This window comes from Acetobacterium sp. K1/6 (genome assembly GCF_034438075.1).
Lineage (GTDB): Bacteria > Bacillota > Clostridia > Eubacteriales > Eubacteriaceae > Acetobacterium > Acetobacterium carbinolicum.
On record NZ_JAXQGA010000008.1, the window covers coordinates 1 to 57,671 of the forward strand.

Consider the following 57,671-nt stretch of genomic DNA (forward strand, 5'->3'; position numbering starts at 1 on the left):
TGAACCAATGGTATCATCTCAAGTACTGCCAGTATCATTAGCGTGTACTGGCGGTACTCTTAGCGTGAAATAATCAGTTCGGTTGGAAGTTTCGACCGAAATACTCACAATACCATAAATTTCCCGCATGGAGCGATCATGCTCCTTGTCAATATACTGAATTTCGATGCTGTGTGAATTGTGAATAATCCGATCAAGTATGGCATCGGCGACAGTTGCTTCAGGAAATTTGCTGTACCAGCCGAGTGGAGCAAACTGGGAGCAGAAAATCGTGGAAACTTTTTTATGACGGGCATGGATAATCTCCAGTAAGTCCCTAGCTTTCGTTTCTGGACTCGATGGACCCTAGACACCATGTATATTAAATAAGAAACCCCAAGCTTAAAAACCTGGGGTTTCATTTACAAAATTTGTGTCTTACGACTTCAAATGATCTAAATTGAACTTGCCTGAAATCGCATGATACCGTAATAAATGGGGCTATAGCCTACTTACTTGCTTCCTCAATCGCCACCGCAACAGATACTGTCGCGCCAACCATTGGGTTGTTACCCATTCCAATTAGTCCCATCATTTCAACATGGGCGGGAACAGATGAAGAACCGGCGAATTGGGCATCGGAGTGCATTCGTCCCATGGTGTCGGTCATCCCGTAGGAAGCTGGGCCTGCTCCCATATTATCAGGATGCAGAGTACGGCCGGTACCGCCGCCGGAGGCAACGGAGAAATATTTTTTGCCTTGTTCCAGGGCTTCCTTTTTATAGGTGCCGGCAACAGGGTGTTGGAAACGGGTCGGGTTGGTCGAGTTTCCGGTGATGGAAACATGTACCCCTTCGTGATGCATGATGGCAACGCCTTCTTGCACGTCGTTGCAGCCGTAGCAGTTAACAGCAGCTCGTTCGCCGTCTGAATACGGTGTTTTTGAGACGATGTTGAGTGCGCCGGTTTTAAAATCATAATCGGTTTTAACATAGGTAAAGCCGTTGACTCGAGAAATAATCAGAGCGGCGTCTTTTCCCAAACCGTTTAAGATAACCCGGAGTGGTTTGATCCGAACCTTGTTGGCCGAGCGGGCGATACCGATGGCACCTTCAGCAGCAGCAAAAGATTCATGTCCGGCGACGAAAGCGAAACATTCGGTTTCTTCTCGTAGCAGCATTGCGCCTAAGTTACCGTGACCTAAACCAACCTTACGTTGTTCGGCAACCGAACCGGGAATACAGAAAGCCTGTAAGCCTTCACCGATTACTTCAGATGCGTCGGCAGCATTGGTAATACCGCGTTTAATCGCCAGAGCAGCACCTAAGGTGTAAGCCCAACAGGCGTTATCAAAACAGATGGGTTGAATGCTTCTAACAATTTCAGCCACATCAATGCTTTTTTCATCACAGATCGCCTTTGCTTCTTCTAAAGAGGCAATGCCGTTGGCAGCTAAAACTTCTTCAATTTTAGCGATTCTTCTTTCATAACTTTCAAATAATGCCATGTGATTTCCTCCTATTCTTTTCTTGGATCAATGTATTTGACAGCATCGTCGAATTGTCCGTATTTACCAGAGGCTTTTTCCAAAGCGGCTGCTGGCTCAACACCGTTATTGATACTTTCCATCATTTTTCCAAGATGGACGAAGGAGTAACCAACAATCTCGTCATTTTTGTTTAACGCCAATTTCTGGATATAACCTTCGGCAATTTCAAGGTAGCGCGGTCCTTTGGCAAGGGTACCATAGGTAGTCCCAACCTGGCTTCGCAAACCTTTACCTAAATCTTCTAGTCCGGCTCCGATGGGGAGTCCGCCTTCGGAGAATGCCGTTTGAGTACGACCATATACGATCTGTAAAAACAATTCCCGCATTGCGGTGTTAATTGCATCACAAACTAAATCGGTGTTAAGTGCTTCTAAAATTGTTTTGCCTGGCATGATTTCAGAGGCCATTGAAGCGGAATGCGTCATTCCTGAACATCCGATGGTTTCAATCAGACATTCCTCGATGATGCCATCCTTTACATTAAGTGTTAGTTTACAGGCGCCTTGTTGCGGGGCACACCAGCCAATACCATGGGTTAACCCTGAGATGTCAGTTACGTCTTTTGCCTGAACCCATTTTCCCTCCTCTGGGATTGGTGCACAGCCATGATTTGCGTTATTTCCAACGACACACATGCTTTTAATTTCGTGAGAATATTCCATTCATTAATCTCCCTTCAAAAAATTACTCCTTTAATTATAAGCTTTAAATTTATAAAAAAACAGGTAATATTTTGTTAATTCGTGAAAATGGAGAAAAATACCCGAATTGGACAAAAAGTTTAATTGAAGAAATGGGTAAATCGATGTAGAATAGGGCAAGAGCCTAAAATAGGTGAATTTTATCTTTGGTTCGGTAACTTATCTTAACAATTAATTAAATATAATGATACATAATTGGTTGATTGATCTTCAGATTGATTGAGAAGGGATGTAAACGAATGGAATTGAAAAACAAACTTAGCCTGGGAGCAAAACGAGTGGAGTACTTAATGGAAGAGTATTTCAATCGCGAAAAAACACTGGGCTATTGCAAGGCATGTCCAAACTTTTCTAAGTACTGGTCCTGTCCCACCTACGCATTTGATGAAGTAATCTTTTTAAAACAGTTTAAATATATGCATATTATTGGCAGACAATTCGAGGTTCCTCGAGAGGATTTAAGAAATGTCCGTGATCCGGAAGCGGTTAAAAACTATAGCACCGATAAACTTCAGGCCATTAAGGTGATGACCTGGAAAACCCTGCTGGAAATTGAAAACGAAGTGGATGGTGCCATGGGTCTGATACCCGGTAATTGCCCGATTTGTGAAACCCAGGGGATGGAGTGTGCCAGAAAAACAAACAAGCCCTGCCGTAACCCGAGCCTGATGCGTTTTTCATTGGAGTCTTTAGGTTTTAATGTCGCGGATCTGCTAAAATATGAGGTGGGTATGTCGATGAAATGGGGAGACACCTACCGCTTACCGGAGGTGCTGACTTCCGTATCGGCGATCCTCTGCAATGAAGAAATTCCCAAGGCGATTCTCAAAAAATATTTCCCGGATAAAAAGAAAAGCTGGGAAAAGAAAGATCAAAGAAATCCGGCGATGGAATTTCATACCTCAGAAACTATCAAACCGGAAGAAACCATCCACGGTGGAAGTGCCGCAGTTAAGGCTAAGGCAATAATCATCGATGATGAGATTCCCCCTTATCGACCGCAGAAAAGCTGGGTTGGCTACAAAGCTGATAAAAATCCCGAAGAAGTAGCCATGAAAATGGGCTACACAGTCACCATGCAAGGTGTCGAAGAACCGATTCCACAAAAAACGACGGAAGAAGTGGAAGCTCAAAAAATCTATGATGAAGAGTCCGCCCCGGAAGTCAAACCAGAAGAAGCGGCGACAGTAGCACAGACACCTGAACCGGAAGAGGCACAAATTGCGAAAGAAGAGGATGATACCCAGTATCAATGGTTGGGCTTTAAAGCCGCTCTTGACGACGATGAAATAGTTAAACGTCCGATCCCGAAAATGACCGAGCTGATTCTGGAGGGTGAAGCGGTACCGGCGGCAAAAGAAGAACCAGTTGCAAACATCGAAGTTGCACTAGAAGATGATTGCACCCCGTATTATGATCAAACCGAAGCGGAACTGACGGTGAATGACAAAAGGACTAAGGAACCGGCCGAAAATTTGGCGGTAGTTGAAGAGCCAGTTGAGGAAAAACCAGTCGAAGAAGAGCCGACTGAAGAAGAACCAGTCGAAGAAGAGGATGATTCCAAATATCAGTGGCTTGGTTTTAAAGCCCTACTTGATGATGAGGATGAACCGATCGTCAAAAAATCGACTCTGTCCACCCTTAACATTCCTGAATAAAATAATGGTGACAATCTAGATTGTGTTTGGGATGGAATTTTGCCGTTTCGGGCACAATCTAATTTGCGCTAAAGCAGTTGTCATATTAATAAACAGATAATATAGTAAAAGAGAGTCGTGTGAAATACTTAAACAATTAGAAGGAGAGAAATCATGTATTATTCAGCAGATATTGGCGTTATTGGTGGTTCAGGTCTCTATGAATTAAGTGCAGACGTGAAGAAAATTGAAGTGGATACCCCTTATGGTAAACCTTCGGATGACATCAGCCTGGTCAAGGTAGGCGAAAAAACGGTGGCATTTTTGCCACGACATGGAAAAGAACATACCTTGAACCCTTCAGAAATTAATTACCGGGCCAATATATACGCCTTAAAAAGCCTGGGTGTAAAAGCGATTATTTCACCTTGTTGTGTGGGCAGTCTTAAATTTGAGATCAAACCCGGCGATTTTGTGGTAACCGATCAGTTTATCAATATGACCTCCGGCCGTAAAGATACTTTCTTTGAAAAACCAAAGGTCAACCATATCAGCTCGGCTCATCCCTATGACCAGAAGCTCAGAGTGCTGGCCATGGAAGCGGCGAAAGAGTGTGGAATTACCGCCCATTTTGGTGGTACCGTGGTGATTATTAACGGGCCTCGCTTTTCAACCGTGGCCGAAAGCCGGATGTTTGCGATGATGGGTGCCGATGTCGTTAATATGACCCAGTATCCCGAAGGCTATCTTTGTATGGAACAGGAAATACCGGTGGTGAACATTGCCCTGGTGACAGATTATGATGCCGGACTGGAAGATCATCCGGAGATTAAACCGGTAACTAACGAGGATGTCATCCGGGTTTTAAATGAAAATACCGAAAAAGTAAAAGCGCTGATCTTTAAGCTCATCGACAAGTTAGAGGTGTAGGCTTGAAACCCGTTTATTTAGAAGATGGGGAGCTTAAGCTGATTGACCAGACCAAGCTTCCCACCGAGTTTATTGTCCATTCTTATACCGATTATCGGAAAATTGCCAAAGCCATTGTCGATATGATCGTTCGAGGCGCACCGGCCATCGGGGTAACCGCTGGCTACGGTGTTTATTTTGGTGCTTTGGAATATGAAAATGAACCAAAAGACGTTTTTTATGATAAAATGAAAGAAGTTTGCGTATTACTGGCGTCCACCCGCCCCACCGCCGTAAATTTATTCTGGGCCATTAAGCGGATGGAAGATGTGATGGTGGCCAATGCCGATAAAGAACCGGTAGAGCTGGTTGCGATATTAAAAAATGAAGCCCAAGCTATCTGTGCTGAAGACATTCAGATGTGTCGTGACATGGGCAGGCATGGCGCCGAGTTGATCCATCAAAATGATACCATCCTGACCCACTGTAATGCCGGTGCTTTGGCGACGGCTGATTACGGGACAGCCCTGGGTGTGATTCGGGCAGCCCATGAAGCGGGTAAAAACATTTCCGTCTACGCCGACGAAACCCGACCTTTTCTACAGGGTGCCCGGTTGACGGCTTATGAGCTTCACGCTGACGGCATTCCGGTAACCCTGATTACGGATAACATGGCCGGTTGGATGATGAAGCAGGGCAAAATTGACGGTGTTATTGTGGGAGCAGATCGGATTGCTTCTAATGGTGATGTGGCCAATAAGATCGGCACCTATTCGGTTGCGGTATTGGCTAAGGCCCATGGCATCCCGATGTATGTAGCAGCGCCCACCTCGACCATTGATTTTGCCATGAAATCCGGAGATGAGATCGTCATTGAGCAGCGGGATTGCCGGGAGATCAGCCATATTGGCGGGGTTCAAGTGGCACCGGATGGGGTGACCATGGAAAATCCGGCCTTTGATGTCACTCCGCACCAGAATGTCACCGCGATCATCACTGAAAAAGGGGTGGTTTACCCGCCCTATGATATCAATATTCCCAAACTAAAAGAATCGTGAATGAATAATATATAAGTAAAATTAGCATTAAGTAGGGGCGATTATTAATGACCAGGGGATCAGACTGCACAGGTTCAATTTGTAAAATTCTTTAATCCAATGTATATAGCAACAAAACAATAAAGCTAAAGGATGAATCATGAAAGTAAATATATTATTTCCCGTTCTCGATGAAGAGCGGCGACTGGAAAAGGGAATTTTAAAAACCCTGGTTTTCCTCAAAAAAAACAAGCCTTTTGATTATCAACTAACCATCATTGATAATGGCTCCACCGACGCCACCGAGGCCATCAGCCGACGATTGTGTCAAACGTACAAAGAGGTCCATTATCTAAAAACACCCGAGCGGGGGGTTGGGGTTGCCCTGCGAACCGGAGCGGCGGATAACAGCTGTGATATTATCGGCTATATGGACATTGATCTTTCCACCAAAATTGTGCATCTCGAGGATGTGAAAGAAATTTTTGAAAACCAGCCTGAGGTGCAGATCATTAAAGGCTCCCGGCTGATGCAAGCTTCCATGGTGGTTGGTCGTAAACCATCCCGCGAATTTACCTCCCGGGGATTAAATGGACTCTTGCATGTGGTTTTTAGAAATAAGTTCACCGATGCTCTCTGCGGCTTTGATTTTTACCGGAAAGAAACCTTTGATGACTTGATTGCCGCTTCCAGCCAGGACAATGGCTGGTTTTATTGCGTTGAGCTGTTGCTGCGAGCCGAGCGTCAGGGCATCGAAGTCCACGATATTCCGGTGATTTGGGAAGATGATTATGATACTAAGGTAAAGGTTATTAAAACTGTGGTATCCTATCTCAAGCGGATCAAATTTTTAAAGTCAGAATTTATTAAAGAAGATCGTCAGAAAAAATTGAATTAAAAAAATTTCAATTAAAATCGCGAGACAAATCCTGACAACGGAGGAGGCAAGATGAAGGTACCAGCAAATAATTTACTACGGCATTTTGAAGAACACCAGCAGGAATACGAAAATAAAGCGTTGGAAATTCTAAGAAGCGGCAACTATATTCTCGGGAATGAAGTAGAACGCTTTGAAAAAGATTTTGCAAACTATATCGGCACCCATTACTGCGTTGGCCTGGGGAACTGTTTAGATGCCCTGTGGCTTTCTTTTCGTGTTTTGGGCATTGGCGCCGGAGACGAGGTCATCGTTCAGGCAAACACTTATATTGCCAGCGTGATGGGGATCACCATTAACGATGCCACCCCGGTTTTTGTCGAGCCGGACGCTTACCATAGTATCGATGCGGATAAAATTGAAGCAAAGATCACCAAAAAGACCAAGGCCATTCTGGTGGTACACCTTTACGGAACCAGCTGTGAAATGGACAAGATTGTGGCCATTGCCAGAAAACATAATCTCCGGCTGGTGGAAGATTGTGCCCAAAGCCATGGCGCAAGCTATCAGGGTCAGGTTACCGGTTCGTTTGGCGATATTGGCTGTTTCAGCTTTTATCCATCAAAAAATCTTGGTGCTTTTGGTGACGGCGGTGCCATTACCACCAACAGCGCCGAGCTTAATCAGGCCTTTCGGATGTATCGCTTTTACGGTAGCGAAAAGCGCTATTATAATAAGGTCGTCGGCACCAATTCCCGCTTGGATGAGCTCCAGGCCGGGCTGCTTAACATTAAGTTTCGCTATCTGGATGAACTCAATGCTGACCGCAACCGCGTTTGCATGACCTATCTTAACAAGATTAGCAATCCGGTGATCCATTTGCCCAAACTGCGGGACCACTCAACCACGGTCTGGCATCAGTTTGTCATTACCACCGCCTATCGGGACGAATTGAAAAATTATCTGGAAGCTGCGGGCATCGGCAGCATCATTCATTATCCTATTCCGCCGCATCTGTCGGAAGCCTATGCTTATCTAAACATAGGAAGAGGCAGTCTGCCGATTACTGAAAAACTGGCGGATCAGGTTTTATCCCTGCCATTGTTTTATGGAATGACCGACGGAGAAATCGACACCGTTGTTGCGGCCATTAATGCCTTTGTACCAACGGCACTGGAGCAATAAGATGATCCTGAACAAAAACAATTCGAACAAAACCAGTTGGGACAAAATTATTATCGGCGCCGGTCTTTACGGCCTTTACGCTGCTAAGACCTGTGGCAAGCGGGGTGAGCGGGTATTGGTGCTGGAATGGGAAGAATCCCCTTTTCAGCGGGCTACCTTTATCAACCAGGCCCGCGTCCATATGGGGTATCACTATCCGCGGTCGTATGCTACGGCAATCAAATCGGCTCATTATTTTAATCGTTTTATCAAGGATTATGATTTCTGCATTCACAGTGAATTTGAGCAGGTTTATGCCACCAGCGGTAGTTTTAGCTGGACTAACCGGGAACAGTTTACCCAGTTTTGTCAAGCGGCGGAAATTCCCTGTGATGAGGTGATTCCCGAAAAATATTTTAAAAAAGGCCTTTGTGACGGGGCTTATCTGACCCGGGAGTACACCTACGACGCTGGAATTCTGGGACATTTTTTTGTCGATCAACTAAAAATGCGAAAAAATGTGGAAATAAAATATGGGGCCCGTATTGCGTCGATAAAAAAGCAGGGCGATACCTTTTTGATCACCTTAAAAACGGGAGAGCTGTATGAGACCGGTTTTCTGCTAAATGCCACCTATGGTTCAACCAATCAGATTCTTTCTTTGGCAGGTTTTGAGCCGTTTAAAATTAAGTATGAGCTTTGCGAAATCATTCTCTGCCAGCCAGAAGAAAAGCTACCGGAGGTGGGGATTACGGTAATGGATGGGCCGTTCTTTTCGGTGATGCCCTTTGGCAAAACCGGGTATCATTCTCTGACTTCGGTGACCTTTACTCCCCATCTGTCATCCTTCGACAGCTTGCCAAAATTTAATTGTCAGGAAAAAAGTCGGGGTTATTGCAGCCCCGAACAACTGGGGAACTGCAATGATTGTATCGCCAAACCAAAATCCGCCTGGCCCTACATGTCCAATATGGCCAAGAAATATCTAAAGGAAGATTACGGCTTTAGCTATGTCGGATCGCTCTATTCCATGAAGCCCATTTTAAAGGCTTCCGAGGTGGACGACTCCCGACCCACGGTACTGCGAAAGGTCAGCGAGAAACCAACCTTTGTATCGGTGCTGTCCGGAAAAATCAATACCGTTTATGATTTGGATGAGGTGTTAAAAAATGACTGAAAAACGAGCAAGTAAATTTGAAATACAAGATAATGTGGAAATCCAGGACAAAGAAAAAAACTTTGTTTCGGCGGTGATTTATATCTATAATGATGAGGAGCGAATCCGGGATTTTCTGGGAGAAATTAATGCGGTTTTAAATGCCAATTTCTACAACTATCAGATTATCTGCGTCAATGACGCCTCGGATGATAACAGTCTGGCAGTCATCAGGGAGATGGGGAAAAGCATCGCCGGGACGGTCATCAACGTGGTCAATATGAGTTTTTACCAGGGTGTGGAGCTTTCGATGAATGCCGGAATTGATCTGTCCATCGGCGATTTTGTTTTTGAATTTGACAATATGGTGATGGATTATGATACCAACCTGATGATGGCGGTGTATAATCACAGCCTCACCGGTTTTGATATCGTCAATGCCGCTCCCAAAAAATGTGGACGCAGAACATCCCGGCTTTTTTACACCGTGTTTAACCGTTATTCCCACAGCCCCCATCCGCTGCGAACAGAAAACTTTCGGGTGTTGTCCAGACGGGCAATCAATCGGGTTCATTCGATGAGCAAGACGATCCCCTACCGCAAGGCGGTTTACGCCAACTGCGGCTTAAAGATTGATACCATTGAGTATGACAATGATTTATCCTGTGCCAAGGCCCAGAACAAAGAAACCCGTTACCAGCGAAAAGAGATGGCAGCGGATTCTCTGATTTTATTTACCAACGTGGCCTATAAGATGACCTTGTTGGCAGCGGTTTTTATGATGGTGGCTACCTTTGGCATCGGTATCTATACACTGGTCAGCTATGTTACTGAAGAAGTGGTTTCTGGTTATACCTCGATGATGCTCGTCATCGTCTTTGGATTCTTCGGCGTCTTTGTAATTTTAGCGGTAATTATCAAATATTTATCGATGCTGATGGAGCTGGTCTTCAGCAAACAAAAGTACACCATCGAGTCGGTCGAAACCATTAGTGAGTAAGAACTACCGTACCGACCAATTGTTAATCTGTTGTTTGCTGCTCCATGCGAAATTCGCTTCGCTCTTTTGCATTGGTCGCGGGCAGTCGCCAACTACAAGCAAGCTTGTGATTGGCTCATTGCCTTCGCGCAGGATCGGACAGGTTTATCAACCTGTTCGCCCAGATGCAAACAACATGATGTAACAATTGTCGGTACTGGGTTTTCGCTGATAAAACTTAAGGCTATTGGGGAGATTTTACTTAATCTCCACCTCGGCGTCGGGATCAAAGGGGTTGGTACGCAGGGAAAAGGAGTACAGGAAAGGGTAGGACTTTCGCAGGTGGTTCATATAGATCAGCCATTCTAAAAGCAGCAGCTTTTGAGCCCGCTCAATATCCGTCATCAGGTGGGCGTGATCCTTTTCCTTAAGCTGGTTAAGATCCTTGCGGTTGGCCAATTCCTGCTCGGCATGGGTCAGAGACATAATCAGATCGGAAAAGGTTTCATGCTCAATCAGGATCGGGTTTTCTAACAGCGTTAGTAAAAGTTTCCGTTTAGAGGTGAGAAAGCGGCTGAGATTTGACAAACAGGGACCCTGGAAGTTTAAAGGGGTGTCCATTTTCTTAATCTGCTTAATGGCGTTTTTGTAATCCCGCGTATCCCATTGGGGTTCGATTAATAAAACGGCTTGCAAATCTTTTAAATGCGTATCTTCTTTACGGAAAAAGCCCATTAATTCAACACCGATCTCAGAAAAGAAGACACTGACGACCATGTTCACCTTTTTGAGGCGTTCGTCTTTATCTTTGTCATGGATGATTTTGTGAAAAATAATTGAAACCAGTAACACATCCACCGGTAAAAAAGCGATGTCACCAAGAAGGTAAATAAAGATATGGTGAGGATCATTAAATATTAAGAAGTGCAAAAAATAAAGAATGACGGACAGGGTAACAAAGCTTAATGCCATAAGAATACCCTTGTAATGTTTTTTCATAGATTGTCTCCAGTTTTTAAATTTGTTAATTCTTATATCTTTATTATAGCGCAATTTAATAAAGATAACTAGGGCACTGTTAGTCAGCAAAATTAAAAATGTGTTACAGTAAGCAGATACTATATAAGTTAAATTAAATTTAATGTAAGGGCGATTATTAATGACCAAGGGGTCAGACCCTCGCCCGCACAATTACCAGTTCAATTGGCAAAATTCTTTAATCGAACATAGAACAGCGCCAAAGAATTCTAAAATGATCAGAGAGAAGGTAGGACACCGATGAATTATAGTATGTTTTCCTGGTTTGGTTACTTTATGCCTTTTGAAGAGCGGATTAAAATTATTGCCGGTGCCGGTTTTGATGAGGCGATGATTTCGTGGGAGGATGAGTTTGAGCCGTGGCCCCTGAAAAAAGAAGAGTTCCCGGAAATTGTTAGAAAAAACGGCTTGGGTATTACCAATATTCATGCCCCCTTTATCGGCTATAGCGATATCTGGACGGCCTCCCGGACGGAGATAAAACCCAAGCTCACCGAGTTTATTGGATTTATTAAGGACTGTCAGGATTTTGAAATCCCGGCGATGGTGATGCACACCAATGATCTGGATGAATTTACACCGGATCTGGATAAGGGTTTGGCTTTTTTCTCCGAGTTGGCGGATGCCGCCGAGAAGTACGGGGTCGATCTGGCGGTGGAAAATGTCTCCCGGCAGCATCTGCTTGATTTTCTGCTGGAGCAGATTAATGCGCCCCGGTTTGGCATGTGCTATGACAGCTCCCACGATTTTCTGGAAGAACAGAATCGCGGCCGGATTTTAAAAAAACATAAGCATCGAATCAAGGCCTTGCATCTTTCTGATAATGATTTTAAGGAAGATCGCCACTGGATTCCCGGCGAAGGCAGCATTCCCCTAGATGAGGTGCTGGCCGAGATTTTAACCGTGCCAACCATTAACACCATCTCTTATGAGGTGCTGGCCAATGAAGCCTGGCGCGAAAAAGAGCCCCTGGATTTTGCCGTGGCGGTTAAGAAGAGTTTGGTAAAAAAATAAAATTGAAAGATAAAATTAAAAATTGTGTCATAAAGCCGGTAGTAAAACCGCTGCCGTGAATCAGAGCGATTCGCGGCAGCGGTTTTTTTGTGGTCTTTTGATAGTAGCGTCTGTGCCGTGGCCGGAAGGCGCCGTACTATTTCAAATATGCTCCCGCTTGTACACACAAGTATCAAAAAACACAATAAAGCAAAAATCAGGAGGATCTTTTTATTACCATTGAAGACAACGGTAAAGGAAAAAGTGGGATAAGGATCCTGACCGAGTCGCATCCGGAAGAACTCTTTTCTGAAAACAATCTCATTCAGACCATCCGTGATATCTTAAAGCGTCTGGTGGATACCTATGGCAGCGAGTATGCGGTGGTCATTGAAAATAAAAAAGGAAAAGGGACCTGCTGTCGGCTGACGTATCCCAAAGACCTTAGGGCGAAGGTGGGATAGTGATGCCAAAGGTACTTGTGGTTGACGACGAGCATTTAATGCGGGAAGCCTTGACCCGAATGATCAAAAAAATCGACGGGTTTGATGCGGTTTACACGGCAGATACCGGCAGACAAGCGGTGCAAATTTGCGAAACAGAAGCCATTGACATTGTTTTTATGGATATCATGATGCCGGAAATGAATGGCATTGAGGCCGGACGCCGGATTAAATCAATCGACAAAGACATCAGCCTCTATATGCTCACGGCCTATAACAAATGGGATTATTTACAGGAAGCCATGAAAATGAAAGCTGAGGACTATCTGTTAAAGCCGATTTCTCAGTCGAAAGTTAAAGAACTGCTGATGCAGCAGTTAATAAAGACCGGAGCCACTCAGCAACCTGAATGCTGCATCAACGCACTACAAAATTATAAAAGCTACCGGGAAATGTATTATGGGGTGCCCGTTTTTGTGAAAAATCTGTCAAGTAGTAGCCAGATGCTTTACCGGGAAATCATCGGCGAGCTGGTAAAAGCCAATGGCCTGTCTGAAGAAAGGATTTTACGACAAGCTAAAAAAAATTTTAGCCATAAAAAAGAATTTGAACACGTTCTGCTTCAAACCATGGATCAGATTTACCGGGACTCAGCCACCACCAAACACCCCATTCTGATGGGAGTCTTTGACTATCTGGAAGTTCACCTTACCGAAAACATTGGGCTTAAAGAAATCACTCAGGACTGCAATGTGAGCCAGGGGTATCTTAGCCGGATCTTTAAAGTGGAGTTTGGCGTCAGCGTGATGGAGTACATTCATATGCGTAAAATGATGCTGGCCAAGTGGTATTTTCTGGACAATAGAGTGAGTCTGACCGATGTGGCCTACCGTCTGGGATACAACGAGTCCAGCTATTTCAGTAAGGTCTTTAAAAAATACGAACATGTTACGGTTTTAGAATATAAAAAAAGCTTATAGCATAAGGAGGCGAACTAATTGAATGAATACCTGGTCACATCCGAATCAGTGACTGAGGGCCATCCGGATAAACTCTGTGATCAAATCTCAGACGGCATCCTGGATCGGTATCTGGAACAGGACCCGGACGCCCGGGTGGCAGTGGAAACCATGGTATCTAAAAATACTATTATGATTGCCGGAGAAATATCGGCCCGGGTGGAACTGGATGTGGTCGAAATCGCCAGAGAGATCGTTCAGGGCATCGGCTATGATAATGAAATAAAAGGGCTGGATTTTAAAACCTGTCTGGTGCTGACTAATCTTAATCACCAATCGTCCGACATTGCCAGAGGGGTGGAACAGTTTACCACGCACGAACCGGCCCGATGGGTACCCGCCAGCCGAGGCTGCCGCTGGGTTAAACAAGAAGTGGTAGTAGATGGCCAGATAAAAGGTTTAGGAGCTGGCGATCAGGGCATTATGTATGGCTATGCCAGCAATGAAACGGCCAACTATTTACCGTTGACTATGGATCTGGCTAGTAAGCTGGCCCGGCGGCTTGGCGAAATCAGAAAAACCGGCCAGGTTGTCTGGCTTTATCCCGATGGAAAAACTCAGGTTACGATGAAAATGGATTAACCGCAGGTAATCAATTTTCACCGTTGCCCAAAAATTTATGGCATCTTAAAAGCAGATCAGGTACAATAGAAATATTATAATCAGCCAAGAGATGAGACCGAAAGGAGTGATTAGTTGGAACGAACACAGGCAGCATATCCGCAGCAAACCCAAGTATGGCGGGCTGATCACGATGAGGTAAAACGTCAGACCTTTAGTGAACAGGATGTAAAAAAATTAAAGGGCAAAGAAATACGGGTGGGCGATGCCTATACCAGAATCGCTTATGGGGCATTTAAAAACATTACCAAGGTTAAGCGAATTGTTTTATCCGAAAACATTGCCTATATTGGTGATGAGGCGTTTCGGGGGTGTACGATGTTAAATACCATCAATTTACCTGCTAAGCTTAGGCGGATTGGCAAAGGCGCTTTTTATAATTGTTGTCGCCTAAAAACTATTATCATTCCGCCAACGGTTAAACGCATTGAACCTAAAACCTTTAAGCAATGTCGCGGGATGAAAGCCATCAGCCTTCATGATCAGATCGAAGCGATTGGCGACAGTGCCTTTCTGGAATGCGAGAGCCTGGAGGAAATAAGAATTCCTGAACAGTGCCGTGAAATCGGCTTTCGCAGCTTCTGCTATTGCGATAGTCTTAAAAGTGTTTGCTTTCCGGAGGGGCTACTGCGAATTGGTCGGGAAGCCTTTTATCGTAGTGGTTTAACGTCGCTTAAGCTAAATGAACAACTGGAAGTGCTGGAAGAAGGGGCCTTTTTGCGCTGTCTGGGATTGCGGGAAATCACAATCCCCAAAAGCGTCAAACAGATTGATAAATGGGCTTTTCATGGTTGTGACAATCTGCACCGGGCGGTTTTTGAGGGTGATCCGGAGATACTGGGTAGTGGGATCTTTAATCGTCTGGATACAACGGTGGTGTGTAAAAAAGGCTCCCGGGTAGATCGCTATTGCCGGGAAAATGGGTTTACGGTGGAAAACCAAAGCGATGTAAGTTGAAGTAAAAATTGTAACGTCATGTCGATCCGTGATTGCCCGCGAACAGATCAATTGCCAGTTTGATTCAACCGAGATTACAAAAAAGAATTAAAAAACGGTTGCAATTTTTAAAACTGAATGTTAAAATTGCCTTGTAACTTAAATGAGATTAAGATACGAGCAACAATAAATTAAATATTATGAGATGATAAAGTCGCCGAGTCATATCGGCTATGGTAAAAGCAGTGATGTTTTTACCGCGAGGAATCGGGTGAAATTCCCAAGCAGATGCGCTACCGTGATTGCCGCAAGGCATCAGTCGGGAACTCAAGCTTTATCGACAGATACGATTCAACGCAGAGTGGATCAGATCATAAAAGTTCTACAGCAACACTGGAACTTCTGTCTAAGGCCTTTTTTGGCTTTGATGGGAGTTCTTTTTTTATATAAAAAACAGAAAATTGGAGGTTTCAATGGCGACCAGAAAAAAAATTGTAAAAACCTGTCCGTCCTGTGGCGCATTTTTTAATGCTGAAGCCTATGAGGTAATTAATGCTACTCTAGACACAGCATTAAGAGACGAGGTCATTTGGGGGAGGATTTTTGACTTTACCTGCCCATCCTGTACACATCACTTTAGAAGCCCTTATTCCATGGCCTATAAAGAAATGGAAAAGGAGTACATTATTTTTCTGGAGTTGGACGAGGACGCCAGAGATGAAGACGAACGGATCAGCAAAAGTCGCATAACTGGAGATCAGATTGCCGAGACTCGGGAGCTCTTCCCCACCTACCGCATCCGGGTGGTTCATGACATGATGGATCTGATTGAAAAAATCCATATTTTCAGTGCCGGTCTTAATGACAAGATTATTACCTATCTGGGTTACAAAATTAAAGATGATGTCACTTTAAAGATGAAAGCGGCTAAACCACCGATCCGGATAAACAAAGCCCTGTTCGATTCCCTTAGAGGGAAAGAAGGGGAAATTAACTTTGGCTTGCTGAGTACCTCACCAAAACCGATCTTTGTGACCACGCCGACCCGGGATTATGAATACCTGCTTAAAAAAAGCCCTATCCGGCAACAATTTGAAGAAGCCGAGGGGTTGTATCTAGTCGATGAACGCTGGGCCGCCGGGATTGACAAGGTGCTGATTGCCTGAACTAATTAAAAAATAAGGGTTGACTGTGTTGGCATAAAATCAAAAACAACTGATCGCATCAAATGTGACAGCGTATTCAATTAAATAGACAGAAAAATCATTGAAAACTAAAAAAGTCAAACGCTCTTAAAAAAGACCTCCAGGTGGCTACACACCTTGAGAATAGATATGAAGCATTGGGCTTCATGGTTTGGTTAACAAACAGAAAGGGGGCGCGTGTGAAAAAGCAGGAAGAGCAGAGCTGCAGTCTTATCCGATTGGAGGAACCGGCCAATTGACTGCAGGAGCACCGGTTCAACGATGGTTTTTGGCAACGAGGGCAAATAAAAAACCTCAGGAATTGACAGATTCCCGAGGTGGGTGACAACAAGTCACATTAGATAATTATAATTTAGTTTACCCTCTATTGACAGTGATGTCAAGATTCAAATTGCTGTTTAAGCAAAATTTATGGAGGATTAAAATGAGTAAAAGTATTAGTTGGATGAGAAACAAGGCAGTGATGGTGGGTTCAGCCGCGTTATTGACAGCAGCAATGCTAGCATTGCCAGGAATGGGTGTAGTTAAAGCCGCTACGCCAGTAAATGCCACCGTTACAATTAAGACTGCAGTAATGGACGGGGGTACATTAGTTAATGCTCAAGCGGTTACCGTTGACAAGGATAATCCAACCTTAAAAGATGCCATTGAAGCAGCCGAAACGGCCACCGGCGTTGATGTGGATATTGTACAAACACAATATGGTTATTATGTTAAAGCCGTGGAAGTCGATGGACATTCTTCAAGCAATAAATTCTTTGATGACAATGGTACTGCCAGCTATGATGCGATTTCGCCAGATAATGTAGACTATGCCTTCAAAGGCAATGTTGACAACATTACTGCACCGGCTTTTATCGGCAATCATTTTTGGACTAACACCGTTGCAACCACCGATTATTTAACCGAAAAAGATTATAATTATAATTCTGGTTGGATGGTCGAACTGAATAATGATAACTATGCCAATTATGGTATTGATACCGCTTTAACGAATGGCGATAATATTGAGCTTGACTTTACCATGTTTGGCAGTGCTGATTTGGGTGGAACGGCTTATGTATTAGCACCTACTGCTTTGGATGCGAATGGCCCTTGGGTAGCAGTCAGCGCATTCTAAACCAGTTATAAAAAACTGTGTTAGGATAAATTGTTTTAGCAAAAATGCTTAATGTAAAGCCCCGGTTAATTCCGGGGCTTTAATAAAATAAAGAGGAGAACACGAATGGAAGGGAAAAGCTTCAAACATTACGGAATTTTATTAGGTTTATTACTGATTATTGGATTGATATTTCCACTAACTGCTTTTGCAGCAGACTATACCCCCAGTCTGACTAAAACAGATGGGGTTTACACGATTAGCACATTGGCGCAATTGGAAAGCTTCCGGGCCGATCTGGCAGCTACCGGTTCAACCGGTTACCTTAATGAAACTGTAGTTTTAACAGCAGATATTCAAATCGAAGAAGGTAATGAGTTAAGTATTATAAATAGCAATAATAGCAATTTCAACGGTACTTTCGATGGGCTAGGGCATAAAATCACATTAAATAATCTGGAAGTTGTTGCTCAACGTTCGATTATTCCAAGAAACTATGGGATCATAAAAGACCTCAACGTGGTTGTAAATGAGGGTGCAACAAAAACAGAATCAACGGCAGCACGTTCACCACTATGTGATGCCAACTATGGAAGAATTGAGTATGTTAAGGTAGAAGGTAACATAAAAATATCTGCTGCCAATACAAAAACAATGACCGTTGCCGGCATTGCTGGTTCAAACGGCATTGGGGGAAACATAATTGAAAACTCCATCAGCAGCATCAATTATACATTAGATGGAACATCTGAAGAAATCGAAGCATATCAAGGCAGAACACAAGGTGTCTCGCTTTACCAATTCTATGCAAGTGGTCAAGGGGATTTAAATAAATGCTATTCACTGGGTAAAGTAACAAATTCAGATTTTGCCAAACCAACGGCAGCAAAGGGGAGGGTTGCAATTGGCTTAGCGGTGTATTCATCAGGAACTGGACAAGGGGTATCGTATTATAATAGCGAAAACTTGACACCGGCAGTTGTATTTGGAAGTGATGTGGTATATAAAGATACGCCAGAGAAGGTTATTGGTAAGACAACGGCAGAGCTAAAAGATCAATCCACGTTTTCTGGATGGGATTTTGATAAAATATGGAATATTTCACCAGAAACGAATGATGGATACCCGTATTTAGATATACGAACCGCTGTTAAAAGGTTGTCCGTTAAACCAACCTTTGAAGAAAAAATATGGAATGACGGCAGTGATTTGACCGCCAAAGTAACCGGGATGGAGTTTGCAGGACTGAGCGAAGCGGAAAAAGCATTGGTAGAAAAATATAAAATTACCATAAACTTTGATCCAACCAACGATATCAAAAGCGCCGTATTTAAGAGCATGCAGAATTTGGGTTGGCGGGATGTTACAGTAGAATATAATACTCAGCCTACCATTACCGTTGGTGAAACAGAAGCAGCCAGTACTGATGGCTATACCTTTGTTTTTGATGGCGCTGTTACTGGTCAAGCAAGAATTGTGGATAACGGTGCCGCCGGTCCAAATAAAACCGAACAGGATGCGCAAATTGCCAAAGCCAAGGAAGCCAACACCATCATCTTTGAGAAATATATCGGCGATGGCAGTGCCTATTTAACGCCGCTTACTGTGAATGACAGTCCGGTTGGTGACAAAGAATTCATGCAGGATTTTTGGGCCATGTTCTCTGCAGCCCGGGGCGATTATGTCCCCGGTGGGGATACCGCGTTCTATGACAAGTGGTTTGCCAATGTCAAAACCAGCCTTCATACCCTTAAGGAAGGCGGCCTAGAGGCAACCGATATGAAGGTGACCGCCTGGACCAAGCTGGTGCTGGCCATCACCGCTGCCGGTTATGATGCCCGGGATATTGAAGACTATGACCTGATTAAGATCATTTCAGATAAGTCGTATCTGAACAATAGCTTGATACTGCAAAAAGAGACCGCCATTCTTGCCCTAGTTGGTGGGGGCTATCCAGTTACAACGGAGAATCCCATCGTTGATTTTGCAACCATCGCGCAAAATGGTGCAGCGTATATTAACGGATGGCAAGACAGCAGTCTTACAAATGGGGATAACGCCATGTTTATCCAGTATTACGGTTTTTACATGAATGATAATACGGATTTAAAGGCAGCGATTGAAAACCTGATGTATAACCGCGTGGGTGGTGACAATCCAATCCTTCAAAATGGAGACGGCTCCTTTACCACTACCGGTTATGACTTAAATGCCTATAACAATGCCCAGATGATGATTGCCTTGGGTTGTTTTAATATGAACGTGTTTGATGACCATTTCATTCAAAACGGCAACACGGTTCTGGATTCGCAATTTAATTTCATCGATTTTGACAACAAGAATTATGGTGGATTGACTTATGAAATCACCCAGCTCACTCGGGGTTTTACCGCCGTCATTCGCCAGTATGAAGGTCGCAACCAGATCTTTGATACCAGTGATATTGTCGGGGCCACCAAACCGGTAAATGATTTGCTGAATGCACTAACTAGTACGAGTAGTACTGATGATATCAAGGCTGCAAAAGATGCTTATGAGGCTTTGAGTGATGTAAAAAAAGCTTCAATTGGCAAGGTGAATCAGGAAAGAATAACGGCTTTGGGTATTGTTGATTTAATTAATAACTTGCCTTCGGCAGAAGACGGTCTGAAAGCTAGAGATAAGGCCGATGTCATGGCAGTTCGCGCAGCTTATAAAGCATTAACGAGTTCGCAAGCGCAGGAACTGGTGACGAACTTAAATGCATTGACAGCACGGGAAACAAAAATTGCGGATTTGGAAAAAGAATCAAGCATAAAAAATGATGCCACCGGCATTGAAGTCGTTGGTTTACCAAATACTGTAACGGCATTGACCATAACAGATAAAATTAGTGATGTCGATCTGAAAAAAGCGGCGGAAGACGCAGCAGTGGCACAAGGGTTAGAAAATGTCGAAATCGTGACCCTATATGATATCAAACCGGATATGAGTCCCGAAGATCTGGGAACCTTTAATGGCTCAACAGATACCTATGTGACCATTATCTTGCCGATACCTGATGGACAGCAAGGAGCGACCAATTATCGGGTATACCATCAGAAAGCTAATGGTACCAACGAATGGATAACCCCGATTATCTCAGATGATAGCAAATCGTTAATCTTTAAAGTCAATTCTTTTTCAACTTTCGGAATTACTAAAAGTCTATCGGCTGATGAGATTGCAGCCAAGGTGGTAAGCGATCAAATCGATGCTTTGCCGGCAAAGGATCAGTTGAAACTTACGGATGAAACGGCTGTTGTAGCTGCCCGAACTGCCTATAATAACCTTTCGCCTGACCGACAAAAATGGGTCACCAATTTGGCGAAACTGAAGAGCCCAAAGCGATTACGATTACGGTTGACGTGGAACGTTTCACCATTGGCCAGGGTTTTTATGTGAAACCAACGACCCTGTCAATTAAAGAAGGTGATACGGCGAGAACAGCCATTGAAAAGTTGTTGGGTAGCGGGAATCTGCTTGGCAACGTGGGTTATCTTGCCGGAATTAAAGGTGCTGATACCGGAACGGCTACCATTCCTTCGTACATTGTAAAAGAATTAAACGCTGGAGACAGCAGTGTTGCCAATGCCTATGGACAGAAATACACTGGCAGTGACCTGGGAGAATTTGACTATAGCTCTTATTCCGGTTGGATGTACTTTGTCAATAATAATACACCTAACGTGGGTATGGATCAAAAAAAATTAAACGATGGTGATGTGTTGCGATTAGCCTTTACCTATTGGGCAACCGGTGCTGATTTAACCGGAAGTGGCTATATCGGAAGTGGAATAGATCGGACTCCGATTAAAATGAGTTTTACACCGGCCAATAAAGACGGTCTGCTTGAAGCCATTGCCAAGGTTAACGGAAATTCCGCGTACTTAAGTGATGCAGCGATCAGTGAAGCCTATGAAACCGCCATGACGGTAGTGCAGGACATGACTTCGTCGCCGAGTGTCACCAATAACGCTACCACTAATTTAAATAAAGCCATATCTGCATATAAACCAGGTGGAGACACAGCTAATGATGCCAAACTGGCCAAAGCAGTCAGCGATCAGATCGCCGGATTGCCGGCAATAACTAAACTGGCACTGACTGATAAAGCTGCGGTAGTAGCTGCTCGAACTGCTTATGATGCATTAACGAGCGCTCAGAAAGCGTTGGTTAGCAACCTGAGTAGCTTAACTGCCGCCGAAACCAAAATCACCGAGCTTCAAACTGCCGCTGACAAGGTTGCGGCCAAGGCTATCACCGATCAGATTGCCGCTTTACCGGCAGTGGACAAACTGGTGCTGACCGATAAGGATGCGGTTGCTGCCGCCCGGGCTGTTTATGACGCGTTAAGCGAAGCCCAGAAAAAGCTGGTCACGAATCTTAGTACATTGACGGCCGTCGAAACACAAATGGCCAAGCTGCTGGCTGGCGAAGCCACCGAAGCCGACAAGGCCACGGCTAAAGCTGTCAGCGGACAGATTAGTGGATTGCCATCTGGCGACAAACTGGCCCTGGGCAGCAAGGCTGATGTGGTTGCTGTTCGTGTTGCTTATAATTCTTTATCGGATATTCAAAAATCTCTGATTACAAACTTGGATACTTTGGTTGCTGCCGAAGCGAAATTAGCCGAGTTAGAAAAGGCTACTCCGCCGGTAAAAGACGAAGCGACCGGCATTGAAGCGGTCGGATTACCCAAAGGCGTTGGTCTGAAGGTTGAACCCGAAACAAATGATACCGACAAAACGGAAGTAGCTAAAAAAGCGGCGAAAGAAGCGGATATCAAAGATGCTAAAATCGTCAGTCTCTATAGCATCAAGCCGGATATGAGTGACGAAGATCTGGCCAAATTTAATAACGATCCGGAAAGTTTTGTGACCTTGACACTGCCGTTGGGGGATGATCAACAGGGGTATAACAGTTACAAAATCTATCACAAAAAAACTGACGGCACGGTGGAATGGATTACCCCAACCCTGTCTGCCGATGGGAAATCGCTGATCTTTAAAGTGAGTGCTTTCTCGGAATTTGGCGTAGTGGGAACAGAAGCACCAACTGAAATCCCCACCGTTGATTTCAGCTACCGCACTCATGTCCAGAATGTGGGCTGGCAGGACTGGAAAAATAATGGGGCTATGAGTGGAACCCAGGGTCGATCGTTACGATTGGAAGGGATCGAAATCAAACGGACCGATACTGCTGACGTGGATCTCGGGATTCGTTACGAAACCCACATAGAAAATATCGGCTGGGAAGATTCATGGAAAGCTGACGGCATCATGAGTGGTACTGAAGGCCGGTCATTAAGATTGGAAGCGATCCGGATTGAATTAACCGGAGCCGATGCTAAAAACTATGATGTCTATTATCAGGTTCATGCTCAGAACACTGGTTGGATGGCCTTTGCCAAAAACGGTGAAGATGCCGGAACAGCAGGATTTGGCTATCGCCTGGAAGGGATTCACGTGATTGTGGTACCCAAAGGTCAAGCTGCACCGACACCTGAAGACGGAAGCATTGAGACCGCTTTTCTGGTTAAAAACTGAGTAATAAACGAATCAGTTAAAGCAGTAAACAAACACAGACCCCTACGGGATGGAGGCTTAGCCTTCATCCCAAAATATAAAATGGTTTAAAAAGGAACCGTCTGGTATCGACTGGCTGACTTTTTAGATAAAATCCTTCTTTCTTTTTAACACGGCAAAACGTTTGTAACACTAAGCCGGGCAGCGGTACAGGGGTAGTCACCTGTGCCGTTGCTTTTTTTGTCTATGGATTAACCGCAGGTGATCAATTTTATCGTTGTCCAAAAATTTGTAGCATCTTAAAACCAGATCAGGTACAATAAAAACTAAGATTTAAATGAGTAAAAGATAAAATTGAATAGAGAAATACTGGAACTGATCCGTGACATGAGCAACTAACCATTGAGGATTTTCTGCACCGGGCGGTTTTTGAGGGTGATCCTGAGATACTGGGTAGTGGGTTCTTTAATCGTCTGGATACAACGGTGGTGTGTAAAAAAGGCTCCCAGGTAGATCGCTATTGCCGGGAAAATGGGTTTACGGTGGAAAACCAGAAATGAAAAAATTAACGAAAAACGGTTGCAATTTTTAAAACCGAATGTTAAAATTGCCTTGTAACTTAAATGAGATTAAGATACGAGCAACAATAAATTAAATATTATGAGATGATAAAGTCGCCGAGTCATATCGGCTATGGTAAAAGCAGTGATGTTTTTACCGCGAGGAATCGGGTGAAATTCCCAAGCAGATGCGCTACCGTGATTGCCGCAAGGCATCAGTCGGGAACTCAAGCTTTATCGACAGATACGATTCAACGCAGAGTGGATCAGATCATAAAAGTTCTACAGCAACACTGGAACTTCTGTCTAAGGCCTTTTTTGGCTTTGATGGGAGTTCTTTTTTTGTATAAAAAACAGAAAATTGGAGGTTCCAATGGCGACCAGAAAAACAATTGTAAAAACCTGTCCGTCCTGTTTTCAGTGCTGGCCTCAATGATAAGATCGTTACCTATCTGGGCCACAAGATCAAGGATGATATTACCCTGAAAATGAAAAACGCAAAACCGCCAATCCGGGTCCATAAAGCCCTGTTTGATTCCATAAAAGGCAAAGCAGGAGAGCTTAACTTTGGGCTGCTCAGCAGCTCCCCCAAACCCATCTTTGTTACCACCCCGACCCGAGACTATGAGTATCTGCTCAAAAAAAGCCTCCTCCGCCATCAATTTGAAGAAGCGGAAGGACTGTACCAGATTGACGAGGGCTGGGGCGCGGGGATTGATAAGCTGCGGATTGTCTAAACCTTATGAGCGACAAAGCGGATACAGCTTAATAAAAATCCACAAACACTACAAAATGATGCTTACGGTGAAATCAAAAGAACTTAAAAAAGATCTACAAAATCAATAAGAAGGCTTTTGGTTATCACATTAAGATAAAGAAAAATAAATGATCATTGAAAACTAAATAGTACAACCTCTTAAAAAGATACTCCAGGTAGCTACACCTTGAGAATAGATGTGAAGCATTGGGCTTCATGGTTTGGTTAACAAACAGAAAGGGGGCGCGTGTGAAAAAGCAGGAAGAGCAGAGCTGCAGTCTTATCCGATTGGAGGAACCGGCCAATTGACTGCAGGAGCACCGGTTCAACGATGGTTTTTGGCAACGAGGGCAAATAAAAAACCTCAGGAATTGACAGATTCCCGAGGTGGGTGACAACAAGTCACATTAGATAATTATAATTTAGTTTACCCTCTATTGACAGTGATGTCAAGATTCAAATTGCTGTTTAAGCAAAATTTCAAAATTTATGGAGGATTAAAATGTTTAAAAGTTTAAGTTTGCAAAAGAATAAGTTGATGATGTTGGTACTAGCGACGTTGCTGACATTAGCGATGGTGGTATTGCCGGGAATGAATGTGGTAAAAGCAGCTACTCCGGTAACTGTGAAGGTTTCTTTTTGTGAAGATGGTGTGCCCATTGATTCATCACTGGAAGATATGTCAGTAACTGTTGATGATACAGCTGCGGTTTTAGCACCACTTCCAGCAAATTATCCCAATTCTGGAACGCCAACAGCTTTTGATGCAACCATCTTAGCTTATTATGATGCAATGGGATCTCAGTCACTCGACGGAATGACATATGGTTATGATTCTGTAGGCACAGGATATTATGTAAACGAGTTTTTTTATACACCAATGAGCGAAGTTGAATCATATTATAGCGGGACACCAGGTCAGTCTTATTGGCATGGTTATAGCTGGGTATTGTATATCAATGGTTCGGAAAGCAATCTTTACGCTAGCAATGTTGTTTTAGATGATGATGATACGATTGTTTGGGATTATAAATATGTGGAAACTACTTGGTAGAATGAATTAACTATGTAAAAAACGAACAGGTTATATAAATTTTTATATAGCCTGTTTTTAAATATAAGCTTTAAATTAATTATTTTAGGAGAACAGTGAATGAAAACTAAAAGGTATATAGTCTTTTTTTCGGTATTTTTATTATTATTTATTTTTGGGGGGACAATTCCCCAAATGATTCATGCAGAGGAGCTGGATGACAGTGACCCGGTTTATTCAACGGAGCTAAAAAGTTTAACCATTGGAACTACAAAGAAATCAGCGATGCCTTACACTGATTTCAATATGTACCAAAAAATTAGCATGTTCAGAACGACGTATTTTCAGCCCCAATTGCTGGATGGTGAACATAACATTTATTATGCAGATATAAAAGATAATACTAAAAATTGCTATCTGTTTATTGCCGGTGAACGAAAATCGCCCACTGCAACCGTAGAAATTAGCGATTTATCCGATCCGAATAATTTGAATGAAAAAAATCTGGATATTGATTATACCATGGGCTATACAGGGGCAGGCATAGCTTCAGGAGCAACACCTATTGAGCCGGAGAATCCTTTTATTACGACAGGTCCAGTGCCAAGTTCTAATAATTTTCTTAGAGTTCATTATGGAATGACCTGCTTTAAAATAACCGTCACAGATAACAATGAAAGCGAGGTCTACTATTTAATCTTAAATGATAACGGAATGGGTATTTCTCCAGCATCACATAGTTCTGATCGAAAAATTGATTATCAAGATATTACGCTCTATAATGGGGAAACAAAGGCGGTACTCGAAGATGACTATCAGTACGTGAAAGCGGATAGTTATGCTGGAATCAATTTGGAAAATCAGTTGCCGGATGAGATTAGATCCATTCGTTTATCTTTAAAACGTGGATTAGTCACGACAACCTATCCCTATGTTGAAAGTGGAGAGTATTTAAGTGAGTTTTATCAACAGAATAGTAATTATGTCTCTATTAATGGGGGAGCATGGTCTCGTGTTGATGGTGACGGAACGGGTATTAGTCAAGAGCTGGTATTAAATCAGGGACTGAATATCTTACAGATTAGAAGTAGAAGTGATGGTGAAGTACGACCATCTTCATCTTATAATATACCAATCAATTATTCAACCCGAGTGATTTTATTAATGCGTGAAGGTGATAATACCTACTTGGCAACACCTGGCGAAGATGTTTCACTAAAAGAGCCGATTCAATTATATCGGGCGCTGGCACCAAATACAAATAAACCCGGCGAAGTTTTTAAAAAACATGAGATTTATGAAGAAAATGGGAAAAACTATATTGATTTAAAAACTACGGATCAATACCTGTGTGCGAAAGTCTTACCAACTGATACGAACGCTATCATTGGGATTAATGGCGCTACACAAAAAGTTGGGGGAAGCTATCTTCTTTACCTTGATCCTGACGTATTAAACGAAGAAACGCCGATTTCGATTAGCATAACTCCGGCTAATGGGGATGAAACAAAAGAAGAGCTCCATGATATCTATATTAAGTGGACGCAAGGTGGGGCCAATATGGAAGGGGTAGAGATCACTAATGCGACCTTGGATCAATCATTTAAAAGTGACTTGTCTCGCTATCTGGTAACCTCAACAGGCAGTGAGGACATAAGTTTTACATTTACGCTAACAGAGGGAGCGAAGATTTCGGCAATTTCCAAAGATTGGACGGAACTCGATGTTACCGATACAACAGTATTAAATAATAATACAATCACCGTGGGTGCTGACACACAGGAGTTAATCGTTACGGTCGACGCAACTTCCGATGGAGTTTCCTTTAGCAATGCTTACTATTTCGAATTTCCCCTGGTTAAAGAAACTGTTTCAGACGATACTAAACAGCGGGCAAAAACGTTACTGGATAAATCCATAAAGAATTTTGAAGCAAGTCAAGGAGATCAACTGACCAATACTTATTGGGATGTTTTTGCATATGCGGCAGCCAATGGCGATCTGAACAGGAAATATGCCTATAATGTCGAAACCCACAACTCCACATCAGCAACCAGTTATGGTGCGATTATTTTGGAGCTGGTACTCAGCGGCGAAAACCCGTATAATTACCATGGTATTAACTATGTCGAAAAGCTCTTAGGAGAGCAAGGGGAAGGCGGCAGTTTTGGTCCGTGGGGGAGCAATATCTGGGCCTTGATGGCCCTTGATGCTGCCGGGGCTCAATACAACAAACAGGATATACTCATAAATAAAGTAGCTTCGGAGGCGGCCAGTAGCAGTTTTGATCTGGATATGCGGGGGTGGGCCTTGATTGCATTGGCCAGCCATAACGATGTCCCGGGAGTCGAAGCTAAAATCGTTTCAGCAGTTCGTGATATTAAGAATTACCAGGAAACGGAAGGTGACTATAATGGTGCTTTCCAAAATCCACAGTATACGAACTATAATATTTTAACTCATTCTTGTGTGGTATCTGGTTTGGCGGCCTCGGGATTAGATATTAACGGAGCGCTATGGGCAAATGGCGATAAGAGTGCCCTAACTTATCTAGAGAGAGATGAGTTTGTCGGTCTTAATAGCACTCAATATATTATTGCGTTAGGTGACGTTTATAACGGCAGCAGTGTCTGGCAGCGGGCCGCCCTAACACGGGATGAATTCAATCAACTGGTTGTACAGGCAGAGACCGCTGTTGATAGTGCTGATACCGGATTAAAAAAGGACAATCTAAATGAAAAATTAACGGCCGCAAAAATGGCCGCCCTAAATGCTGGTGGCGACAATGTTGTAACTGGATTAGGTGAATCTTACTATACCTTAAAAAATGCCCTTGCGTTAGTTGATTCAACCATCAAACCAGATGTTACCATCGGTAGCGATAAGGTTCAGGCAGATTATGTCATTGGTTTAATAAGTGCGTTGCCGACAGGTGCAACTGCAGATGCAAAAAAGCCGACCAGGTTGGCCTATTATGCCCTTAACGATACCCAGAAAAAACTTGTCACAAACCGCAGCTTAATTCTGGATGATAGTGACATTGCCGGGGAAGTAACGATTTTGATTAATGCCTTACCTTCACTGGAATCGATCACCATTGATCATAAAACGGCGGTTATGGGAGTAAGAAGTGCCTATGATCTCTTGACGGAAAGTCAAAAGCTGCTTATCAGTGCGACAACACTTCAAAAATTGACTGATAGTGAAGCGAAAATTAAAGCATTGGAAGGGGCAGGAGAAATTAGTGCCGATCAGAAGGCTGCTAATGCAGTGATTGAAAAGATTAACGCATTGGGTAGCATTTCAAGCTATAGTCAAAAAGCAACTGTTGATGCGGCCAGAGCAGCTTATACATCACTTACCACTTATCAGAGAAATTTAGTTACGAACCTCAGCCAGCTGGAAGCAGCAGAAGCAAAAATCATTGCCCTAACACCGGAATGCACGATTACTGTAGCCATTGAGCGCTTCACTATCGGGCAGGGCTTCTATATTGAACCTCAAACCCTAACTATTAAGCAGGGCGATACTGCCTGGGATGCCGTTGAGAAGTTGTTAGGTGCCGAGAATATGGTTATCGGTAATGATCCCGGATATCTTGCAGCAATTAAAGGTGCGGATTCTGGTGCTGTCTCCATACCGAAGTATATAATCGATGAGTTAAATGCCGGCGATACCAATGCAGCTAAATCGCATGGGAAAACGCAATCAGGCAACACCCTTGGTGAAAAAGATTATAGCGATTATTCTGGCTGGATGTATTTTGTCAATAATAGTTCCCCAAGTGTTGGGATGAAAGGTAGCACCTTAAAAAATGGCGATGTACTTCGTTTGGCCTTTACCTATTGGGGAACCGGGGCGGATGTAACGGGAAAAGGTACTGACGGAAATAATGTTACTTACGAAATGAGCTTTACTCCTGAAAATCGAGATTCCCTTCTTAAAGCATTGGCCAAGGTCAATGGCAATACCGCCTACCTAAGTGACGCGGCCATCAGTGAAGCTTATGAAGCAGCCATGACTATTGTACAGGATATGACTGCAAAAATAAAACCGATTAACGACGCAACCACCGCCCTGAACAAAGCCATTGCCGACTATAAACCAGGAGATCCGGCAAATGATGCTAAGCTGGCCAAGGTTGTTACTGATCAGATCGCTGCACTACCGGCAGTGGCCAAGTTGACCTTAACTGATAAAGCCGCTGTCACCGCCGCTCGGACCGCCTATGATGCGTTGACAACGGCCCAGAAAGCACTGGTGACCAACCTTGGCACCCTGACAGCCGCTGAAGCCAAGATCACCGAGCTTCAGACCGCCGCCGATAAGGTTGCTGCCAAGGCTGTTAGTGATCAGATTGCCGCTTTGCCAGCAGTGGATAAGCTGGCACTGACCGACAAAGATGCGGTTGCTGCCGCCCGGGCTGTCTATGACGCGTTAAGCGAAGCCCAGAAAAAGCTGGTCACGAATCTTAGTACATTGACGGCCGTCGAAACACAAATGGCCAAGCTGCTGGCTGGCGAAGCCACCGAAGCCGACAAGGCCACGGCTAAAGCTGTCAGCGGACAGATTAGTGGATTGCCATCTGGCGACAAACTGGCCCTGGGCAGCAAGGCTGATGTGGTGGCAGCTCGCACTGCCTATAACAAACTGACCGACATTCAAAAAGCGTTGGTCTCCAACCTGGATGCGTTAGCTGTGGCTGAAGCTCGGATTGCCGAGCTGGAAGCGGCAACGCCACCGGCAAAAGATGAAGTCACCGGTATTGAAGTGGTTGGTCTCCCTGAAGGCGTTGGCCTGAAGGTTGAACCCGAAAGCGGCGACGCCGACAAGACCGACGAAGCGGAAAAGGCAGCTACAGAAGCCGGCATCAAAGATGCCAAGGTCGTCAGCCTCTACAGCATCAAGCCAGATATGAGTGACGAAGCGTTGGCTGAATTTAATAACAATCCCGACAGCTTTGTCACCCTGACGATGCCGTTAGGCGATGACCAGCAGGGTTATGACAGCTATAAGATTTATCATAAGAAAACCGACGGCACCGTGGAATGGATTACCCCAATCCTGTCCGCCGATGGAAAATCACTGCTCTTTAAAGTCAATGCCTTCTCCGAGTTTGGCGTCGTGGCAACAAAGGCTGTTGAGATCCCCACCGTTGATTTCAGTTACCGCACCCATGTTCAGAATGTGGGCTGGCAGGACTGGAAGAATAACGGTGCCATGAGTGGAACCCAGGGACAATCTCTGCGGTTGGAAGGGATCGAAATTAAGCGAGCCGATACCGCTGACGTCGACATGGGCATTCGCTACGAAACCCATATCGAAAATATCGGCTGGGAAGACAGCTGGAAAGCCGATGGCATCATGAGCGGTACCGAAGGGAAAGCCCTGCGACTGGAAGCGATCCGGATTGAACTAACCGGAGCCGCTGCCGAAAACTACGATGTTTATTATCAGGTGCATGCTCAAAATACCGGCTGGATGGCCTTTGCCAAAAACGGTGAAGACGCCGGAACAGCAGGATTTGGCTACCGCCTGGAAGGTATTCACGTGATTGTGGTACCCAAAGGACAAGCCGCACCGACACCAGAAGAAGGAAGCATTGAGACCGCGTTTCTGGTTAAAAACTGAGTAATAAACGAATCAGTTAAGGCAGTAAACAAACACAGACCCCTACGGGATGGAGGCTTAGCCTTCATCCCAAAATATAAATAGGAGTTCTTTTTTTGTATAAAAAAAAGAAAATGGGAGGCTTCAATGGCGACCAGAAAAACAATTGTAAAACCGGTCCGTTCGGTAGTACTTAAATAAAAAAAGAGCAGCGTGTTGGCTGCTCTTTTATGCTATCATTTTATTGAGCTTGCTTTTTTCTCAGTAAAAACACTTCTTTTTCATTTAGCAATTCTTTGTGTAAAATGAAATTAAGCGTCTCTTTGGTGTCGGTGAAATATTGCTCGGTATCAGTTTTGAATTCGGTTAAAACAGCAACCTGATCGGCGACAGCATCTAACTTAGTTTTGACACTAGTTAAATCAGATTCCAAGGTATCAAAGCGACCCTCCATGGTATCAAACTTTTTTAGCACAATGGTTTGAAACTCTTCGTTAGTCATAAATTCCCCTTTCAACGATCGGATATGTCGAGTTCATCTTGCAGATCATTTTAATTTATATTATTATACCTTAGTTTGTTAAAAATTAAAATAGTTATTTGAGGATTATAAACTCAAAACGACACCAATTATTTTCGAGCGATGATATTTTAAAATGAAGCAATTGTTAATAAAAAATATTGCAATTTCATACAGCAGATGATAAGCTTTATATAATAAGATGCAAAGCTGTTTGTTATACAATCAGTGGTGTAAAATTTAATCATGTCATAAAGAATGCCGGGAATGGTGTTAGTCAATCACATTATTCCATTAGGCTTAAGCAGGCAAGGCCTTTTTGTTTGCTTCAGGGGAATCCGGGTGAAAATCCCGAACAGATGCGCTACCGTAATTGCCAAAAGCATAAGCCGGGAACCTATTCTTTAGCAACAGCCATCGACCTTCGCAATTAAGGCGGTTGAGCAACAAAAAGTTCTACAGCAACTACTGGAACTTCGATCACAGGTCATTTTTTGACTTGGATGGAAGTTCTTTTTTTGTTGATTTTTCGCTTATATCATTAAGATAAAAATCAGTTATTGTAATTAGTACAGTTTGGAACAAGGAGGGATAGAGAGGGAACAAAGCTTGAGTCAACGGTTTGATAATCATTTAAAAAGAAGGAGAAAAAGCGAAATGAAAATGTTTAAGAAATCAAATGGGGTTTTGGCTATTCTATTGGTTTTAGGGATGTTCACACCCTTGTCGGTTATGGCAGCGGTTAACGAGGTGGAAAGCGGCAATGCCGGTGGTTCGGTTGTTATTGATATGGAGCGGTCAACGATTGGCCAGGGATTTTTCATCGAACCGGTTAAGATCAACTTTACAGAAGGTGAAACCGTCTTTGATCTGGTTTCACGATTGGCTGGGCCTGACAACATTATCGGGAGTAAGGTTTACATCAATGGCATTAAAGGAACTGATGCCGGAGTAGAATCGGTGGTGATCCCCAATTATATTGTCGAAAAGCTTGGCGGTGGTGATACCGCAACAGCCAAAGCCTTTGGAAATGCTGGCACGGATAATGCATTAGGGACCACCTCTTACAGTCAACAGGGAGGATGGATGTATTTAGTCAATAACCTCAGTCCGGATGTCGGTATGGGCGATTATGTGGTTAAAGACGGCGATGTTGTCCGGATTGCTTTTAGTTACTGGGGCTATGGAGCTGATCTGACTGGTTATGAATGGGGCTCACCGGAACCGAAGGTGATAATCGGTAATAAGGATGCCCTTTTAAAAGCAGTTGCTATCGTTAACACCGAGATGAAAGAAATTTATTTAAGTAATGATATCATAAAAATGGCCTATGACAATGCCATTGCAGTATCGACAAACATGGTTGCATCACAAAACGAAATAAATGTCGCAACCGCAGAACTTAACAATGCCGTTGCCGCCTTTAGTGTTAACGCTAGTTATCGGACTCATGTACAAAATGAGGGATGGCAAACGCTAAGGAAAAACGGGGAGGTAAGCGGAACGATTGGCGAATCACTGCGGCTGGAAGGGATTGAGATAAACCTGGAAGAAAATGCCGAGTATGACCTTGGTGTGGAATACAAGACCCACATTGAAAATCTGGGCTGGGAAGAGCAATGGAAAAGCAATGGGCAAATGAGTGGCACAGAAAAACAGGGTTTACGTCTGGAAGCCATTGATATTCAATTGACTGGCGCTGATGCCGATCAATTTGATGTTTATTATCAGGTGCATGCCCAGAATGTGGGTTGGATGGGTTATGCTAAAAACGGTGAGAGTGCCGGAACGGCAGGTTTTGGTTACCGACTGGAAGGTATAAAAATACAGGTAGTATCCCATGGTGCACCGGCACCAGTGGCGGCTGAGGGCACTGTGGGTAATGCATTTATAACTAAGTAATGAAAGGTGAAAAAATGAAAAGCTTGTTAAAAGACGTTAAAAGAAAAAGCTGGCTAATGGCCGGTTTGCTGATTTTAGTTTTGGTGTCTGTCCTAGGGTGGATGATGCCGGTCAAAGCCGCCGATAACAAAACAGCCATTGCGGTGAAGGTGGTCTACACCATCGAAAACAAGGTGGTTCCGGCTCAGGGAATCAATGAGAATTATGATGAATTCCTGCTAGCCAGCTACACGACTAAGTTAGTGGCGGCAGATGGTACCAGTGCGAGTCAGGCAATTATTGATAAAAGTCAGGCCAAACTGGTCCCGATGTACCCGGAAAGTACAATCCAAAATCCACTGATGTTTAGTGGGCTGGAATCAAAAGCTTATGATTTTAGTGGCGCTATTCCGGCACTTTTGAATCAGTACCTCATTGAGTATGACGAAGCACTGGCTGGTAACTATCAATTGACCTACTGGTACGAAGAAGAACGAACACCCTTAGCTGGGAAAGATTTTGAAGCCAACATGCCTTCGCTTAGCTATAATGGCAACACAACGGTACCTGATGGCGCTAAACAGGAAGCATTGATCAGTTCGGCTGAAAAATTGATTCAGGATTCACTGGTTTACCGCTTGCCGTCTACGGTATCGGGACAGGATGCGGTATTTGGAACAACAACCCAGGCCTATGGCTCATGGTTGATCTTTACGGCAGCCCGGGCCGATTATACGCCACACAGTGGCTTTTATGCCGAATGTTATGATGCCTTTGTGCAGAAATATCAGAAATCAGACAAAAAAGATGCTCAAGGCAAGCCTTTAAACGAAGGCTTTGATGCCAATGAGGTAGCCAAGGATGCCCTGGCAATCACCGCCATGGGTTATGATGCCAGAAATGTTGGCGGCTATAATCTGATTGAAATGCTGACCAATGGCAAGAACCCATCCGATGGGTATTTTGTTAAACAGGTCAGTGAATTTGCCATTGATTCCTATAATTATCTGCCGAATCGTGGCCATGCCTATATTCATGAGTTGGCCGCCAAGGCGCTGGCGGGTTCCGTTACTCATGTTGATCCGCTGATTGATATGTATATTATGGAATTCCAGCCGATTGCAGCTTTTTATGATCCCAATGCCAAAGACGGTGATGAATTTTATGATGTAAAACAAGCGATGGAGACGGTGTTCATTCCTTATTTCTCCCGGATTCAAGGCTATACTGGCCTCTTTTACAGCGGTATCGACTATAACAATGCCTGGTCGAATGCTCAAAGCTTTATTATGCTGGGCACCGCCGATGTCGATCTTTTCCAGACGGCCTTTATAAAAAATGGTTACTCGCTGCTTGATATTTTAACCGATAAAAACGAATCTTTCTCTGCTGATGAAGGTCAGATCGCCAGGGGTTATGAAGCCATTGTGCGAGCTTATCGGAATCAGAATAAGCTTTTTGACTGTACCGATGTCAGCAATTCTACCGTTAAGGTGAATGACGCCATTCGGGCCCTGCCAGAGGCCTCTGCAATCACGGCAGCCAACAAGGCAGCAGCTCAGCAAGGCTTGGATGCGGTGGATGCAGTACTTGGTTCGCTCAATTTAACGGCGAGTCAGAAAAGCAACATTGATATGACAAAGTATAATGCGGTTAAAGCGAAGGTTGAAGCAACGGAAGATCCCGCCGACCCCGTTGAACCAACGGTTCCGACCGTCAATTGTTTGTATCGAACCCATATTCAAAATGATGGTTGGGAAAAAGAGTTTAAAGCCAATGGAAAGATGAGTGGTACCGCTGGCCGTTCGCTTCGCTTAGAAGGCATTGAGGTAAAACTACAAGGTGATGCAGACCTGGGTATTGAGTACAAAACCCATATTGAAAACATCGGCTGGGAAGACGCATGGAAAGCCAATGGCGACATGAGTGGTACCAAAGGACAGGGATTACGCCTGGAAGCCATTGACATAAAACTAACCGGAGCCGATGCCGATAAATTTGACGTGTACTACCGTGTTCATGCGCAAAATTCTGGCTGGTTAAACTGGGCTAAAAATGGTGATAGTGCCGGAACCGCCGGTTTTGGTTACCGACTGGAGGGCATCAAAATTGTGGTGGTGCCAAAAGGTGAAACACCTCCGGCGGTAGAAGCAGGAACCAATGACTTAGCCTTTATCAACAACAACTGATGTTAAGGTAAACTGGGTTATAATGCCAGCATAAATCAAGGAGGTGAGCATTAGATGATTCTGATGAATATTTCAAATTACTCCGGCGATCTGGAAAAATTTGAAGGCGACTGGAAGAATGTGCAGAGTTTTTTAGAAAAACACCAACTGGATGGTGTGGAGTTGATTTGTTATGAAGAAGATTATCTGGATACGCTACCACGACAGATATTAAAAGGACTTCACTTGAAATATTTTCCCACCTGGCTGGAATTTTATCAAAATGATATGGCAAAGGTGTCGGAGATGTTTGGTGGGATGAAGGGGGTTCGTCAATATTATGGCGGTACCCATCCTGACATTCTGGTGGAGGCCTTTAGGCAGGAATATCAGCGAGCCCGGGAATTTGAGGTGGAGTATATGGTCTATCACGTTTCCCACGTAACCACGGAGCATTCATTTACCGGGGCTTTTGATTACACCGATGATGAGGTACTGGATGCAACTGTGGATCTGGTCAACCGGGCTTTTGATACCAATAGTGATGTACTGCTGCTGTTCGAAAATCTATGGTGGCCGGGGTTAACCCTCTTAGATAGGGACAAAGCCCAGCGGTTTCTGGATCAGATCAACTATGAAAATAAAGGCATCATGCTGGATCTCAGTCATTTGATGATCACAAACCCCAAGCTAAAAACAGCTCAAGAAGGTGCCGAATACATATTGGATTGCATTGAGAAGCTGGGTAGCTTAAAAGACTGGATCAAGGGCGTACATGTGAATCTGTCATTACCAGGAGACTATCTGTTATCAGATCATCGTACACAGTATCAAGAAATCCTGGCAACTGAGGATCAGTTTGAACGCTATCTTAAAACGGTGGGACATATTAAAAAAATTGACTGGCATGTGCCTTTTGATCATCCACTGGTTAAAAATATTATTGAGTCGGTGACGCCTGAATATATCGTGTATGAGTTGTTGGCCAAAGATTATGAAAGTCTGGATGCCTACATGGCGATTCAAAATCAGGCTATGGGATGTATTTGACCAGAGCAGAATAATTACTGAAAAGAGAATAATAAATAGTTTTTTGTTAAATGGTACTAATTAATGGCAATAAAAACTAAAAAACGGTTGCAATTTCAGATTCCTGGTGTTAATATTTAATTGATCTATTAAATGCGGTTAATTACTGACTGGAATTTAATTGGAGTTTCGTTATTCAAAATACGAAGTAAAAAGATTTTGAATAAGATTATTTTGACAACTTAATAATTGTTATAAAGAATGCCGGGAATGGTGAGTTTGATCTCAGTCAATTCTATTAGGCTTGATAAGGTGATCAGATTTATCGATCAAATTATCTTAGGGGAATCCAGGTGAAAGTCCTGAACAGATGCGCTACCGTAATTGCCTTTGGGCATGAGTCGGGAACCTATTCTTTATTAACCGGTATAATCCTTCGCACTTGAGGATACATGCCAAACAAAGTTCTACAGCATATTCTGGAGCTTCTGTCGTCAGTCATTTTTTGATTGAGACGGGAGCTCTTTTTTTGTAATTGTTTGGAAAATGTAAAAAAATTTTGATTGATGAAGTGAGGGAGAAGATGAAGAAGTTAATGAAGAAGATGTTGATGCTGGGATTAATGATGACCGTCCTGCTTTTTTCAGGACCGGTGCAAGCCGAAGAGAATGTGCCGGTTCAGGAAGAGGCACAGACCGGAACCATCAGTATTTCGGTGGAAAAATTTTCCTTGGGCGAAGGTTATTATGTCGAACCGGTGCAAATCCCTATTTATACTGGGGATACCGGAATAACAGTGTTAAACCGTTTTTTAGGAAGCGATAAAATTGTCTGGAAAAGTAATTATCTGGTTGGCATTTACGGTGCTCAGACTGGAGAACTCAATGTACCCGCCAGTATCTCTAAAATGGAATCCCATCAGGATTTTGGCGACGCACCAACAACAGAAACGGCCCTGGCCGAAGGTCTGACTTACCCGGATCGGCTATCAGAGAAAGATTACAGCCCCATGTCCGGATGGATGTATTCGGTTAACAATGTTTTTCCCGGTTATGGACTGGACGGGTATACGCCAGCTAATGGCGATATTTTTCGGTTGCAATTCACCCTCTGGGGTTACGGTGCCGATTTAGGTCAGGATTTTATGGGCGGAATGGCACCCATTAATCAAACGGACAAAAGCGATCTGACAAAACTGCTGGCAGAGATTAACTCCAGCAGCAAAAAAAGTCAGTATCTACAGGATACTCAGTTTAAAACATTGTATGATCAGGCCTACAAAATGATGATGAATTTTGAAGCAACGACGAAACAAGCGCGTGAATTATATAATGAACTAAAAGCCGCTATTCCCGTGGTAACTGAGCCCGTCAGTGCCACCTATCATACCCATATTCAAAACGTTGGTTGGGAAGAAATCTGGAAAACAGATGGGGTGATGAGTGGAACCTCCGGTCGGGGCTTACGACTGGAAGGGATTGAAGTTAAACTCAGTGGAACTGAAGGCCATGATTTAGGCATTCGGTATAAAACCCATATCGAGAACATCGGTTGGGAAAACGATTGGAAAGCTGATGGTGTAATGAGTGGCACCAAGGGACGGGGCCTGCGACTAGAAGGGATTGACATTGAGCTGACAGGGGCAGATGCCGGGCAGTTTGATGTATATTACCAGGTTCATGCCCAGAATTTTGGCTGGCTGGATTGGGCTAAAAATGGTGAAAGTGCCGGAACCGCGGGCTTTGGCTACCGGTTGGAAGGCATTCGGATTGTGGTTGTACCCGCTGGCGAAGCAGCACCGGGCTCAACGGAAAGACCTTTTGTTACCAATAACTAATCAAGCCAACAGAAGTAAATGATGCTTAAGCGGGCTGGAGTTGTCAGGATAGAAGTTAATCAATGATTGCGTTGAGATGAAAGTGATGTGAAAAAATGAAACACAATTTAATAAAAAAAATCAGCTCCTTTGTGTTAAGTGTAACACTGTTGCTCACATCCAACGCGATGGTATTAGCAGTCGGAGAGGTTAAGCCACAGCAGAGTAGCGTGACGGTAACGGTGGAAAAACTGACGCTAATGGATGGGTTTGTTTTAGCACCGACTAAGGTAACCGTTGGCAGCGGTGAAAGTCTTGGCAGTATCCTGGATCGGGTGGTCGGAAACCAGATGATCTGGCAAGGTGATCGGCTTTATGCGGTGGTTGGAGCGCAGTCTTCAGGCGATTCGGTACCTACTGTTATTTCGGCAATGGGAGTTAACGAAAATAATGAGGTATCGCCAACCCAGGCCAGCTTAAATGAAGTTGGACTTTTGTCCCCCGGACAACTCGGAGAACGCGATTACAACTCCATGTCGGCGTGGATGTGCACGATTAACAATCAACTGATCGGCAGCGAAATGGCAGGCTATGTTCCGAATCCTGGCGATGTTATCCGGGTGCAGTTTTCATTATGGGGAAACGGTGCCGATCTGGGGCAGACTCTTTCTGGAAACGTACCAGCTATCTTTGTGGCGGACAAAGACCCACTTTTAGAAGCCTTAGCTCAAGTACGGAACAGCCCGTATTTTAATCAGTTTATGACCGATGCGGCTTTTAGTGATGCCTATGATCAGGCCATGAGTATAGCGAAGAACTTACAGGCCTCACAGGGGGCCGTCGATGCGGCGACAGATCAATTAAAAACACTACAGCCAATTCCCGCTGAGTCAATCACGCTATCGGTTGGAAATCTGGAAATGAATGTGGCTCAAACCTATGAACTAAAGGTGACGGTTTATCCGGAAAACGCGACCCTTGGCAAAGTAGTGAACTGGCAGTCCACTAATCCGGACGTGGCGATGGTTGATGATAATGGCGTGGTTACCGGGATGGGGCCAGGTCTGACAACGGTTTTGGCAACAACACAAAGTGGCGATTTAAGCGCGACCTGTCTGGTCGATGTAAGAGCCATCCCGATGACCGGTATTAAGCTTAGTTTAAATGGATTGGCCCTGGAGACGGCGGGAATCCATCAGTTGAGTGTCTTTTATACGCCGGAGAGCACAACGGACGCAAAAGAGGTGCGATGGTTAAGTTCGGATACTGGAGTTGTGGAGGTATCCACATCGGGTTTGGTTACGGCAACTGGCAAGGGAACGGCAACGATTACTGCCCAAACAGCCGGTGGCCACACCGCGAAGTGTGAGGTGACGGTGGCCACGCCGCGGGAATTGGCGGATGGCATCACGGCAAAAATAAACGCTTTACCAAAAATTAAAGCGTTGGTGCTTTCGGATAAGCCGATGCTGGAAGCGATCAAAGCCGAGTACGAGGTTAGTCCCGAAAATACCAAGCGGCTGGTGAGTGTTTCGGCAATCGAGAAGCTGACGGCTTTGCTCAATCGGATGGCTGAACTGGAGGTAAATCAGGCGCTGGCAAATCAGGTGATTGCCGCCATTAATCTGCTCCCAGAGCCCGATCAGACTAAGCTAATAAACGAAGCGGCGGTGGTATCGGCGAGAGCTGCTTTTGTCAGTGGATTAACCGCTGAGCAACAAAGTCTTGTTCCTAAAGAAGCACTTGATAAGCTGACGGCCTGTGAAAAAATGATCAAGTTGATCAAAAAAAACAATCAGAATGCTGCAAGAATCGTTATGGCAACCATTGCAGACTTACCTCAAACATTAACGCTAGCTGATGTTAAACAGGTATCCGCTGCCCGTAAAGATTATGAGGCATTAAATACCGACCAGCAGGGGCTGGTTGAAAATAGTGGGATCTTAAATACGGCGGAATTAGAGATTGTCAAGCAGATCCAGCTTGCGACTTCAGACATTGATGAGCAGACGTTAACGATCGGTTCTTATCAGTTTTTAACATTCTTAGAACTGGGAAAAGCATATGACTGTTTAGCAGAAAGTCAGCAGAGACTTCTGGACACCAGCGTGAAAGATAAAATTCTGGGGCTTCAGAAACGAGTGAAAGCTCAAAACAAGGCAGACGGCGACATTGTTGTTGATACGCCCTGGTATGTCAGTCAGCAGGTGGATCAGGTTAAGGTTACACAAATAGCCTATAGCAAATTTATCGAGCTGATGAAAAACGAAAAAATTAGTTCGGAATCAACCCAATTATTAAATTTATACACCATATCCTTAAAAGATATGACAAACTACAACCTGGACTATATGCCTACTTCAGATGAGCGATTAACCATATCATTATCGGTGAGTAACGATGTTCTGGCTTATGATCAGTTAAGCATTGTTACCCAGCAAAAAGATGGAACCGTTACAGTGATTGACAAAGACCAGTATACACTTTTAGAAAATCGAATTGAATTCAAAAGCGTCAATCCTTCACTGGTGGGAATTATCGTGGATAGAACTTCCCTTAAAACCTTGCAAACAACGATCAATACCGAACAGATTAATCCGTTGGAACCGGAAATCACCAAAGCGCTGGAGAAAACATCGGATTATATGCTAATAGCAGCGGCAAATCCGACCATTCAAAGCGGTCTCTGGGAAACCGTCTGCTTTGCCAGAGGGGGGTATGCGGTGCCGGAAGGCTATTATGAACTGTTCTACAGTAATGTGGTAAAGGAGTTAAACGAAGGGGGCGGATCAATTTCCGGTGATCGGACCAATACCGACTATTCAAAAACCATTTTGGCTTTAACTGCCATTGGCAAAGATCCTACCGATGTTGGTGGTTATAATCTGCTGAGTAAACTGTCCAATTTTACCCAGATTAAGCGGGGTGGCATGATGGCCTATGTTTGGGCACTGATTGCGTTGGATTCAAATAATTACGAGATACCGCTCAATACAACGGGTGTGCAAACCACCCGGGAACTTCTGATTCAAACCATTCTGGATCGGGAAGTGGTAACCAGTGCCGGGGTCCGGGGTGGCTTTTCACTGTATTCAGACAGTGCTGATGCGGCTCCGGATACGGATGTGACGGCGATGACGCTTCAGTCGTTGGCGAAATATAAAGATCGGGAAGATGTTAAACCAGTCGTTGACCGGGCCGTGAACACCTTGGCTGAACTTCAGAATAGCAACGGCAGTTATGGCACCTTTGGTGCACCGGAAACCTCTGAGAGCACATCCCAGGTCATTCTAGCATTGACCTCGCTGGGCATTGATCCCGCCGCTGATCCCCGTTTTATCAAGGGTGATCATTGGATCTTATCCGATTTGATGAACTATTATGTCGACGGAGGCGGCTTTATGCATATAAAAGCCGGCGGTACCGGCAACGGTGGCGGCGAACCCGGCACGCTCAATGGGATGGCTTCTTATCAGGCCATGCAAGCGATGATTTCCTATAATCGCTTAAAAAGTGGGAAACCCTGGATTTTTGGGATTACCGATGGCTTTAACCCAGTCATTGACAAAGAAAAAAGCCTCGATGATATAAAAAAAGAATATGAACAGAGTTTTGGTACTACAAAATCAGGCGGAAGTGGTACGGTTGCAAAAGCGAGTGGTGGAACAGCGGCCGCCGGATCTGCTACCGGCACGACGGCGACGGCTGCTTCAAAGGGTGGAACGTCTGCTGAGAATTTTACACCCTGGTCGTTTGATGGTACCTATACTCCAAACGCAAAAACTGCTGAGGCGGAAAATTCTGGGGCCATGATCATTGATCAAATCAATGGTCCGATGATTTTTGGCGGTGTTGTGATTCTACTGACCGGTATTGTGGGAGCAACCATGTATCTGGTTAAGAAAAAGAGAATGAAACGGGCATGAATACGGTTGATAACAAAATTAAAAATTCGCCATGGACACGGCTTTTTAAGAATCGCACCCTGATTTCATCACTATTAGTTTTTATCCTGATCCCCCTGACTATCTGGGTGGGGATTACCTATTTGGGGGATCGGAAATACTTATTTATTAGTTTGCTGATTATTTTTTACAGCTTTATTCCGTTTGGCTTGTCTTTTGAAAATAGAAAGCCGGAAGCTCGGGAACTGGTGTTGATTGCAGCAATGGCCGCCATTGCTGCCTGTGGGAATCTGGCCTTTTTTATGATTACCCCGTTCCAGGCTGGCGGTGCACTGATTATCATTGCTGGAATTTGTCTGGGTCCGGAACAGGGATTTCTAACCGGGGCCATGGCCCGGCTGGTGGTAAATATGTTTGCCGGTCAGGGACCCTGGACCCCCTGGCAGATGTTTTGCTGGGGCTTATTGGGATTTTTAGCGGGGCTCTGCTTTAATAAAGACCTGGAATTTGTTAAAAAGGAAAGCGATTTTAAAATCGTTTTGGGTCCGGTTATGGGTGTGCTTTTCGCAATTCTAATTGGCCTGCTGATGCACCTGTTTCTCAATGTAGGCGGGACCTTTATGGGGTGGCAGCTTTATGGATATGGCGCTATTGGTCTTTTAATTGGCATTCTGATTCAGCACAAGCGGCTACCTGTCGATCGGCTAACCATCGGGGTCTTTGGTTTTCTGACGACCTTCATCATTTATGGGGGAATCATGAACATCGCTGCATTGGTGATGTCAGTCGGTGTTTCTGGTTCCGGAATGGCCATGGATTGGAGCTCCATGAAGCTTTTATATATTTCCGGTGTACCCTATGATGCGGTTCACGCGCTGGGGACGGCGTTTTTTGGGGCGATGTTGGGTCCGGTGATGGTCGAGAAGCTGGAGCGGGTAAAAATAAAATTCGGTCTGTATCAATAACAATTGCCGGTACGACGTTGTTTGTTGATGGCATAGAAAATGACTAAAATGAGTCAGGAAGAATTGTTGAGGAGAAGAACATGAAGGAAGGTTTGCAAAAGAGGTGGCTGTTGCTACTGCTTATGTTTATTTTAATGGCAGTAACAACCTTGGGGTGCAGCAATATTAATGCAGCATTATCCAGTGATGCGGAGTCACAGGATGTCGTGGAATTAGCAGATGATACTGCGATCCCGGAGGATGGCGTAATTACTGCGGCCCAGTTTCGCTCCATCGCCGGTCAGGATCGAACGGTAACTTTTTCGGGCACCGGGGAAAATGGCATCAATTACGTTTGGTCGTTTAGTGGTAAGGATATCAAAAACCCGGTTGATCAGAACTTGAAAATTGAATTTAGCACCCAGGGTGACACCCTTAATCGCATTAAAGCAGGGGCCGGAAATGCGCCCTATGGCATTGGGATGAAAATAGCTGGGAGTAACGGGCTGATTACCGTTCCAACCTTAACCATCACCCTTGCGGAAAAATGGGACGCAGACAGTGCTGCGCTGTGTAAAGTCAATGCCGGAAGCGTTGCTAAGATGAGTAATGCCACCTTTGATCCCCAATCAGCTACGACTCGCTTATCCTTTAAGGTCATTGAGACTGGAGATGATTATTATGTTGTGGCTGGCAAAACCATTGCACCGATCCAGAATGCCAGTTCAGGTGAATCAGGAACAACAGGAGACGGTATGGCAGCAGCGGATGGTTCAAGCAGTAGCAGTTCGGCTGGCAATGTCTGTACCCTTTCAATTAATTGTTCGACCCTGCTCGATCATATGGACCGATTGCCTTCAGGAAAGGGTGCCTTTGTTCCGGCCAACGGCTGGATTCTTTACCCCTCGGAAGTGAGCTTTAACGCGGGAGAATCGGTTCACGATGTGCTTCAACGGGTCTGTCGGGACAATGGTATTCACATGGAATCCAGTTTTACACCGGCTTATAACTCCGCTTATGTTGAGGGTATCAACCAGCTTTATGAGTTTGACGGTGGGGAGCGTTCCGGATGGATGTATAATGTCAATGGTTGGTTCCCCAATTACGGGTGCAGTCAATACGCCGTCAAACAGGGTGATGTCATTAACTGGGTTTACACCTGCGATCTGGGCAGAGATGTTGGGGATAATAGCATGTGGTAGGATTTAAGAAGTGAATCTTGTCAGTTAAGTAGGAGCTATCAGCTTTGCGCCCGCTTTGGCGCAAAGCAATGGCCGCTCAATGTTTTTTGTTTCGTAATTGTTTATCAACAAATCATTAAGGAGGGTGTCAATGGAAGATGCTTTTTCGACCTATCATCCGATCATAAATTTTTTCTATTTTGTAGTCGTCCTGACCATCAGTGTGTTTTTTAATCACCCGGTGATTTTGGGCGTGTCGCTTATATCGGCAATCATCTATTCTATGGTGCTTCAAGGCTGGCAGAAGGTGCTGAAATTTAATTTCTTATTTATGCTGCCAATGTTAATTATTGTAGCGCTGATTAACCCGCTCTTTAATCATGCTGGGGTAACCATCTTGTTTTACTTGAAAAATGGCAATCCCATCACCCTGGAATCCATCATTTATGGCATTGTGATGTCGGTGATGCTGGTCCAGGTGATAATCTGGTTTTCCTGTTATAACATTATTATGACATCGGACAAGTTTATCTATCTGTTTGGGCGAATCATCCCGGCACTGTCGCTGATTTTTTCCATGGTTTTGCGGTTTGTACCAAAATTCAAGGCTCAGCTTAAGGTGATCAGTAATGGGCAGAAATGCATTGGTCGGGATATTACCAACGGTAATATCTTAATGCGGGCCAGACATGGGGTAACCATTCTCTCGATTATGGTCACCTGGGCGCTGGAAAATGCCATTGAAACCGCGGACAGCATGAAGGCGAGAGGCTATGGGCTAAGCGGTAGAACGGCCTTTTCCCTCTATCGTTTTGATAAACGGGATAAGGGAATGCTGGCAATGATGCTGGGCTTGCTGCTGTTGTTTATTGTCGGGGTATCGATGGGTAACACCTTTGTTCAATATAATCCCGCGATTGTTATAAGTGGCATTAACCCGGTCACCTTTTTTAGTTTTTTTACTTATTTCATTTTTGGAGCCTTTTGTTTGATGCCGGTGGCAGTAGACGGTCTGTCTTACCTGAGATGGGAAAAAATGAAGGCGGTGATACCGGAAAAAGAGTTCCATATGGAAATGCAGGTGAGTGTGGAAGCACCATAAACACACAAAAATAAGAACGTGAATGACGTTGATCTTTACAGTAGATCTTTAAGAAGGAGGCATTGATGATTTTTATCAATCAATCAATTAAAGGATGACAGTATTAAGAATAAACAACCTGAGCTTTACCTACCCGGAGATGAATAAACCGGCCCTGAAAAATATGAATCTAGCCATTGAGGAGGGGGATTTTGTGGTGCTGTGCGGCAAAAGTGGCTGTGGTAAAAGCACCCTGCTCCGGCATTTTAAGTCGGTCCTGACCCCTTATGGGACACGCACCGGAGAAATCCTGTATCGGGAAAAACCCCTGGAAGAAGCCGATTTAAGAACCCAGAGTCAGGAAATTGGCTACGTGCTGCAAAGCCCGGAAAATCAGATTGTCACTGATAAGGTCTGGCATGAACTGGCCTTTGGTCTTGAAAGCCTGGGCTATGATACCCCGACCATTCGTCTGCGAGTCGCTGAAATGGCCTCCTACTTTGGCATCCAGGGCTGGTTTAAACGCAATGTCGTGGAATTGTCCGGGGGACAAAAGCAGCTACTGAATCTGGCCTCGATTATGGCCATGCATCCCGCGGTGCTGATTCTGGATGAACCAACCTCTCAGCTTGATCCTATTGCAGCTTCGGATTTTCTGGAAACGGTTAAAAAAATCAACCGCGAACTGGGAACCACCATTATTATGACCGAACATCGTCTGGAGGATGTTCTCCCGGTTGCCGATCAGGTGGTGGTCATGGATGAAGGCGAAATCATCGCCACGGGAACCCCCCGCCAAATCGGAAAAAAACTACGGACCCTTGGTCACGATATGTTTTTATCGATGCCGGCCCCGATGCAGATTTTTGCCGAGGTGGAATCGGATCTGGAATGCCCGATTACGGTGAGAGAAGGCCGCAAGTGGATGAGCGAACTGTTTTGCAATAATCCGGGTCTAAAAACAGTCATGCCGCTGGAAACCCCGGAGCCAGCATTAAGTGACCCGGTCGTGGAGCTTAAAGAGGTTTGGTTTCGCTATGATAAGAACTTGCCGGATGTGGTTAAAGACTTATCACTGCGGGTTCGAAAAGGCGAGTTTTACTGTCTGGTAGGCGGAAATGGCACCGGGAAAACAACCTCACTATCGCTGATTTCGGGGATCAACAAACCGTATCGGGGCAAGGTGCTACTTAATGGCCGAGATGTCAGAAAGCTAACCGATAAAGAATTGTTTCATGGCATGTTGGGGGTACTGCCACAAAGCCCCCAAAGTCTGTTTGTTAAAAAGACGGTGGAACGGGATTTATATGAAATGATTGGCGGAACCAGAGCGATAAAAGGTAGCACCTCTGACTGCGATCAGAACCAAAAAACAATGGTGGATAAGTTTGTTAAACTGATGCATCTTGAACATTTGTTGGATCAGCACCCTTACGACCTCAGCGGCGGCGAACAGCAACGGCTGGCCCTGGCCAAGATCATGCTACTGGAACCGCAGATTCTATTGCTCGATGAACCAACAAAAGGCCTGGATAACCACTTTAAGCGGGAACTGGGCGAGATTTTGAGAGCACTTCAAAAACAGGGGGTGACCATTATTATGGTTTCCCATGACATTGAATTTTGTGCCTTGTTCGGGGATGTTTGCGGCTTGTTTTTTGATGGCAGTATTGTCACCAGTAATTCACCGCGGGCTTTTTTTTCGGGCAACAGTTTTTATACCACCTCAGCAAACCGGATGTCCCGGCATATCTTTGAAAATGCAATTACAGTAAAGGATGTGATTACATGTTGTCAGATGAATTTCTAGATGACCGAGATGAGGTTGAAGAACAGGTCGAACCACCTGGCAAAAAAAATCTGAGCAAAAGAAGGCTGAGCAAACGGACATGGGCCGCCCTGATGATGATTCTGATGATGATTCCTCTGACGATCTGGTTTGGTATTTATTTTATGGAAGATCGTAAATATTATTTTATCAGCCTGTTTATTATTATCTATACCTGCATCCCTTTTTTGATGGTGTTTGAAGGACGTAAGCCCCAGGCTCGAGAGCTGATTATCATCGCCGTGCTGGCGGCTATCGGTGTCGCTGGACGGGCCGCCTTTTTCATGTTGCCACAGTTTAAACCGGTGGTGGCCATTGTCATCATTGCCGGGGTTTGTTTTGGTGCCGAATCCGGCTTTCTGGTGGGAGCCATGGTTTGTTTTGTGTCCAACTTCTTTTTTGGTCAAGGCCCCTGGACCCCCTGGCAGATGTTTGTCTTCGGTATTATTGGTTTTCTGGCGGGCATTCTGGTAAAGAAGGGTGCCATGAAAAAAAGCAAGGGTCAGCTCTGTCTGTATGGCTTTCTGGCAACCTTTTTTATCTATGGCGGAATTATGAATATGGCATCCTTGCTGATGTGGTCCAGCATTATTAACTGGAAAACGATTTTAGCCACTTATATCACTGGGGCACCCTTTGATTTGATTCATGCCAGTGCCACTGTGTTTTTCTTATTTGTTGCAGCTAACCCGATGATTGAAAAATTGGAACGGATCAAGAAAAAATATGGTCTGATTGATCCAAAATAGATTTTGTTTTAGTGAAAAAAGATCAAAAGTGACAGGGAGAGTTTCTTTTGATGATGACAGCGGATGCTGAGATGGAGAAATGACGAAATGGAAGAGTATAGTAAAGCAGTAGAAACGCGGCAAACCCAGGTATGGCATGTGAATCAGAGAGTAAAACAAGAGGGTCTCTTTGATTGCAGCGATGCGAAAAGTATAAAAAACAAACAGATGGAGGTCACGGAACCCTTTAGGGAGATTGGCACGGGTGCCTTTAAAGGAATCACAAAGGTGCGGCGGGTAGTTTTGTCAAACAGCGTCAAAATTATCGGCAATGAAGCCTTCCGGGGTTGCACCATGTTAAATCGGATTGAACTATCAAAACAAATCTGGCGCATTGGCAAGGGTGCCTTTTACGATTGTCTGCGACTAAGAACTATCGATATCCCCTGGCGGGTCAGGCGGATCGAAGAAAAGACCTTTAAGAAGTGCCGGTCTTTGAATGATCTTGTTTTGCATGACAATATTGAGTACATTGGGGAGAGTGCCTTTCTGGAATGTGAGGCATTAGCTGGAATTTCTATACCGGAAAAAGTGGAAGCGATCAATTTCAGAGCTTTTTGTGGATGCAAGAAATTGCAAGCGGTGAAGTTGCCGATGAATTTAAAAAGCATCGGCAGAGAAGCATTTTACAATTGTGGACTATTATCAATTGAGCTCAATGACCAGTTGGAGTCAATTGAAGAAAGTGCCTTTCTGAAATGTAAAGTTCTTGAGGAAATTGAAATCCCCAAAAGTGTAAAGCACATCGGGAAATGGGCCTTTCATGGCTGTCCAAAACTGGTAAAAGTAACTTTCCGTAGTGACCCGGAATATTTGGGTGAATGGCTTTTCAATCGAAAAAGTGTTAGAATATTCTGCAAAAAGGGATCTCGGGTCGATCAGTATTGTCAAAATTACGAGTATCAGACGGAGTATTTATAATAACGGTGTTTGTAAAAATTATGATGAGGAGCAGGCGGGATGATCAGGACATTGGGAAAGAATCAGGTGAGAATTTATAAACAGGAAAAAATTGTCATCAACGGAAATTATGATGCGATTGGTTTTGGTGCATTTGAAAATAAGATGAGTTTAAAAAAATTGACCTTACCGGAAGGTTTGATTCGAATTGATAAAAATGCCTTTAAAGGTTGTACGGCCCTGAAAACCCTTCATGTTCCAGTAACGCTCAAAGAAATTGGGGAAGCAGCGTGGATGGGCTGCACCAATTTGTTGATGATCGAAATCCCGAATGGCATTCGGTCAATTCCGCCGAGAACGTTTAAAAATTGTCTGGCCCTGACTCAGATCACACTTTCGCCAAGTAGTTGCTTAACCGGTATTGGAGAAAGTGCCTTCGAATCCTGTCGGGAATTAAAAACCATTGCGATCCCCAATGGGGTCAGCCGGATTGAACGACGCACCTTTTATCGGACCAAGAATATGAAAAGCGTGGTATTCCCAGAAAATCTGACCTTTATTGGCAAAGAAGCATTCTATTTTTCCGGACTGGAAGGAAAACTGATGATCCCAGAGGGCGTGACAGAAATTGAAGAGAGTGCTTTTTTTAGGTGTAAAAACCTGACCGAGGTGTTCATTCCCGGTAGTGTCAAGCGGCTGGGAAAATGGACTTTTCATGGCTGCTCGCGGCTTAAATATCTGACTATTCTTCATAATATTGATGAAATCGGCGAATGGATTATTAATAAAAATGATACCATAATTCGCTGCATAAAGGGTTCCCGGGTGGATCACTATTGCCAATCCCAGGAGTTTCGAACAGAATACGTAAATAATGTTGCGAAAAAATAAAGGACTTCAATAACTAGAATTTAGACGATCAAATGCTTGGCTTGGGATGAAGCTCGCTAAAATATTCAATTGAAAAATTTCCCGTTCTATGATACACTTCCACTAATATAATAGGAAAGTGATGAGGAAAGGGGTGTAAGACCCCTACAGCCCCCGCTACTGTAATTGCTGACGACGTTTTTAATCCACTGTCTAACCGATGGGAAGGGAGAACTGAGGATGAAGCAAGAGTCAGGACACTCATAATCATAGAAATTCTTCGGTGGGAAGAAAAGAATTAAACCTTTTGTTTAGTATCCAGCCTCCACAGGAAGCTGGATTTATTTTTGCGAAAAAAGCAAAAAAATAAAGAAAAAGAAGGAAGAAAATGAAAAAGAAAAGTATGAGAAGGTTGTTGGTGATTTTTACCGTATTAGCGCTGATGGTATCCTTTACCGGCTGCCAGAGTGGCGAGTCATCCGCAGATGGTTCCGGCGTCTCACCCAAAAGCGGTGCTACCACCTATCCGGTGACAATAACCGATGATCTTGGAAACGCCGTCAAGATTGAAAAAGAACCCCAGAAAATTGTCTCACTGTCTCCCGCTGCAACCGAGATTTTATTCGCCATTGGTGTAGGGGATCAGGTGGTGGGTCGCACCGAGTATGATAATTATCCCGAACAGGCGCTAACCGTGCCGAGCATCGGTGACTACAATGCGCCCAATGTGGAAAAAATCATTGCTCTGTCACCCGATTTAGTACTGGCTTCAGATTTTGTTTCCGATGATGTCAGAAAACAACTGGAAGCCACGGGTGCAAAGGTCATCCTCTTTAGTCCGATCAGTATAGATGGGGTTATGAAAGATATTGTGATTGCGGGTGAAGTGGCAAACGCTAATGATGCGGCTGGGGATGTGGTTAAAAAAATGATGACGGATCGTCAGGTGATCGTTGATCAGGCCAAAACTGCTAAAACCCAGAAATCAGTCTTTATTGATGTGGGTGACTTCTTCAGTGCTGGTCCTAACTCGATGATGGATGCAATGCTTATTGATCTTAATGCCAAAAATATCGCTGCTGATGCAGCTACGCCATGGCCTCAGCTTAGTACTGAACAAATTATTGCGAGCAATCCGGATGTGTATATTTCCCTTTACAACACACCAGAACAGGTAAAGGCGACGCCCGGGTTTGACAAGGTTACCGCGATTAAAAATAACGAGATCGCATATTACGAATTTTTAACCCCGGAAAGCGATTTAATTCAACGACCGGGCCCCCGGATTGTACAGGGGCTGGCATTGTTGGCTAAGGATATTTATCCGGAAATATTTGCAAAATAAAGTGTCTGTTAAACCAAAATTGGTAGGGGTGAAATCTGTTCGCCCCTGAATTTTATCAGATGAAGAAGAGAGAATTCAGGAGTGAACAGATTAAATGGAGAAAATGGAGTCAGCATGAAAAAAAAACTGAAAAAATACGCGTTGCCATTGTCGATTGCAATCTGCATCGGCACGATTTATCTGTGCACCCTTACGGGGATTACGACCATTTCGTTTGGGGATGCCAATAAAATTCTGTTAAATCAGATCTTTCATATTAATCTGGGGATGGAAAATATCAATGAGGGCGCAACGGCGATTATCTGGAATGTTCGCCTACCCCGGGTCATTCTCGCTTTTCTGACCGGTGGTGCTTTGGCACTGTGCGGGGCTGCCTATCAGGGAATCTTTAAAAATCCGATGGCCGACCCCTACATTTTAGGGGTATCCTCCGGGGCGGCATTGGGTGCCTCGATTGGTATTGTGATGAATTTCTCCAGTAATTTTTTAGGATCCAATGGGGTTGCTATCCTGGCTTTTGGCGGTTCTTTTTTAACCATTCTGTTGGTTTATAATATTTCCCGGGTCGGTCGTAAGGTGCCGGTGGCCACGCTTTTACTCAGTGGCATCGCCATTGGCCAATCACTGGGAGCCTTTATGTCATTACTGATGATCTTTAATAATGATAGCATGACGCAAATTATTTTTTGGGTGATGGGAAGTTTAAATGGTAAGGGTTGGGATCAGGTCCTGATTGTATTGCCCTATGTAGTGATTGGCTGCGTCATCATGTTAACCTCCGTCAGAGAGCTGGATATTATGCTGCTGGGCGAAGAAACGGCCACTCAATTGGGCGTTGATACCGAGGCGCTTAAGAAGAAAATCCTCTTTTCCTCATCCCTTATAACGGCAGCAGTGGTTGCGGCCACGGGGATTATCGGATTTGTTGGGCTGATTGTGCCCCATATTGTCCGCATGATCACCGGTCCCAAACACCGCACATTGGTACCCTTTTCAGTGCTCTTTGGCGGTGCTTTTCTCATTCTTTGCGACACCCTGGCCCGGTCGGTGACCTCTCAGGAAATTCCGGTGGGTGTAATCACCGCCGCCTTTGGCGGTCCTTTCTTTGTTTATCTGCTCCGCAAAAGAAAAAAAGGGGGGCTCTGAGATGGAACGGTTAATGCCAAGAATCATGCTCGATTTCAAGGATGTGGTATCCGGTTATGGCGAAAAAGATATCCTACAGGGATTTAGCGCGACCATCTGCCAGGGCGAGTTTGTCGGGCTGATTGGTCCTAACGGCACCGGCAAGTCAACCCTGTTAAAATGCTTGTCCGGACTGCTGCCGATTAAATCCGGGGTGATTACCCTGGAAGAAAAGAACAATACTAACTATACCCAACGGGAACGGGCCCAGATGATCGCCGTGGTGCCCCAGTCTTTTGATATCGACTACGATTTTACCGTGGAGGACATCGTTCTGATGGGGCGAAACCCCTATCTGAGTTATCGCACCAGAGAAACTCAGAATGATTATAATATTGTAACCGAGGCCATGCGGGCTACCAAGACCTTAAATTTTAGAAAACGGTTTTATAATAATCTTAGCGGTGGCGAAAAGCAACGAGTGATTATTGCCCGGGCCATCGCTCAGGAACCGGATATCATTCTTCTGGATGAACCCACCTCGGCTTTGGATATCCACCATCAGATTGAAGTGATGGAGCTGATCCGCAACCTGAATTTAAAAAAATCGATGACCGTGGTGGCAGTGCTTCACGACATCAATCTGGCGGCCCGATATTGCAACCGGCTTATTTTAATGAAAGACGGCCGGGTCATCATCGACGGAACACCGAAAGAAGTAATCACCGAAGCCAATCTCAAAAAAGTCTATGAAATGAAAATGTTTATTCAGGAGAATAAGCTTTTTTGTAAACCGGAGATTATCCCACTGCGGGTGATTAAGGAATCGGAAAACTATCGCAGTTTGAAAATTCACGTGATCTGTGGAGGCAATCAGGCTTCTCAGGTGTTAGAAGAACTGGAGGCCATGGGCCATCAGGTCACAGCCGGAGTGGTCAACCAGGGCAGTGATGACTGGACCATCTGTGATGTGCTGGGGATTCCGATGGTTGAAGAAAGTCCTTTTACCGCCATCAGCAGGGAAAAGCAGGAAGAAAACCTGGCGGTGATGGCAGAAAGTGACCTGATTTTGATTTCGGATCTGCCTTTTGGTCATGGTAATATTAATAACCTGATGGGTTTGGAAAACCTGCGGGGTGAGCTTTATTTCCATCGAAATTGTCTGAACAACGATTTTACCGAAGGCGAGCTGGTTAAACAGCTTGAGCTTATCAAAAAGAAGAAAACGGTCAACGAAATGAATAGTCATCAGGAGTTTATAAAAATGATCAAAGAACGGACCCTGATTAATGAAAAATAGCTTCGCAAATGGTTGGCTGGAAGCAGCCGCTGTGCGGTGAAGTTTTTAATATATGAGTCGGATTAAATATTTAATGTAGGGGCGATTATTAATCGCCCGCATACTGCACAATTACCGGTTCAATTTGCAAAATTCTTTAATTCAACGTATAGAGCAATTTTAATAACAATATAAGCGTGTGATACAAGTCATTAAAAAAAGGAGACAGAAATATGAATTATTTTATGCTGGCGGGAACCAGCAGCAATGTTGGCAAAACAACGGTTACCATGGGCATCATGGCGGCCTTTAAAAAGCGGGGTCTCCGGGTAAAGCCTTTTAAAACCGGTCCGGATTATATTGATCCGATGTTTCATCGCTTTGTTACTGGTGAACCTTCCATTAATCTGGACACCTGGATGCTGGACGAGGAAATCATCAGGGGGCTCTTTTTTAGACGGCTGGACGAAGAAAATGGTCTGGGGATTGCTGAAGGGGTCATGGGTCTCTATGACGGCCATAGTCTGGAGTCGGAGGTGGGCAGCAGTGCCTATCTGGCCAAAACCATTGGCGCACCGGTGATTTTGATCATTGATGGCCGGGGCATGGCTAAGAGCGCCGCAGCACTGGTAAAGGGTTATGTCGATTTTGACCCCGAAGCGAATATTGTGGGGGTCATCATCAATCGCATTTCATCAAAGTCTCATTACCTGTTGTTAAAAGAAATGATTGAAGCCTATAATGATGTGACCTGCCTGGGTTATTTTCCTAATAATCCGGACATTGTCATGGACAGTCGTCACCTCGGGCTGGTACCGGTGGAAGAGATTGCTGATTTCAGGGAAAAGGTGGACAAGGCCGGAGCGTTGGCCGAAGCCTATATTGATCTGGATAAATTATGGGAAATTAGCAAGCATGACCAACCGGTGAGTGCTTTTATCGATCCCTTTTTAGCTTATGCCGATAAATATCAGGGGTTGCGGATTGGCGTTCCCAAAGATCGGGCCTTTAATTTTTACTATGATGACAATTTTAAAGCCCTGGCAAACGCCGGAGTGGAAGTGGTTACTTTCAGTCCCTTAAATGATGCGCGTCTCCCAGAGCATCTCGATGGTTTATATATCGGTGGTGGCTTTCCGGAAATATTCGGCGCCGAGCTGGCCGCCAACACGTTGATGATTGCTGATATCAAGGATAAGCTGGAAGCCGGATTGCCCTGTTATGCGGAGTGCGGGGGGCTTATGTATCTGACCAATTCGATGACTCTAAACAGCGGTGAAACGAATCCGGCGGTGGGATTTTTCGATGCCGATTCCACAATGACCAAACGGTTGCAGCGGTTTGGATATGTTGATATTTCGGCCTATCTTGGTGGAAAAAGCATTGCGGTTCGCGGACATGAATTTCATCACAGCCTGGTTTCTAGTGATGAAGTCTTGCCGACGGCCTATGTAATCACCAAAAAAGGGAAAACCTGGACCTGTGGGTACCGCCAGAAAAATGTCCTGGCTGGTTATCCGCATATTCATTTTTACAGCAACCCGATGTTTTTAAGCAGTCTCCTAAATGTCGTTCTGGAGCACAAAGCGGGGCAGGCATGAGGCGGGTTAAGGTCGAAACCCCGGGCACCTGTGGCGAATATATTCAGGGCTGGTATGATGGCAGTCCCTGTCTGGTATCCAGCCCGATTGACCGCTATTCCCGGATTACGATTGCTGAAGGCCCGGGGAATCTTGAGGTGTTAAAGCCCAAAACCAGAAAACAGGTCGAAGCGGTTTTTCGGCGCTTTGCGATTCCAGAGCTGGAAAAAAAACATTTGCATTTTTCCATGGTTAGTGATATTCCCGTGGAAAAGGGAATGGCCAGCAGCACTGCCGATATTGCCGGAATGGCTGCCGGGCTTTGTGCTTATTTTGGTCTGGATCTGATCCCAAAGGAGATCGGTTCGCTTTGCACCGGTATTGAGCCATCAGACAATCTGATGTTTGAGCGCTTAAACCTTTTTAATCATCTCAGTGGCTCGGTACTAAAGGAATTTGATGGCACCGTGGAAGCAGATATCCTAATCATTGATTTTAACGGTGGCATTGATACGATGACCTTTAATGAAAGTCAGGATGATTATTCCTCAGACGACTTAGCCATCTTTGTCGAAATTGTCACTCAATTTGAAAAAGGGGTTCGCACCGAAAGCCTCAAGGAGATTGGCGCGGCCTGTACTAAAAGCGCTATTCTTAACCAGAAACGCTTAAAAAAGAATTATCTCGATGATTTGATTGGCCTATCTCGGGATTTTGGTGGTCTGGGAACCGTCATCGGTCATAGCGGCACAGTGATTGGCGTCATGTATGACAATGGTGATTTTCAAGAAGCTGAGTTTCTAAATGCATTCAAGCAGGTTGTTCCCGAATCGGCCTATGCCGAAATCTACCAAAACCGCCTGATCCCGGGCGGAATAAAAATAACCACCGAAGAGGTGTGATCATAGAGCTTTGAATAATAAAGAAATAAATCGACTTAAGAAAGTGAGAAAAAATGGAATACATTAACAACCCCCGAGAAATTGAAGAGCGTAGTTTTGAGATTATTACCGCTGAAATGGGCGATAAGGTTTTCCCGGAAGCCATTGCCCCGATGGTTAAACGGATCATCCATACCACCGCTGATTTTGAATATGCGGATTTACTGGAAATTTTAAACAACGGTTATGAAAGTGGCATCGAAGCACTGAAACAGGGCAAGAAAATTTATGCCGACACCCGGATGATTCAGGTCGGAGTTAATAAAAAAGCACTGGCTGACCACGGCATTGAAATTGTCAATTTTGTCCACGATGCCGATGTCGCCGCAGAAGCCAAAAAGCGCGGCGTCACCCGCTCCACGGTCAGCATGGAAAGAGCGTTGAAGGACGACAGTGTGGGCATCTTTGCCATCGGTAATGCGCCAACCGCCTTATATACCCTGATTGAACAGGTCAAGCTTGGCAATGCCAAACCAGCCCTGATTATCGGTGCGCCAATCGGTTTTGTCGGCGCGGCGGAATCCAAGGAAGCTTTGGATCAGATTGACAGTCCCATCATTCGGATCAACGGACGAAAAGGCGGCAGTCCGGTCGTGGCGGCGATTCTTAATGCCATGCTTTATCAACTGGGAAGAGAATGGTAAGAATGATGAGCGCTACAAAAAAAGGAATTTTTTATGGCATCGGAGTTGGCCCCGGCGATCCCGATCTGCTCACCGTTAAAGCGGCTAAGGTTTTAGATGCCTGTGATATGGTGATTACCCCGGTAAAAAAAATGGGCAGCACCAGTGTTGCCTTTGAAATTGTCAAAAGTCATATCTCCGATTTGTCAAAAGTTCTGGAAATGAATTTTCCGATGATTTCCCTGTCTCAGGAACGGGAAGCCTTGCAAAAACAATGGAAAGAAAATGCCGATGAAATTGAAGTGCTGCTTAATCAGGGCAAGGACGTCGCCTTTATTACTCTGGGTGATCCGATGGTCTTTAGCACCTATTCTTATGTGATGGAATATCTACTAAAACGTAGTATTGAAGTGATCACCCTGTCAGGGGTGCCGTCATTTTGCAATCTCGGGGCGCAACTCAATATTCCCCTGACCCAGGGAGAAGAATCCTTGGGGATTGTGGCGATGACTCAGCCAGTAGAAGAAATCCGGGCGATTTTGGATGCCCACCAGAATATTGTGGTGATGAAAATTTCCGCCAATAATGCCTGGATGGCTGAGGAACTGGAAGCCCGCGGGCTGGAAAAAAGCTTTGTGCTGGTATCCAACATCGGTATGGACACCCAGCAAGTGGTCCGGGATATTGATGTCTTAAAAGGTAAGATCCCGTATTTATCGACCTTATTAATCAAAAAGAATTATCCCCTTCAGTAAGGGAGGTAAGCCATGTTAAATAAAACCATTGAAAAAAATGGCAAGACCCTGCGCTACGGCTATACCACCGGCTCTTGCGCCACCGCCGCCACCAAAGCGGCACTGTTAATGTTTTTAAATCAACAGAAATGGGAAACCATTGAAATCAGTACACCCAAGGGCTGGACCCTGGATCTGGTGCTGCACGATCAGACTTTTTCAGAAAACGAAGCCTCCTGCTCAGTGATCAAAGACTCTGGGGACGATCCGGATGTGACTAATGGC

The 57,671-nt window shown here is 44.5% G+C and carries 42 protein-coding genes, 1 pseudogene and 2 riboswitches (1 of these 45 running past the window's edge); of the genes and pseudogenes, 38 read left to right on the forward strand and 5 right to left on the reverse strand.

Going from position 1 to position 57,671, the window contains the following annotated elements:
• Positions 1-18: 18 nt before the first annotated feature.
• The 3 genes and pseudogenes from U2P91_RS08640 to U2P91_RS08650 form a co-directional block, all read right to left on the reverse strand.
• Positions 19-312 (reverse strand): annotated as a pseudogene (locus U2P91_RS08640) (ATP-binding protein); the annotation flags it as partial.
• A gap of 175 nt (positions 313-487) precedes the next feature.
• Positions 488-1,486 (reverse strand): GGGtGRT protein, encoded by a 999-nt coding sequence (locus U2P91_RS08645; protein ID WP_111888118.1) that lies wholly within the window; start codon positions 1,484-1,486, stop codon positions 488-490.
• 11 nt (positions 1,487-1,497) lie between these two features.
• Positions 1,498-2,190, reverse strand: coding sequence for an iron-sulfur cluster assembly scaffold protein (locus tag U2P91_RS08650; protein WP_111888117.1), 693 nt, complete (start codon positions 2,188-2,190; stop codon positions 1,498-1,500).
• A gap of 278 nt (positions 2,191-2,468) precedes the next feature.
• On the opposite strand from U2P91_RS08650, the gene U2P91_RS08655 reads away from it, so the two are divergent.
• From U2P91_RS08655 to U2P91_RS08685, 7 genes are all read left to right on the forward strand, one after another.
• Positions 2,469-3,887 carry a DUF2284 domain-containing protein gene (locus U2P91_RS08655; RefSeq protein ID WP_322519448.1) on the forward strand — a complete coding sequence of 473 codons (1,419 nt, stop codon included), beginning with the start codon at positions 2,469-2,471 and terminating at the stop codon, positions 3,885-3,887.
• A gap of 153 nt (positions 3,888-4,040) precedes the next feature.
• Positions 4,041-4,796, forward strand: a complete 756-nt coding sequence (mtnP, locus tag U2P91_RS08660) for an S-methyl-5'-thioadenosine phosphorylase (protein WP_111888115.1) — start codon at positions 4,041-4,043, stop codon at positions 4,794-4,796.
• Positions 4,797-4,798: 2 nt separating this feature from the next.
• Positions 4,799-5,833 (forward strand): S-methyl-5-thioribose-1-phosphate isomerase, encoded by a 1,035-nt coding sequence (gene mtnA / locus U2P91_RS08665; protein WP_111888114.1) that lies wholly within the window; start codon positions 4,799-4,801, stop codon positions 5,831-5,833.
• Between the two features lie 139 nt (positions 5,834-5,972).
• Positions 5,973-6,710 carry a glycosyltransferase gene (locus tag U2P91_RS08670; RefSeq protein ID WP_322519449.1) on the forward strand — a complete coding sequence of 246 codons (738 nt, stop codon included), beginning with the start codon at positions 5,973-5,975 and terminating at the stop codon, positions 6,708-6,710.
• Positions 6,711-6,761: 51 nt separating this feature from the next.
• A complete protein-coding gene (locus tag U2P91_RS08675) occupies positions 6,762-7,874 on the forward strand; it encodes a DegT/DnrJ/EryC1/StrS family aminotransferase (RefSeq protein ID WP_322519450.1) in 1,113 nt (370 codons plus the stop codon).
• 1 nt (position 7,875) lies between these two features.
• Complete coding sequence (locus U2P91_RS08680) at positions 7,876-9,030, forward strand: FAD-dependent oxidoreductase (RefSeq protein WP_322519451.1); 1,155 nt, start codon at positions 7,876-7,878, stop codon at positions 9,028-9,030.
• Entirely contained in the window at positions 9,023-10,009 is a 987-nt protein-coding gene (locus U2P91_RS08685; protein ID WP_111888110.1) for a glycosyltransferase, read from the forward strand. Before U2P91_RS08680 ends, U2P91_RS08685 begins: the two co-directional genes overlap by 8 nt.
• 237 nt (positions 10,010-10,246) lie before the next feature.
• Here the strand turns inward: U2P91_RS08685 and U2P91_RS08690 are convergent, their stop codons facing one another.
• Positions 10,247-10,987, reverse strand: a complete 741-nt coding sequence (locus tag U2P91_RS08690) for a hypothetical protein (protein ID WP_322519452.1) — start codon at positions 10,985-10,987, stop codon at positions 10,247-10,249.
• 279 nt (positions 10,988-11,266) lie between these two features.
• Here U2P91_RS08690 and U2P91_RS08695 point away from each other — a divergent pair, with 279 nt between their 5' ends.
• From U2P91_RS08695 to U2P91_RS08745, 11 genes are all read left to right on the forward strand, one after another.
• Positions 11,267-12,040, forward strand: coding sequence for a sugar phosphate isomerase/epimerase (locus tag U2P91_RS08695; protein WP_322519453.1), 774 nt, complete (start codon positions 11,267-11,269; stop codon positions 12,038-12,040).
• A 445-nt stretch (positions 12,041-12,485) separates the two neighbouring features.
• Complete coding sequence (locus tag U2P91_RS08700) at positions 12,486-13,442, forward strand: response regulator transcription factor (RefSeq protein ID WP_322519454.1); 957 nt, start codon at positions 12,486-12,488, stop codon at positions 13,440-13,442.
• Between the two features lie 18 nt (positions 13,443-13,460).
• The gene (locus tag U2P91_RS08705) at positions 13,461-14,063 is read left to right on the forward strand and encodes an S-adenosylmethionine synthetase N-terminal domain-containing protein (protein ID WP_322519455.1); all 603 of its coding nucleotides are present in this window, start codon (positions 13,461-13,463) and stop codon (positions 14,061-14,063) included.
• Positions 14,064-14,177: 114 nt separating this feature from the next.
• On the forward strand, positions 14,178-15,059 hold the full coding sequence (locus U2P91_RS08710; RefSeq protein WP_322519456.1) for a leucine-rich repeat domain-containing protein: 882 nt from the start codon (positions 14,178-14,180) through the stop codon (positions 15,057-15,059).
• A 452-nt stretch (positions 15,060-15,511) separates the two neighbouring features.
• Positions 15,512-16,204, forward strand: a complete 693-nt coding sequence (locus tag U2P91_RS08715) for a CpXC domain-containing protein (protein WP_322519457.1) — start codon at positions 15,512-15,514, stop codon at positions 16,202-16,204.
• Between the two features lie 463 nt (positions 16,205-16,667).
• Positions 16,668-17,363, forward strand: coding sequence for a hypothetical protein (locus U2P91_RS08720; protein WP_322519458.1), 696 nt, complete (start codon positions 16,668-16,670; stop codon positions 17,361-17,363).
• 105 nt (positions 17,364-17,468) lie between these two features.
• The gene (locus tag U2P91_RS08725; RefSeq protein WP_322519459.1) at positions 17,469-20,765 is read left to right on the forward strand and encodes a hypothetical protein; all 3,297 of its coding nucleotides are present in this window, start codon (positions 17,469-17,471) and stop codon (positions 20,763-20,765) included.
• Positions 20,672-22,909 carry a DUF4430 domain-containing protein gene (locus U2P91_RS08730; RefSeq protein ID WP_322519460.1) on the forward strand — a complete coding sequence of 746 codons (2,238 nt, stop codon included), beginning with the start codon at positions 20,672-20,674 and terminating at the stop codon, positions 22,907-22,909. The genes U2P91_RS08725 and U2P91_RS08730 overlap by 94 nt, the downstream gene beginning before the upstream one ends.
• A 1,027-nt stretch (positions 22,910-23,936) precedes the next feature.
• The gene (locus U2P91_RS08735) at positions 23,937-24,185 is read left to right on the forward strand and encodes a hypothetical protein (protein ID WP_111888101.1); all 249 of its coding nucleotides are present in this window, start codon (positions 23,937-23,939) and stop codon (positions 24,183-24,185) included.
• A gap of 522 nt (positions 24,186-24,707) precedes the next feature.
• On the forward strand, positions 24,708-25,259 hold the full coding sequence (locus U2P91_RS08740) for a hypothetical protein (protein WP_322519461.1): 552 nt from the start codon (positions 24,708-24,710) through the stop codon (positions 25,257-25,259).
• Between the two features lie 99 nt (positions 25,260-25,358).
• On the forward strand, positions 25,359-30,869 hold the full coding sequence (locus U2P91_RS08745) for a DUF4430 domain-containing protein (protein WP_322519462.1): 5,511 nt from the start codon (positions 25,359-25,361) through the stop codon (positions 30,867-30,869).
• A 220-nt stretch (positions 30,870-31,089) separates the two neighbouring features.
• Here the strand turns inward: U2P91_RS08745 and U2P91_RS08750 are convergent, their stop codons facing one another.
• On the reverse strand, positions 31,090-31,350 hold the full coding sequence (locus U2P91_RS08750) for a hypothetical protein (protein WP_111888099.1): 261 nt from the start codon (positions 31,348-31,350) through the stop codon (positions 31,090-31,092).
• Between the two features lie 305 nt (positions 31,351-31,655).
• A riboswitch (cobalamin riboswitch) is annotated at positions 31,656-31,788 on the forward strand.
• Between the two features lie 237 nt (positions 31,789-32,025).
• On the opposite strand from U2P91_RS08750, the gene U2P91_RS08755 reads away from it, so the two are divergent.
• The 20 genes from U2P91_RS08755 to cbiD all read left to right on the forward strand — a co-directional run.
• On the forward strand, positions 32,026-33,270 hold the full coding sequence (locus tag U2P91_RS08755) for a DUF4430 domain-containing protein (protein WP_322519463.1): 1,245 nt from the start codon (positions 32,026-32,028) through the stop codon (positions 33,268-33,270).
• A gap of 14 nt (positions 33,271-33,284) precedes the next feature.
• Positions 33,285-35,438 (forward strand): hypothetical protein, encoded by a 2,154-nt coding sequence (locus tag U2P91_RS08760; protein ID WP_322519464.1) that lies wholly within the window; start codon positions 33,285-33,287, stop codon positions 35,436-35,438.
• Between the two features lie 54 nt (positions 35,439-35,492).
• On the forward strand, positions 35,493-36,467 hold the full coding sequence (locus U2P91_RS08765; protein ID WP_111888098.1) for a TIM barrel protein: 975 nt from the start codon (positions 35,493-35,495) through the stop codon (positions 36,465-36,467).
• A gap of 562 nt (positions 36,468-37,029) precedes the next feature.
• Positions 37,030-38,283: a DUF4430 domain-containing protein gene (locus U2P91_RS08770; RefSeq protein ID WP_322519465.1), complete on the forward strand. Its 1,254-nt coding sequence runs from the start codon at positions 37,030-37,032 to the stop codon at positions 38,281-38,283.
• Between the two features lie 95 nt (positions 38,284-38,378).
• The gene (locus U2P91_RS08775; RefSeq protein ID WP_322519466.1) at positions 38,379-42,188 is read left to right on the forward strand and encodes an Ig-like domain-containing protein; all 3,810 of its coding nucleotides are present in this window, start codon (positions 38,379-38,381) and stop codon (positions 42,186-42,188) included.
• Positions 42,185-43,132: an ECF transporter S component gene (locus tag U2P91_RS08780; RefSeq protein WP_111888096.1), complete on the forward strand. Its 948-nt coding sequence runs from the start codon at positions 42,185-42,187 to the stop codon at positions 43,130-43,132. Before U2P91_RS08775 ends, U2P91_RS08780 begins: the two co-directional genes overlap by 4 nt.
• Before the next feature lie 80 nt (positions 43,133-43,212).
• On the forward strand, positions 43,213-44,313 hold the full coding sequence (locus tag U2P91_RS08785; protein ID WP_111888095.1) for a DUF4430 domain-containing protein: 1,101 nt from the start codon (positions 43,213-43,215) through the stop codon (positions 44,311-44,313).
• Between the two features lie 130 nt (positions 44,314-44,443).
• Positions 44,444-45,394 carry an energy-coupling factor transporter transmembrane component T gene (locus tag U2P91_RS08790; RefSeq protein WP_111888094.1) on the forward strand — a complete coding sequence of 317 codons (951 nt, stop codon included), beginning with the start codon at positions 44,444-44,446 and terminating at the stop codon, positions 45,392-45,394.
• A gap of 94 nt (positions 45,395-45,488) precedes the next feature.
• Complete coding sequence (locus U2P91_RS08795) at positions 45,489-47,183, forward strand: ABC transporter ATP-binding protein (protein ID WP_111888093.1); 1,695 nt, start codon at positions 45,489-45,491, stop codon at positions 47,181-47,183.
• Positions 47,162-47,950 (forward strand): ECF transporter S component, encoded by a 789-nt coding sequence (locus U2P91_RS08800; RefSeq protein WP_322519467.1) that lies wholly within the window; start codon positions 47,162-47,164, stop codon positions 47,948-47,950. Before U2P91_RS08795 ends, U2P91_RS08800 begins: the two co-directional genes overlap by 22 nt.
• Before the next feature lie 87 nt (positions 47,951-48,037).
• The gene (locus U2P91_RS08805) at positions 48,038-48,910 is read left to right on the forward strand and encodes a leucine-rich repeat domain-containing protein (RefSeq protein ID WP_322519468.1); all 873 of its coding nucleotides are present in this window, start codon (positions 48,038-48,040) and stop codon (positions 48,908-48,910) included.
• Between the two features lie 39 nt (positions 48,911-48,949).
• Positions 48,950-49,780 (forward strand): leucine-rich repeat domain-containing protein, encoded by an 831-nt coding sequence (locus U2P91_RS08810; RefSeq protein ID WP_322519469.1) that lies wholly within the window; start codon positions 48,950-48,952, stop codon positions 49,778-49,780.
• 72 nt (positions 49,781-49,852) lie between these two features.
• Positions 49,853-50,043: riboswitch (cobalamin riboswitch) on the forward strand.
• A gap of 104 nt (positions 50,044-50,147) precedes the next feature.
• Positions 50,148-51,104, forward strand: a complete 957-nt coding sequence (locus U2P91_RS08815) for an ABC transporter substrate-binding protein (protein ID WP_322519470.1) — start codon at positions 50,148-50,150, stop codon at positions 51,102-51,104.
• A 114-nt stretch (positions 51,105-51,218) separates the two neighbouring features.
• Positions 51,219-52,250, forward strand: coding sequence for a FecCD family ABC transporter permease (locus U2P91_RS08820; RefSeq protein ID WP_322519471.1), 1,032 nt, complete (start codon positions 51,219-51,221; stop codon positions 52,248-52,250).
• 1 nt (position 52,251) lies between these two features.
• Entirely contained in the window at positions 52,252-53,529 is a 1,278-nt protein-coding gene (locus U2P91_RS08825; RefSeq protein WP_111888088.1) for a heme ABC transporter ATP-binding protein, read from the forward strand.
• Between the two features lie 212 nt (positions 53,530-53,741).
• Positions 53,742-55,109 carry a cobyrinate a,c-diamide synthase gene (locus tag U2P91_RS08830; protein WP_242988464.1) on the forward strand — a complete coding sequence of 456 codons (1,368 nt, stop codon included), beginning with the start codon at positions 53,742-53,744 and terminating at the stop codon, positions 55,107-55,109.
• Positions 55,106-55,990 (forward strand): GHMP kinase, encoded by an 885-nt coding sequence (locus tag U2P91_RS08835; protein WP_111888087.1) that lies wholly within the window; start codon positions 55,106-55,108, stop codon positions 55,988-55,990. The genes U2P91_RS08830 and U2P91_RS08835 overlap by 4 nt, the downstream gene beginning before the upstream one ends.
• Positions 55,991-56,043: 53 nt before the next feature.
• Positions 56,044-56,673: a precorrin-8X methylmutase gene (locus U2P91_RS08840; RefSeq protein ID WP_111888086.1), complete on the forward strand. Its 630-nt coding sequence runs from the start codon at positions 56,044-56,046 to the stop codon at positions 56,671-56,673.
• A gap of 2 nt (positions 56,674-56,675) precedes the next feature.
• Positions 56,676-57,407, forward strand: a complete 732-nt coding sequence (gene cobI, locus U2P91_RS08845; RefSeq protein WP_322519472.1) for a precorrin-2 C(20)-methyltransferase — start codon at positions 56,676-56,678, stop codon at positions 57,405-57,407.
• A gap of 12 nt (positions 57,408-57,419) precedes the next feature.
• Positions 57,420-57,671, forward strand: the beginning of a protein-coding gene (gene cbiD / locus U2P91_RS08850) for a cobalt-precorrin-5B (C(1))-methyltransferase CbiD (protein ID WP_322519473.1). Its footprint extends 894 nt past the window's final position; the window shows 252 of its 1,146 coding nt (coding positions 1-252); it begins with the start codon at positions 57,420-57,422; its stop codon lies off the right edge, out of view.

What these genes read in the sequence shown, in the direction of transcription:
- U2P91_RS08645 (WP_111888118.1), bottom strand. Translation starts at nt 1,486, where the DNA reads ATGGCATTATTTGAAAGTTATGAAAGAAGAATCGCTAAAATTGAAGAA.
- U2P91_RS08650 (WP_111888117.1), bottom strand. Translation starts at nt 2,190, where the DNA reads ATGGAATATTCTCACGAAATTAAAAGCATGTGTGTCGTTGGAAATAAC.
- U2P91_RS08655 (WP_322519448.1), top strand. Translation starts at nt 2,469, where the DNA reads ATGGAATTGAAAAACAAACTTAGCCTGGGAGCAAAACGAGTGGAGTAC.
- mtnP (WP_111888115.1), top strand. Translation starts at nt 4,041, where the DNA reads ATGTATTATTCAGCAGATATTGGCGTTATTGGTGGTTCAGGTCTCTAT.
- U2P91_RS08670 (WP_322519449.1), top strand. Translation starts at nt 5,973, where the DNA reads ATGAAAGTAAATATATTATTTCCCGTTCTCGATGAAGAGCGGCGACTG.
- U2P91_RS08675 (WP_322519450.1), top strand. Translation starts at nt 6,762, where the DNA reads ATGAAGGTACCAGCAAATAATTTACTACGGCATTTTGAAGAACACCAG.
- U2P91_RS08680 (WP_322519451.1), top strand. Translation starts at nt 7,876, where the DNA reads ATGATCCTGAACAAAAACAATTCGAACAAAACCAGTTGGGACAAAATT.
- U2P91_RS08685 (WP_111888110.1), top strand. Translation starts at nt 9,023, where the DNA reads ATGACTGAAAAACGAGCAAGTAAATTTGAAATACAAGATAATGTGGAA.
- U2P91_RS08690 (WP_322519452.1), bottom strand. Translation starts at nt 10,987, where the DNA reads ATGAAAAAACATTACAAGGGTATTCTTATGGCATTAAGCTTTGTTACC.
- U2P91_RS08695 (WP_322519453.1), top strand. Translation starts at nt 11,267, where the DNA reads ATGAATTATAGTATGTTTTCCTGGTTTGGTTACTTTATGCCTTTTGAA.
- U2P91_RS08700 (WP_322519454.1), top strand. Translation starts at nt 12,486, where the DNA reads ATGCCAAAGGTACTTGTGGTTGACGACGAGCATTTAATGCGGGAAGCC.
- U2P91_RS08715 (WP_322519457.1), top strand. Translation starts at nt 15,512, where the DNA reads ATGGCGACCAGAAAAAAAATTGTAAAAACCTGTCCGTCCTGTGGCGCA.
- U2P91_RS08720 (WP_322519458.1), top strand. Translation starts at nt 16,668, where the DNA reads ATGAGTAAAAGTATTAGTTGGATGAGAAACAAGGCAGTGATGGTGGGT.
- U2P91_RS08725 (WP_322519459.1), top strand. Translation starts at nt 17,469, where the DNA reads ATGGAAGGGAAAAGCTTCAAACATTACGGAATTTTATTAGGTTTATTA.
- U2P91_RS08730 (WP_322519460.1), top strand. Translation starts at nt 20,672, where the DNA reads ATGGGTCACCAATTTGGCGAAACTGAAGAGCCCAAAGCGATTACGATT.
- U2P91_RS08735 (WP_111888101.1), top strand. Translation starts at nt 23,937, where the DNA reads ATGAAAAACGCAAAACCGCCAATCCGGGTCCATAAAGCCCTGTTTGAT.
- U2P91_RS08740 (WP_322519461.1), top strand. Translation starts at nt 24,708, where the DNA reads ATGTTTAAAAGTTTAAGTTTGCAAAAGAATAAGTTGATGATGTTGGTA.
- U2P91_RS08745 (WP_322519462.1), top strand. Translation starts at nt 25,359, where the DNA reads ATGAAAACTAAAAGGTATATAGTCTTTTTTTCGGTATTTTTATTATTA.
- U2P91_RS08750 (WP_111888099.1), bottom strand. Translation starts at nt 31,350, where the DNA reads ATGACTAACGAAGAGTTTCAAACCATTGTGCTAAAAAAGTTTGATACC.
- U2P91_RS08755 (WP_322519463.1), top strand. Translation starts at nt 32,026, where the DNA reads ATGAAAATGTTTAAGAAATCAAATGGGGTTTTGGCTATTCTATTGGTT.
- U2P91_RS08760 (WP_322519464.1), top strand. Translation starts at nt 33,285, where the DNA reads ATGAAAAGCTTGTTAAAAGACGTTAAAAGAAAAAGCTGGCTAATGGCC.
- U2P91_RS08765 (WP_111888098.1), top strand. Translation starts at nt 35,493, where the DNA reads ATGATTCTGATGAATATTTCAAATTACTCCGGCGATCTGGAAAAATTT.
- U2P91_RS08770 (WP_322519465.1), top strand. Translation starts at nt 37,030, where the DNA reads ATGAAGAAGTTAATGAAGAAGATGTTGATGCTGGGATTAATGATGACC.
- U2P91_RS08775 (WP_322519466.1), top strand. Translation starts at nt 38,379, where the DNA reads ATGAAACACAATTTAATAAAAAAAATCAGCTCCTTTGTGTTAAGTGTA.
- U2P91_RS08780 (WP_111888096.1), top strand. Translation starts at nt 42,185, where the DNA reads ATGAATACGGTTGATAACAAAATTAAAAATTCGCCATGGACACGGCTT.
- U2P91_RS08785 (WP_111888095.1), top strand. Translation starts at nt 43,213, where the DNA reads ATGAAGGAAGGTTTGCAAAAGAGGTGGCTGTTGCTACTGCTTATGTTT.
- U2P91_RS08790 (WP_111888094.1), top strand. Translation starts at nt 44,444, where the DNA reads ATGGAAGATGCTTTTTCGACCTATCATCCGATCATAAATTTTTTCTAT.
- U2P91_RS08795 (WP_111888093.1), top strand. Translation starts at nt 45,489, where the DNA reads ATGACAGTATTAAGAATAAACAACCTGAGCTTTACCTACCCGGAGATG.
- U2P91_RS08800 (WP_322519467.1), top strand. Translation starts at nt 47,162, where the DNA reads ATGTTGTCAGATGAATTTCTAGATGACCGAGATGAGGTTGAAGAACAG.
- U2P91_RS08805 (WP_322519468.1), top strand. Translation starts at nt 48,038, where the DNA reads ATGGAAGAGTATAGTAAAGCAGTAGAAACGCGGCAAACCCAGGTATGG.
- U2P91_RS08810 (WP_322519469.1), top strand. Translation starts at nt 48,950, where the DNA reads ATGATCAGGACATTGGGAAAGAATCAGGTGAGAATTTATAAACAGGAA.
- U2P91_RS08815 (WP_322519470.1), top strand. Translation starts at nt 50,148, where the DNA reads ATGAAAAAGAAAAGTATGAGAAGGTTGTTGGTGATTTTTACCGTATTA.
- U2P91_RS08820 (WP_322519471.1), top strand. Translation starts at nt 51,219, where the DNA reads ATGAAAAAAAAACTGAAAAAATACGCGTTGCCATTGTCGATTGCAATC.
- U2P91_RS08825 (WP_111888088.1), top strand. Translation starts at nt 52,252, where the DNA reads ATGGAACGGTTAATGCCAAGAATCATGCTCGATTTCAAGGATGTGGTA.
- U2P91_RS08830 (WP_242988464.1), top strand. Translation starts at nt 53,742, where the DNA reads ATGAATTATTTTATGCTGGCGGGAACCAGCAGCAATGTTGGCAAAACA.
- U2P91_RS08835 (WP_111888087.1), top strand. Translation starts at nt 55,106, where the DNA reads ATGAGGCGGGTTAAGGTCGAAACCCCGGGCACCTGTGGCGAATATATT.
- U2P91_RS08840 (WP_111888086.1), top strand. Translation starts at nt 56,044, where the DNA reads ATGGAATACATTAACAACCCCCGAGAAATTGAAGAGCGTAGTTTTGAG.
- cobI (WP_322519472.1), top strand. Translation starts at nt 56,676, where the DNA reads ATGATGAGCGCTACAAAAAAAGGAATTTTTTATGGCATCGGAGTTGGC.